The following is a 57,671-nucleotide window of genomic DNA, read 5'->3' on the forward strand; positions in this document are numbered from 1 at the left end:
CCCGGCGACGGCATCGGCCCGGAAGCCATGGCGGAAGTCCGCAAAATCATCGCCTACATGAATGCCGAGCTTTCAGCCGGCTTCGTGACCGACGAGGGCCTGGTCGGCGGTTCGGCCTATGACGCCCATGGCCAGGCGATCTCGGAAGCGGACATGAAGAAGGCGCTGGCCGCCGATGCGGTGCTGTTTGGCGCCGTCGGTGGCCCGAAGTGGGATGCGGTGCCCTACGAGGTGCGTCCGGAAGCCGGCCTGCTGCGCCTGCGCAAGGATCTCGAACTGTTCGCCAACCTGCGCCCGGCGATCTGCTACCCGGCGCTGGCTGCCGCCTCGTCGCTGAAACCGGAACTCGTCGAAGGCCTCGACATCCTGATCGTGCGCGAACTGACCGGTGGCGTCTATTTCGGTGAACCGAAGGAAATCATCGATCTCGGCAACGGCCAGAAGCGTGGCATCGACACCCAGGTCTACGACACCTACGAGATCGAACGCATCGCCGGCGTCGCCTTCGAACTGGCGCGCACGCGGCAGAACCGCGTCTGCTCGATGGAAAAGCGCAACGTCATGAAGTCGGGCGTCTTGTGGAACCAGGTGGTGACCGAGACCCACAAGGCGAAATATTCTGACGTGCAGCTCGAGCACATGCTGGCCGATGCCGGCGGCATGCAGCTGGTGCGCCAGCCCAAGCAGTTCGACGTCATCGTCACCGACAACCTGTTCGGCGACATGCTGTCGGACGTCGCCGCCATGCTGACCGGCTCGCTCGGCATGCTGCCGTCGGCCTCGCTCGGTGCCCCGGATGCGGTGACCGGCAAGCGCAAGGCGCTCTACGAGCCGGTGCATGGCTCGGCCCCCGACATTGCCGGCAAGGGCATTGCCAACCCGATCGCGATGATCGCCTCCTTTGCCATGTGCCTGCGTTATTCCTTCAACCTGGTGACGGAAGCCGACAATCTGGAAAAGGCGATCGCCGCCGTGCTCGACCAGGGCATCCGCACCGGCGACATCATGGCCGAGGGCGCGAAGAAGGTCGGCACCACGGAAATGGGCGACGCCATCCTCGCCGCGTTCAAGGCGCTGTCGGCCTGAGCGACGAACGATTGCCGTGGGCGTGATCTGACGCCTTCAGGCATAGCGAAAACAGACACCTCCGGGTCGCATCCGGAGGTGTTTTGCGTTGCACGGCCTTGAATTTGCCGAAAGAACCGACACATCGGGGAACTAGACGCCATAAGAAGAACGAACGCGGCGCAGACATGCGACGCGGCGGCAGGACGGAGATTCATGAACGGACCACTTGCGACCACCGGATGGATTGCACTGACTACTTTCGTCCTCGTGCTCGCACTCATTCCATTGGATCCATATCTGTCGCAAAGCGCGCAGGCGCTGCCGGAAAGCATCGTCGATTTCAATCGGATGATCACGGACTTCGGGACGTTCGCCTGGATGATCTACCTTTCAGCTGGGCTCCTGGCAGCGACGTTCATCCTGCGTCGCGCGGCAAACCAGGGGCCGCTTCAGCGCAGGGCAAGTGCCGCCCGCGATCTTGCGGCCTATTTCCTCCTGACGATCGGCACAGCCAGCGCGCTGGTCCACACACTGAAAATTATCGTCGGCCGGGCCCGGCCGGAACTCTTCACCGAGCTCGGCGCCTACAGCCTGACGCCGTTTGCCAACAGCGGTCTGTACGAAAGTTTCCCCTCCGGCCATTCGACCGCGGCCGGCGCCTTCTTCGGTGTCTTCGCCATGCTGATGCCGAAGCTGAGGCCACTCTTTCTGATCCTGGCGCTGACGATCGGCGTTTCCCGCGTCATCGTCGGCGCACACTACCCAAGCGACGTCGCTGCCGGGCTGCTGCTCGGTCTCTGGACATCCGTGATGGTGGCGTTTCTCTTCGCGCGGCAGAACCGGCTGTTTCATCTGAGCGAGGGTGGATGGCCGCTCGTGGGGCGCAGCGATCCACGCCCATAAAAAAGCCGGCGCGGAAGGCCGCGCCGGAGTCAGGAGAGCCATAGTAGCTCGGGGAAGATTTGGTGCGCTCCCGGGAAATGGTTCTCCCGGGAGCGCGTGACTGCAGACTTAGTCCATCGCGTGAATGTCGCGGTCCTTCGTTTCCGGCAGGAACAGGAGGCCGATGACCAGCGTGATGCCTGCGAAGACGATCGGGTACCAAAGGCCGTAGTAGATATCGCCCTGGGCCGCGCTCATCGCGAAGGCCGTTGCCGGAAGCAGGCCACCGAACCAGCCGTTGCCGATGTGGTAGGGCAGCGACATGCCGGTGTAGCGGATGCGGGTCGGGAAGAGTTCGACCAGCAGCGCAGCGATCGGGCCGTAGACCATGGTCACGTAGATGACGAGCACGGTCAGAACGGCGATGATCGTCGTCCAGTTGACATTGGCGGGATCCGCCACCATCGCGTAGGTGCCGCCGCCGGCGATCGTGTAGACGGCCATTTCGGTGGCAGTGCCGACTTCATCCTTCGTCAACAGCTTGTCGGCGACGAGCTTGTCGGCCGGAACCATGGTCTTCTCGCCGCCGCGAACGGCAGCCGGATCAAGCGCCAGTTCCGGGTTGGCGGCGACAAAGCCGTCAAGCTTGGATTCCGGAACCTTTGCCGCACCACGAACCAGCGGGTAGCCGGCATTGTGAAGCGCCGTGTTGGTTTGCTTTTCGAAGGCGGCATTGGCAGCCTTGGCGCCATCGCCTGCGGCGACCGCGTCGTAGCTGTTGATCGTGGTTTCGCCGACCTTGACCGTTGCGGCCGTACCCGCGGCGGCCGTCGTTACCACGTCGTAGGGCACCGAGTTCTTGGTGAGGAATGCGGTTGCGATGTCGCACGAGGTGGTGAACTTCGCCGTGCCCGTCGGGTTGAACTGGAATTTGCAATCGCCGGGGGCCGCGGTCACCGTCGCGCGGACGGTTGCCTGGGCTTGAGCGAGTGCCGGGTTACCGGCCCAGGTCAGCGCCTTGAACAGCGGGAAGTAGGTGAGCATGGCAAGCAGTAGGCCGGCCATGATGATCGGCTTGCGGCCGATCTTGTCGGAGAGCCAGCCGAAGAGCACGAAGAAGCCGGTACCGATCAAGAGCGAAGCGGCAACCATGATATTGGCCGACTGGCCGTCCACCTTGAGCACGCCCGTCAGGAAGAACAGCGCATAGAACTGACCGGAGTACCAGACGACGGCCTGGCCGACGACGGCGCCAAACAGCGCCAGAAGCGCGATCTTGGCATTCTTCCACTGGCCGAAAGCTTCCGACAGCGGTGCCTTGGAGCCCTTGCCCTCTTCCTTCATCTTCTTGAAGGCCGGCGATTCGTTCATCTTCAGGCGGATCCAGACGGAAACGCCAAGAAGCACGACGGAGACGAGGAACGGAATGCGCCAACCCCAGGCAGCAAAGGCTTCCTTGCCGACCAGGAACTGGACGAGCAGGATCACCACCAGCGACAGGAACAGACCGAGCGTCGCCGTCGTCTGGATCCAGGAGGTGAAGTAACCTCGGCGCCCGTGCGGCGCATGCTCGGCCACATAAGTGGCGGCACCGCCATATTCGCCGCCGAGCGCCAGGCCCTGCAGCATGCGCAGCGCGATCAGCAGGATCGGTGCGGCAATGCCGATCGAAGCAGCGCCGGGCAGGATGCCGACCAGGAAGGTCGACAGACCCATGATCAGGATCGTCACGAGGAAGGTGTACTTGCGGCCGACGAGGTCACCAAGGCGACCGAAGACCAGGGCGCCGAACGGGCGAACGAGGAAGCCCGCGGCAAAGGCCAGAAGCGCGAAGATGTTACGCGTCGTTTCCGGATAGGAACTGAAGAAGGTCGCGCCGATATAGACGGCAAGCGAGCCGTAAAGATAGAAATCGTACCATTCGAATACGGTACCAAGCGACGAGGCGAAGATGACTTTCTTCTCCTCGCCGGTCATTGGACGCGTTTTTGCGTCGTCCACTGTCGCGACATTTGCCATTTCGTTTATCCTCCACTCCAAAACAGCTTGTTGGAGCGCCCATTGGCTGGTCCGGCATTCCTCCCAAGAATGTCCGGACGTGGTGCGCCTGATAATGAGGATGTCAGAAAAGCGACCGCGCAGGCAGAGATGCTTTCGGCTTATGACTTTCGTCTAATGCGGCGATCGACCGCGGACCACGCCGGGGAAGCCACCACGATGCAGCGGCGTCTTGACTCTTCCCCAAAACCGCGTAAGAGCAGCGACGAACGAGGAAATCACCACCATGCGACCGATCGGTCCAGCCATCGCTGCTTTGATCCTGCCGGCTCTTGCCGCGGGGCAGGATGTCGATTTTTCGTTCGCTAGCAAAACAACGGCCAAAACGACGACGAAAACCGTCTGACGTCTCTGGCCCTCCGCTCTCTCCCCGGTAAGGCCGGGGACCGGAACCTTCGTGGCAACGCGCGCGGTTCCCCCTCCACCCGACGAGGAGAGACAGAAAGAGAGCTTAGATCATGGGTTTCAAGATTGCAGTCGCAGGCGCCACCGGCAATGTCGGCCGGGAGATGCTGAACATCCTTTCCGAACGCGGCTTTCCCGCGGATGAAGTGGTCGCGCTTGCTTCCGCCCGCTCCCAGGGCACGGAAGTTTCCTTTGGCGACAAGACCCTCAAGGTCAGGAACCTCGAAAACTACGATTTTTCCGATACCGATATCTGCCTGATGTCGGCCGGCGGCGCTGTTTCTCTCAAGTATTCGCCGAAGATCGGCCAGCAGGGCTGCGTCGTCATCGACAACTCTTCGGCCTGGCGCTACGACGCCGAAGTGCCGCTGATCGTGCCGGAAGTGAACCCGGACGCGATCTCGCTCTTCACCAAGAAGAACATCATCGCCAACCCGAATTGCTCGACGGCCCAGCTCGTCGTGGCGCTGAAGCCGCTGCACGACCATGCCAAGATCAAGCGCGTCGTCGTCTCGACCTACCAGTCGGTTTCCGGCGCCGGCAAGGACGGCATGGACGAACTCTTCAACCAGACCCGCGCCGTCTTCGTCGCTGATCCGATCGAATCGAAGAAGTTCACCAAGCGCATCGCCTTCAACGTCATCCCGCACATCGACGTGTTCATGGAAGACGGCTACACGAAGGAAGAGTGGAAGGTCCTGGCCGAAACGAAGAAGATGCTCGATCCGAAGATCAAGGTGACCTGCACGGCTGTGCGCGTTCCGGTCTTCATCGGCCATTCGGAATCGGTCAACATCGAGTTCGAGAACGAGATCACCGCCGATGAAGCGCGCGACATCCTGCGCGAAGCGCCGGGTTGCCTGGTCGTCGACAAGCACGAAAACGGTGGCTACGTCACGCCTTACGAATGCGCCGGCGAAGATGCGACCTACATCTCGCGCATCCGCGAGGACGCAACCGTCGAAAACGGTCTCAACATCTGGGTCGTTTCCGACAACCTGCGCAAGGGTGCGGCACTCAACGCGATCCAGATTGCCGAGCTCCTGGTCAACCGCGGCCTCATCAAGCCGCGCAAGCAGGCCGCCTGAAACGGCAATTGAGCAATTCGTTCCCGCCGAGCCCACCCGGGCTTGGCGGGTTTCCTGTTTCACAATCGCGGGTCGTTTCGCCCCGGCTTCACGTGAAACCACGAAAAAGTTACCGCCGCTTCCGGCAGGTGACATGGCCGGCCAAGGCTGCCATTTTTGAAAGCAATGAGATTCGGGCTATGACGGGGTATTTCATGCACAGGGCAAAGTGCGTAGCGGTGGGGCTTGCTGCCCTGGTTTCGACTGTAGTTTTTCCGGAGGTGGCCTCCGCCGCCCAATGCGGCAACGACGGAAGCGGATTTGCTGCCTGGGTGCAGAATTTCAAGCAGGAAGCCTCCGGCAGCGGCATCAGCCCTGCGGTGCTCGACCGCGCCCTTTCCAGCGTCTCCTACAACAAGGCGACGATCCGCGCCGACCGCGGCCAGAAGAGCTTCAAGCTGTCGCTCGACCAGTTCATGCAGAAGCGCGGCGGTCAGACGATCATTTCCCGCGGCAAGAAGATGAAGCAGCAGAATGCGGCGCTCTTCACCAGCATTGAACGCCGCTTCGGCGTGCCCGCCGGCCCGCTGATCGCTATCTGGGGCATGGAAACAGGCTTTGGCGGCTTCATGGGCAAAGAGCATACGCTCTCGGCGGTTTCGACGCTCGCCTATGACTGCCGCCGCTCGGACTATTTCACCGACCAGCTATATGCCGCCCTGCAGCTTGTACAGCGCGGTGACCTGAGCCCCGATGCGCGCGGTGCGGCCCACGGCGAGATCGGGCAGACCCAGTTCCTGCCGGCCAACGTCCTGAAATACGGCGTCGATGGCGACGGCAACGGCCACATCGACATGGTTCGCTCCAAGGCCGACGCGCTGGCCTCGACCGCCAACTTCCTGCGCGGTCACGGCTGGCAGCCGGGTGCCGGCTATCAACAAGGCCAGGCGAATTTCGGCGCGATCCAGGGCTGGAACGCGGCAACCGTCTACCAGCAGGCAATCGCCATCATCGGCGCCGAGATCGACGGCCTCTGATCGAACCCAATTCGCGCATCTCTCCGGATGCACGATGCCTTTCGGAAGATTGCAAAGCCCGGATCGTCGATCCGGGCTTTTTTGCTGGTTACATGCCCGGGCGGGAGAAGTCGCCGGTCGCGGGATCCATGATCCAAAGCTCGCCGGTCGAGATGTCGAACCAGGCGCCGTGCAGATGCAGCTTGCCCTTGGCTTCGAGGATCTGAACACAAGGGAAGGTGCGCAGGTTGGCAAGCGAGTTGCGGATCGAGACCCGCTCGAGCGCACGCTGCCGCTCCGCCTGGGTCATGACGTCGTTGCTTTGGATCTGCTCGGCGGCCGGCTTCAGGAGGTTCATCCAGCGACCGATGAAATCGCCCGGCGACAAGGGCTCGGCATCAGGATCGAGCACCGCCTTGATACCGCCGCAGCGGCCATGCCCCATCACGACGATGTCGCTGACGCGGAGCGACTGCACGGCGAACTCAAGCGCGGCCGACGTCGAATGGTAATGGCCGTCCGGCTCATAGGGCGGCATGAGATTGGCGACGTTGCGCACGACGAAGAGTTCACCCGGCCCGCTGTCGAAGATCGTTTCCGGCGCCGCCCGCGAATCGCAACAGGCAACAACCATCGTCCTCGGCTTCTGGCCGGTTTCCGCCAGCACCTTGTAGCGCTTCTGCTGTTCGCTGAAGCGGCCATTCATGAAGTTGTGGTAGCCGTTCAGAAGGTGGTCCGGAAAACGCTGTTGCTGCTTGTCCATCGATTACTCCGCTGCTGCTTCGAGCGGGATGAGCGGACTTCCGCCCGCATCACGCCCCGCCATGAATATCATCATGACCTAAAGTTCAATCCACGATGCGACAAGGGCTGCTGCCCATGAACAGTTTCTTCTATTTGCGCCGCATCTGATTCGGATGCACCAGGCGGCGCATCTGCACCATCGCCATCGGCGTCGAAAGGCTCGAAGCGTCCTGCTCGATCGTCAACTCGTCGGCACCGCGTTTGACGCTCCGCGCGATGATCTCGAACACGCTTGCGGTCGCCATCTGCAATGCGCGCTCTTCCGATAGTCCTTCGAGAAGCCGCGCGAGAAACAGGGCAGTCAGCAAGTCTCCGGTGCCATTCGGCGGGTTCTCGACGAGCCGATGTTCGGCGAGCAGCGCGTGATTGCCCGAAAGGAAGAGATTGCCGGTACCGCCGCTCATCATCGGCACCGCTGAGGTCACCAGCACGCGGGCCGGACCGAGGCCGAGGGCGGCATCGAGGATCGCCGTATTGGTTTCCAGCGTCGCGCCGGCGAGCCAGGCGAGCTCGAAGCGGTTCGGCGTCGCCAGGTTGGCGAGCGGCAGCAGCTGGTCACGGATGGCCGTCGCGGTCGCCTCCGGAACATAGAGCCCGCCGGCGTCGCCAATGACGGGATCGCAAGCGTAGATCAGCTTGGGATTACGTTCCCTAAAAGCCGTCACCAACCGCGCGACACCTTCGGCCTGACCGGGCGATCCGAGATAGCCCGAAAGCACGGCGCGCACCTCCCCGACCCAGGGCGCGGCAATGAGATCGTCGATCATCGACTGGAAATCCGCGTCTGAAATGGTGACGCGGGTCGAGCGCCCGTGTCCGGGATGCCAGGGAAGAATGACCGTCGGCAGTGCCCAGACCGGATGCCCCAGCGTCTCCAACGCGAACACCGCGGCCCGGTTGCCGACCTTGCCACGCACGACATGGCTCGAGATGACGATGACGGCGCCGGGCAGGGAGGGCATTTCGGGCATCGACGAGTCCAATCCTTCGGTCTACAAACTCTGATCACCCGACTGTCACCGCCCTGTCAACAGGCGATGGCAGATAGGTCCGGTGGAAGCCGCTGGCGTTTTCGTGCTTTTTCATCGATTTTCGAGCAATTTTCGCGAAATTGCCTTCGATTTAAATGGATTTAAGCTGTTTTCACGTGAAATTCTCCAATTTTCGGCTCGATTTTGCCGAAATCGGCGTAAAAAGCGGTCGCCATTAGCCATGGTTCTGATAGGGTTTGGCCTATCATGAGTGGGAGAGACTTCATGGGCGTGAAATACAATCCGAAGCGGGACAGACACATCGACGCAGCAAAGGCGGCCGCCATCAAACTGGGCGTCGACGCGCTGGCGCCGGAGAGCCTCTTCGGTGGGGCCAGCAACGATGACCTCGATCTTTATTCGGCGGACATGCTGGCGCTGACCGCAGCCCATGCTTACCGGGAGCTTGCCCGCTGGGATGGCGGCAAGCCGCAGGTTTCGGTCGAAACCGTCGCCGGCGTCGCGCCGGGTGGCACCGAGGTTTCGATCATCGCGATCACCGAACACAACATGCCGTTCCTCTATGATTCGGTCATGGGGGAAATCACCAGCACGCACCGCGATATCCACCTCGCGATCCATCCCATCCTGGTCAAGGAACCGGGCAAGCCGGTAAAACTCTTCGATCCGGAAGAGGCAAGCGATCCGGCGCACCGCGTCAGCCACATCCAGATCCACTTGACGAAGCTGGCGCCCGTCGAAGCCGAGCAGCTCAGCAACCGCATCCGCGACGTGCTGGAGCAGGTACACCAGACGGTACACGACTGGCCGGCGATGACGGCGCTGCTCGACCAGGCCGTGCAGGAACTCGAGGCCTACAACGCCTCGCGCAAGAAGAGCGACCGTGATGAGGCGCTCGCCTTCCTTCGCTGGCTGCGCGACAACAACTTCACCTTTATCGGCATGCGCGAGTATACCTACTCGGGCAAGGGCGGAAAGGCGACGGTCGAGCGCGGCAAGGGCAGGGGCCTCGGCATCCTCTCCAACCCCGACGTGCGCGTTCTGCGCCAGGGCAAGGACGCAGTACTGACCACGCCGGAAATCCTCGCCTTCCTCGACGGCCCCGATTTCCTGATCGTCACCAAGGCCAACGTGAAATCGGTCGTCCATCGCCGCGCCTATATGGACTATATCGGCATCAAGCGCTTCGATGCCGACGGCAATGTCGCCGGCGAGTTGCGCATCGTCGGCCTGTTCACTTCCTCGGCCTATACCCGCCAGGCGGCTGAAATCCCGTTGCTGCGCCACAAGATCGAGAAGATCGTCGACCATTTCGGCTACGACCCGCAGAGCCACTCCGGCAAGATGCTGGACAACACGCTCGAATCCTATCCGCGCGACGACCTCTTCCAGATCGATGTCGGTCTGCTCGCCGCCTTCTGCGAACAGATCAACGAACTCGGCGACCGGCCGCGCATCCGCGTCCTGCCGCGCATCGACCATTTCGACCGCTTTGTCTCGGTCATCGTCTTCGTGCCGCGCGAACAATATGATTCCGACGTACGCGAAAAGATCGGCGACTACCTGAAGACCGCCTATGACGGCCGCGTTTCGGCCTATTACCCGGCCTTCCCCGAAGGCGGACTGGCGCGCGTGCACTTCATCATAGGCCGCACCAGCGGCAAGACCCCGCGCATTCCGCAGGCCAAGCTTGAAGAGGCCGTTCGCGGCATCGTCACGCGCTGGATCGATCGGTTCGACCTTCTCGCCCGTAAGGACGGCATCGAGCTTGATGTCGACGGCGCCTACCAGTCGTTCTTCACGCCGGCGGAAGCCTATGCCGACCTTGCAGACATTGCCGCCTGCAAGGCGGAAGATCCGATCCGGATCTCGTTCTACAACTATAACCGCCCGGTCAACCGTCCTGACACGGCCGAGCTGAAGATCTTCCATGCCGGCGAGCCCGTGTCGCTGTCGCGCCGCGTGCCGCTGCTGGAAAACCTCGGCTTCCGGGTCATCAGCGAACAGACCTACGACCTCAATGTCGGCAGGCACGGCGAGGACAAGCACCGCGTGGTGCTGCACGACATGGAGCTGATCCATCGCGACGGCCTTGCGCTCAATCTCGAAAAGTCGGGTGCGGCGCTGGAGGAAGCCTTCCTCGCCGCCTGGAACGGCACGATCGAGGACGACAACTTCAACCGGCTGATCCTGCTTGCGGGCCTCAATGCCCGTGAAGTCACAGTGCTGCGCGCCTATTCCCGCTATCTGCGCCAGGCCGGCATCACCTATTCGCAGGGCTATATCGCCGACACGCTGAACAAGTATCCGGCGATCGCAGCCGATATCTTCAAGCTGTTCGTGACCCGGATGGATCCGAAGCTCGAGGAAAAGCCGCGTGCAAAGAAGTGCAGCGCCCTGCTTTCCGCGATCGAGGACGCGCTGTCTGCCGTTCCGAGCCTTGACGAGGACCGCATCCTTCGTCGCTACGTCAACGCGATCGAAGCGACGCTCCGGACCAACTACTTCCAACATGGCGCCGACGGCAAGCCGCGCGCGGTTCTCGCCTTTAAGCTTGACCCGAAGCAGCTCGACGGCCTGCCGGAACCGCGTCCGTTCCGCGAAATCTTCGTCTACGGCACCGAGGTCGAGGGCGTTCACCTGCGCTTCGGCAAGGTCGCCCGTGGCGGCCTGCGCTGGTCTGACCGCGCCCAGGACTACCGCACGGAAGTGCTTGGCCTCGTCAAGGCGCAGCAGGTCAAGAACGCCGTCATCGTGCCGGTTGGCGCCAAGGGCGGCTTCTATCCGAAGCAACTCCCCGTCGGCGGCACCCGTGACGAGGTCTTCAGGGCCGGTACCGAAGCCTACAAGACCTACATCCGCACTCTGCTTTCGGTGACTGACAACATCGTCGGCCAGGATATCGTGCCGCCCGCCGATACGCTGCGCCGCGATGGTGACGACCCCTATTTCGTCGTTGCCGCCGACAAGGGCACTGCGACCTTCTCCGACACGGCCAACGGCCTGGCGCAGGAAGCGGGCTTCTGGCTTGACGACGCCTTCGCCTCGGGCGGCTCCGCCGGCTACGACCACAAGAAGATGGGCATCACCGCCCGCGGCGCCTGGGAGACCGTCAAGCGGCACTTCCGCGAGATGGACATCGACATCCAGACGACGCCCTTCACCGTTGCCGGCGTCGGCGACATGTCCGGTGACGTCTTCGGCAACGGCATGCTGCTCTCGGAGAAGATCCGCCTGATCGCGGCCTTCGACCACCGCGACATCTTCATCGATCCGAATCCGGATATCGATGCCTCGTTCGCCGAGCGCACGCGCATGTTCGCTCTGCCGCGTTCGAGCTGGCAGGACTATGACCGCAAGACGCTCTCCGAGGGCGCGATGATCATCTCGCGTGCCGAAAAGTCGGTGACGCTCACGCCTCAGGCGATGGCCGCCATCGGCCTCGACAAGCAGAAGGCAACGCCCTTCGAGATCATGAATGCGATCCTGAAGAACCAGGTCGATCTGCTATGGTTCGGCGGCATCGGCACCTACATCCGCGGCAGCAACGAAACGGATGCGGAAGTCGGCGACCGCGCCAACGATGCCATCCGTGTGACGGCCGAAGAGGTCCGCGCCCGCGTCATCGGCGAGGGCGCTAACCTGGGCGTTACCCAGAAGGGCCGCATCGGCTTCGGCCTCAATGGCGGCCGCTGCAACTCGGACGCCATCGACAACTCGGCCGGCGTCAACTCCTCCGACGTCGAGGTCAACATCAAGATCGCGCTTGCTTCGGCCATGCGCGATGGTCGCCTGACCCGCCCGAAGCGCAATACGCTGCTCGCCTCGATGACCGAGGAAGTGGGCCATCTGGTGCTGCGCAACAACTACGAGCAATCGCTGGCGATCTCGCTGACCGCGATGCAAGGACTCGGCAACCGGACGACGCTTGGCCGGCTCATGACGCGCCTCGAGGCCGACGGCCATCTCAACCGCAAGGTCGAGACGCTGCCGACCGACCAGGCGATGACCGAGCGCTACCAGGCAGGCAAGCCGTTGACCCGCGCGGAAATCGGCGTGTTGCTTTCCTACTCCAAGCTCGTTCTCTTCGATGAACTGATCGCGAGCGAACTGCCCGACGATCCGTACTTCACGGCAACGCTGGAGCGCTACTTCCCGGCGAAGATGCGCAAGACCTATGCCGGCGACATTCACGGCCATCGCCTGCGCCGCGAAATCATCGCGACGATCCTCGCCAACGAGGTCATCAACCGCGGTGGCCCGGCTTTCGTCTCGACGCTGACGGATGCGACCGGCTTCTTCTCGGCCGACGTCGTCAAGGCCGCTGTGCTGGCGCTCGACGGCTTCGACCTGCCGCGCATCTATGACGAGATCGACGCACTCGACAACAAGATCGGCGGCGGCCTGCAGAACATCCTCTACCAGGAAGTCGGCCGCATCTTCACGCTCGTCACCGAGCGGGCGCTGCGGACCCATGCAGCGACCGGCTCGGTCTCCGAAGCCGTATCGCGCCTCGGCGACGGCCTGCAGAAGCTGCGCGCTACCATGCGGACCGCCGTCTCCGGCGAGAGTGCTGAAGAGGCCCGGTTGAAGACGGCTGCCTTCGTCGAGGGCGGGGTACCCGTCAAGCTCGCCGAGGAGATTTCGGAACTGGCGTTGATGACGCTCGTGCCCGAGATCATGCAGATTGCCGCTGAAACCGGTGAAACGCTGAGCCGCACGGCCCAGGGCTACTTCGCCGTCACCGATACGCTTCGGATCAACCGCCTGCTTGCGGCGTCCGATCGTGTTCCGGCAACGGAGCAGTTCGAGGCAATGGCTCTATCGCGAGCCGTATCCGATATCGCCGCCGCGCGGCGGGATATCACCGCGGCAGCGCTGCGCGAGCAGAAGAAGGACCGCAATCCGGTAGCCGCCTGGGAAGAGGCCGAACGCGTCCGTGTCGCCCAGGCGACGGGCCAGCTGCGGCTCCTGACCGAGAAGGGCGAAACGACGCTCGCCAAGATCACCGTTGCTGCTGGTCTGCTCAATGACCTCGCACGCGGTAGGGCGAAGTAAGACAGTTTATCCCGTACCGATCGGCGCGGGTTGGATGGATCCGACCCGCCTGAACGGGACAAATGCAGATGCGGGCAGTTTTTTCGTCCGCATCCTGCTCTGGACCTTTTGGAATCGGTGGGATTGAAGATAGGCTGCGCCGCGCGTTCGAGAGGACGCGCGGCGCAGTCGTTTCGGGAGGGGACCTTGCAGATTTCGGCCGAGAGGACTGAGGAACAACCGCGGGCGTCGCGCGCGGGCATCGCTGGCTGGATGCTGTTCGACTGGGCGGCGCAACCCTTCTTCACGGTCATCACCACCTTCATCTTCGGCCCCTATTTCGTCTCGCGACTGACGGAGGATCACGCCGTCGGCCAGGCGATGTGGGGCTACACACTCACCGTTTCCGGCATCATCATCGCGATCCTTTCACCGGTTCTCGGCTCGATTGCCGACGCGACCGGGCCGCGCAAACCTTGGATCGCCTTCTTCGCGGTCATCAAGATCATATCGCTGGCTATGCTTTGGTTCGCAGCCCCAGGCTCGCCGATCCTCTACCCGGCGATCTTCATGATCCTCGCAAGCATCGCGGCCGAGTTCTCGATCGTCTTCAACGATTCGATGATGCCCCGCCTCGTCCCGGAGAAAGACGTCGGCCGCATCTCCAACATCGCCTGGGGGCTCGGCTACCTCGGCGGCATGATCGTGCTGATCGCCGTCGTGGCACTCCTTGCCGGCAGCCCCGAGACCGGCAAGACGGCAGCCGGCATCGATCCGTTGTTTGGTCTCGATCCTGCCAAGGGAGAGGATGCGCGCATCACCGGCCCGATCTCGGCGCTTTGGTACCTCGTCTTCATCCTGCCGATGTTCCTGTTCACCCCGGATGCGACTAAGGCGACCATGTCGCTTGGCAAGGCAACCGTCACCGGCCTTCGGGAATTGAAGGGCACGCTCGGCGAACTCAAGGAAAGAACGGGCATTCTGCGCTTCCTCATCGCGCGCATGATCTTCCAGGATGGCGTCAACGGCCTTCTGGCGCTTGGCGGCACCTTCGCCGCCGCAATGTTTGGCTGGCGGACGCTGGAACTCGGCATCTACGGCATCATCTTGAACGTCGTCGCCATCGGCGGCTGCCTCTATGCAAGCAGGCTTGATACGCGGCTCGGCTCCAAGGTCATCGTCACTGCCAGCCTGATCTGCCTGACATTGGCAACGATCGGCATCGTCTCGACCGGCCCGGGCTTCACCCTGTTCGGTCTCATGCCGCTGTCGACGGAGGATACCGGGGGCCTGTTCGGCACGGCGGCTGAGAAGGCCTACATCCTCTATGGCCTCTTGGTTGGCATAGCCTTCGGCCCGGTTCAGGCCTCGTCGCGTTCATATCTTGCCCGCAGCGTCAGCCTGGACGAGGCCGGGCGCTACTTCGGTCTCTATGCGCTTTCCGGCCGCGCCACGTCGTTCCTTGCCCCTGCCTCGGTCGCGACGATCACGCTTGCCACCGGTTCGGCCCGCATCGGCATGATGGCCCTCATCGCGTTTCTGGTCGTTGGCCTGTTGATCCTCCTGCGCACGCCCTATCCGGCTGACGACGGGCGCAAAAAAACCGCCGCATCCTTCGGACGCGACGGCCTCTGACTTGTCGTTCACGCGCCTTAGTGGCGGAAGTGGCGCATACCGGTGAAGACCATGGCAACGCCGTGCTCGTTGGCAGCGGCAATCACCTCTTCGTCACGCATCGAGCCGCCCGGCTGGATGACGGCGGTGGCACCCGCCGCGATCGCTGACAGCAGACCGTCAGCAAAGGGCAGGAAGGCTTCGGAGGCGACAGCGGAGCCCTTGGTGAGCGGCGTTGCGAGACCGAGCGCCTTCGCCGCCTCCTCGGCCTTGATCGCAGCGATGCGGGCGGAATCGACGCGGCTCATCTGGCCGGCGCCGATGCCGGCGGTCTGGCCATCCTTGGCATAGACGATCGCGTTCGACTTCACGTGCTTGGCCACCTTGAAGGCGAACTTCATGTCCTCGAGTTCCTGGGCCGTCGGCGCGCGCTTGGTCACGACCTTGAGCTCGAGATCTTCGACCATGCCGTTGTCGCGCGTCTGGACCAGCAGGCCGCCGGAAACGGTTTTGGCGGCAAGACCGGGGATGCGCGGGTCCGGCAGGCCGCCGGTCGAAAGCAGCCGCAGGTTCGGCTTGCGGGCGATGACCGCCTTGGCCGCATCGCTGACAGACGGTGCGATGATCACTTCGGTGAAGAGCTTGACGATTTCTTCCGCCGTTTCGGCATCGAGCTCCTGGTTGAGCGCAATGATGCCGCCAAAAGCCGAGGTGGAATCGCAGGCAAGCGCCCGGCGATAGGCTTCCGCCAGCGTCGGCGCCGTCGCAACGCCGCAGGGGTTGGCGTGCTTGATGATGGCGCAGGCCGGCGCCTTCTCGGGTAGGAATTCGGCGACCAGTTCGAAGGCCGCGTCCGTGTCGTTGATGTTGTTGTAGGAGAGCTGCTTGCCCTGCAGCAGCGTTGCCGTGGCGACGCCCGGGCGGTTCTCGCCGGTGAGATAGAACCCGGCCTTCTGATGCGGGTTCTCGCCGTAGCGCATCTCTTCCTTGAGCACGCCGCCGATTACCCGGTGGCGCGGCATCGGCGTATCGAGCGCCTCGGCGAACCAGTTGGAGATGGCTGCATCGTAAGCCGCGGTGCGGGCATAGGCCTTGGCCGCCATCTTCTGGCGGAAGGCATAGGTCGTCTTGCCGGCAGCAAGCTCTTCCAGAAGAACCGGATAGTCGGCCGGATCGGTGACGATCGTCACATAGGCATGGTTCTTGGCCGAGGCGCGGATCATTGCCGGGCCGCCGATGTCGATGTTTTCGACTGTGGTCGGATAGTCGCCGCCCTGGGCGCGGACTTCTTCGAAGGGATAGAGGTTGATGATCGCAAGGTCGATCGCGGTGATGCCGTGCGTCGACATCGCGGCGACGTGATCGGCATCGTCGCGGATCGCGAGCAAGCCGCCGTGCACGCCCGGGTGCAGCGTCTTCACGCGGCCATCCATGACTTCAGGAAAGCCGGTCAGTTCGGAAACGTCGCTCACCGGCAAGCCGGCCTCCGACAGCGCCTTGTGCGTGCCGCCGGTCGATACGAGCCGGATGCCCTTTTCGTGAAGAGCGCGCGCCAGATCGACGACGCCTGTTTTATCGGACACGGAGAGGAGGGCGGTGCGGACCGTAACCTCGTTCGGGGCGGGGATTTTCTTGGAGGCGACAGCCATCAACCATGCTCCTTTAGCGGCGCCGGACGCCCGGGAGGAGGCTCCGGCGGTTGGGATGGCTGCCCGTTAGCATAGCTTGTCTGCCGAAGGAACCTCAACGAGACGGCAACGCTAAAATAAGCACCTCAGTTCGCGCGCGAGAAGGTCCACTGGATCTCCGGCCGGCGGGCGACGGCGAAGGTTACGGTCAGTTGCGACGACGCGCGGATGCCCGAGGGATCGGCAAAGAAGATATCCTCTTCCACCGCAAGCTCCCCGTCCTGGCAGGCAAAGAGCCAGATCTCGCCATCCGGCGCGGTCAGAAAGATCTCGCGCGCATTATTCTGGCGGATGCCGACGGCCGGATGGATGTGGAAGCGGGCGACAGCCGTCGCTGTATTGGCCTCGTCCGGATCACTGCCATCTGCCCGCGACAGCCGGTCTCGTCCACGGATCATACGGCCGCCGTTCAGGACGCCGATGTCGCGTTCGTGGACCAGGTCGAAGGCAGCAAGATAACCATCATGACTTGCCGTCACCGACTCCAGCCCGCCGGGCTCGTCTTTCCGCGCCACCGTTACCTTGGAAACGCCTGTCGTCATGATCGGCCCCAGGAAACGGGACTGCGAGAAACGCGAAGAGGACGTATCGTTGACGGTGACCGTTGAATGCGCTGCGGTCGTACGCGACATCTGCCGGAAACGGTCGCCGGCAAATTTCGGGGCACCGGAATTGACGACAAAGCGGGTCTTGCCCGAGGACATTTCGAAGGACAGGCAGCCGGCATGGGCGCTGCGCGAGAGATCGACGGAAAGCGGCCGGCCGGTATCCATGATGACGACCGTGTTCTCGATCGCCAGACGCTCGTAATGCGCATGGGGCAGCGAACGGAACGGTTCGCCCGCCGTCTCGTCATAACGCAGCACCGAGGCCAGTTCGTGCGCCAGGACCGACGTCGCGCCGTTGAATAGCGCGAGCTCGCCGCCCTGATGGCGGAAAAAGCGCAGGGCCGGATACATGCGGTCGATGCAGGGGATCAGCCGCGACGGCACGTCATGGCCGAGATTGACGTAGGTCTGCCGAAGCGGCAGCAGATCGAGCAGCAATTCGAGCCCGGCCCGGGGGCTACGCGAGCAATGGCTGCCATCCGGCAGGATCTGGCGGTCGAGTTCGAGGTCGAGATGGCGCGAGGCTTTGCGAATGGCGCTCGGCGAAGCCGGCATGGCGACCGACGCCATGGCAAGCGCAAGCCGCACCCGAAGCCTCGCCTCGCCATCCCGCACCGTCTCGGCGATGTGGCGCAGGTAGCGCACCTGAAGCGCCAGGCTCTTCAGGAAACGGCGATAGAAACCATGCTCCGCGTTGCGCAAAACAACGGGCGAGTGGGAAAGCCAGGCAATGATGCGCTGGGCGATGATATCCGGATCCCAGGCAATGCCGCCGAGATCGCGGCCGTGGGTGGCGATCCAGTCGTCGACGATCTGGCGCAAACGCACGTAGCCGGCATCCTCGCGGATCGCACGCAGGTGCCTCAGCCAGCCGAAGGAGTGCAGACGCGCCGCGAACTCGCGCGAAGGAAGATCGATCTCGAACGGCGACTCGCCTTCCGTATCGACAACGCGGCCGGCAAGCGGGAAACGACCAGCAAGAATTTCTTCGGCAACAAAGGGATCGACGGCTCTAAGATCGGTGGGCGCGACGATCAGGCGGTTGGGCGTCGAGCCGGTAAAGCGCAAAGTGGAGACGCGACCGATCGATAGCCGGCGCGACACGCGGCGCCAGCCTTCACGCACATACAGGTAAGAAAGCCTCCGCCTGCCGGAAAACAACATCAAGGTCGCCGGTTTCCTTATTTCTGGCACGACCGCTCAACATCTGAACGGGCGATGGTCTCGCGCCAGCCGCCGCATGGTGTCAGAGAGACCGTTAAACTTTTATCAATATTGTCGTCTTTGATAGGCCTCTGGCGCGATAGCGTCAAATGACGCGGCAAAACAGGGCCTTGAGCCCCATTTTGACCGACTCAACTTCGGTTGGCGCTGCTATTTGCGGCGAATCACCGCCGCGTAGAAGCCGTCGAGACCACTGGCAAAGGGCGCGTCGAGCGGGAACATCGCCGGCGTGGTGCGCATTTCGCCGAGCGGCGTGATTGCGTCCTCCAGCCCCGGCCAGTCCGCAGCCGAAATCGCAACCCGTTCATAGGCAGCACCGGAACCGATCACTCGCTCAACAACCTCTTCGCCTTCGAGCGGATCGAGAGAGCAATTGGAAAAGACGACGATGCCACCGGGCTTGACGACGGTGAGCGCATGGCGGAGCAGCCGCTCCTGCAAGGCGGCGAGCTTTGCGATATCCTCCGGCCCCTTGGTCCACAGCACGTCGGGGTGACGACGTGTCGTGCCGGTGGAAGAGCAGGGTGCATCGAGCAGGGCCGCATCGAACAGCATTTCCGGCTGGAAGTCGGCCATGTTAACTTCCTTCGTCTCCGCCTCCAGGCCAAGCCGCTTCAGATTGCCCTTCAGCCGACGCAAACGGCTGCCGGACTGATCAAGCGCCGTCACCTCGGCGCCGGCGAGGATGAGCTGTGCGGTCTTGCCGCCCGGTGCGGCACAGAGATCGACGACCCGCTTGCCGCTGAGGTCGCCGAACAGCCGCGCCGGTATCGACGCTGCAGCATCCTGAACCCACCATGCGCCATCGTCGAATCCGGCTAAGGAAGGGATGGAGCCGGAAAATGCGCCGAGACGGACCGAACCGGTCGGCAAGACGATGCCACCAAGACGCTCGGCCCAAGCTGCGGGCTCAGACTTGACCGACAAATCGATTGCCGCCGGCGTCAGCTGCGCTTCCGCGATCTGTTGGGCTGGTCCAGCGCCATAGCGGGCGACCAGGCGCTCGAAGAACCAATCCGGCATCGCCGGGACATCACGCATGCCTTCGAGAATGGCATCCTTTTCACGTGACAGGCGCCGAAGAACCGCATTCACGAGATTGGCGAAACGCCGATTGCGCGGATCCGCCTGCGCCTGCTCGACGGCGAGGTCGACTGCGGAATGATCAGGCACATCGAGATAGAGGATCTGCGCTGCCGCCACGGCCAGCACGTGATCGAGCGCGCGCGCGCCCTCCGGCAAAGGCGTCTGCAACAGCGAATTGATGGCGGCCTGGATGCGCGGGAGATGGCGAAGCCCTGAGTTCAGGATCGCCCGAACCAGAGCACGGTCGGCCTCATTGAGTTCGCGATAGGCCGGATTGCCGTGCTCGCTGTCGAGCATGCCGTCGAGCGACGTCTTGCGGTCGATCACCGCGCCGAGAATCTTGGCGGCGGCCTGACGTGCTCTTAGCCCCGGTTTTTCCGGGCCGCGAGGCGCATCGGCGGGTTTTTTCGATTTCGCTGCGGCGCCGTTTCGGTGCGATCGTTTCGGGGGTGAATCGTTCTTGTTATCTGCGGACATCAGGACCAGGGACCTTTGGGTGGTTCGGAACCACCGCGACCCCAACCGGTAGAGGGTACAGAGCGCGATTTGCGCACCGGATTATCAGTCCGAACCGGCGGCGTCGAGACCGAAGACATTTCCTGGGCCATCTGCTGCAGGGCCGCAATCCGGTTTTCGGTGTTCGGATGGGTCGAGAACAGATTGTCCATCCGCTCGCCGGAGAGCGGGTTGATGATGAACATATGCGCCGTTGCCGGATTGCGTTCGGCGTCGTCATTGTGAATCTGCTGCGCGGCACCGGCAATCTTCTGCAGCGCCGAGGCCAGCGCCATGGGCTTGCCGCAGATCTCGGCGCCGCGCCGGTCGGCCGAGTATTCACGGGTACGGCTGATCGCCATCTGCACCAGCATCGCCGCCATCGGCGCCACGATCATGGCGACCAGCGTGCCGATGAAACCGAGCGGATTGTTGTTTTCACGGTTGCCGCCGAAGAAGAAGGCAAAGTTGCCGAGCATCGAGATCGCGCCGGCAAGCGTCGCCGTCAGCGTCATCGTGAGGGTATCACGGTTCTGTACGTGCGCCAGTTCGTGCGCCATGACGCCCGCCACTTCATCATAGTTCAGCGCATGCAGCAGGCCGGTGGATGCGGCAACCGCGGCATTTTCCGGGTTGCGACCGGTGGCAAACGCATTCGGCTGCTGGCTATCGATCACATAGACGCGCGGCATCGGCAGGCCGGCATTCCGGGCAAGGTCACGCACGATGCCGTAGTACTCCGGCGCACTGCGCTCATCGACTTCCTGGGCGCGATACATGCGCAGCACCATCTTGTCGGAGTTCCAGTACGAGAAGAAGTTCATGCCCGCGGCCATGACGAAGGCGATCATCATGCCGCCGCGTCCGCCGATAACGAAGCCCACCGCCATGAACAGGGCGGTCATGACTGCAAGCAGCATGGCGGTGCGGACAAGGTTCATCTAAGTCTCCGGATCGTCGATGTTTCACGTGAATCAGGGTTCCCGTTGTGGGAACGGCATTCTATATGATGGGTGCAAATGCCCCGTTCTTCAATATTGATGCTCGAATCCGGATACCGTTCAGATGCAGAACGACAATGACAACGCTCCCGATCGCCCGAAACGGCCACTGCCGCCCGCAGCCATGCGCGCGCTGAAGGAAGCCGAAGAGCGGCGTCAGGCGGAAGAGAAGAAGGAATTGCCGCCGGAGATCGGCGGGCGCGGCGGTGAAGATCCTGCCCGCTACGGCGACTGGGAGATCAAGGGTCGGGCGATCGACTTCTGAGTCAGGGGCTGCCGTCTGCCAGCCCTTTCGCCGCGATCTGAATCCGGCTCACTAAGTTGCGGCGTGTCCAAACGGATGCGCATAGGGACATCTTAGTTCACAGCGATCACAGCGAAGCTTATTTGTTTCAGTGGAAACGGCCACTGCGCACCCAAGAGATGCGCAGTGGCCGAAAAGGTCAGGCCTTGTTCTGACGGTTGGCAATCAGGTCGTCGACGACGGCCGGATCGGCGAGCGTCGAGGTATCGCCGAGCGCACCAAAATCGTCTTCGGCGATCTTGCGCAGGATGCGGCGCATGATCTTGCCCGAGCGGGTCTTCGGCAGGCCGGGCGCGAACTGGATCTTGTCCGGCGTGGCGATCGGTCCGATTTCCGAACGGACGTGCTTCACCAAGGCCGCGCGAAGATCGTCATTGCCGATCTCGCCCGCCATCAGCGAGACATAGCAATAGATGCCCTGGCCCTTGATCGGATGCGGATAGCCGACGACGGCGGCTTCCGAGACGAGGTGATGCGATACCAGCGCCGATTCGACTTCTGCCGTTCCGAGACGGTGGCCGGAAACATTGAGAACGTCGTCCACGCGACCGGTAATCCAGTAATAGCCGTCCTCATCGCGACGGCAGCCGTCACCGGTGAAATACTTGCCCTTGTAGGTGGCGAAGTAGGTCTGGCCGAAGCGCGCGTGGTCGCCGTAGATCGTGCGCATCTGGCCGGGCCAGCTGTCGGTGATGCAGAGGTTGCCGTCAGCAGCACCCTCAAGCACGTTTCCTTCATTGTCGACCAGCTGCGGCTGCACGCCGAAGAACGGCCGGGTGGCGGAACCGGGCTTCAGATCGGTTGCGCCCGGCAGCGGCGTGATCAGGATGCCACCGGTCTCCGTCTGCCACCAGGTATCGACGATCGGCGACTTCTGCTCGCCGACGACGTTGTAGTACCACTCCCAGGCTTCCGGGTTGATCGGCTCACCGACCGAGCCGAGCAGGCGGAGCGACGAGCGCGACGAGCGCTTGACGAAGTCGTCACCGGCACCCATCAGCGAGCGGATCGCCGTCGGCGCCGTGTAGAAGACGTTGACCTTGTGCTTTTCGACCACTTCCCAGAAGCGCCCAGCATCCGGGAAATTCGGGACACCTTCGAACATGACGGTCGTCGCCGCATTCGCCAGCGGGCCGTAGACGATATAGGAGTGGCCGGTGACCCAACCGACGTCGGCCGTGCACCAATAGACTTCGCCGTCACGGTAGTCGAAGACATATTCATGCGTCATCGACGCGTAGACGAGGTAACCGCCGGTCGTGTGCAGCACGCCCTTCGGCTTGCCGGTCGAACCCGAGGTATAGAGGATGAACAACGGATCTTCCGCCTTCATCTTCGCCGGCTCGCAATGCGGCTTCACAGTCGCGATTTCCTGGTGATACCAGAGGTCGCGACCCGGCGCCCAGGCGGTCTTGCCGCCGGTGCGGCGGACCACGAGCACCTTGTTGACGATGACATGCTGCTTGGCCGCGATGTCGATCGCCGTGTCGGTGTTTTCCTTGAGCGGTACCGGCTTGCCGCCGCGCACGCCCTCATCGCAGGTGATGACGAAGGTGGATTCGCAGTCGACGATACGGCCGGCAAGCGCGTCCGGCGAGAAGCCGCCAAAGACGACCGAATGGATCGCACCGATGCGGGCGCAGGCGAGCATCGCATAGGCCGCTTCCGGGATCATCGGCATGTAGATGGTGACGCGGTCGCCCTTCTTGACGCCATGCTTCTTCAGCACGTTGGCGAGGCGACAAACCTGCTCGTAGAGCTGGTTGTAGGTGATCTTCTTGTCGATATAGGGGTTGTCACCTTCCCAGATAATCGCCGTCTTCTCGCCATGCGTCTTCAGGTGGCGGTCGATACAGTTGTAGGAGACGTTGGTGAGGCCGTCTTCATACCACTTGATCGAAACCTTGCCCTTGAAGGAGGTGTTCTTGACCTTGGTGTAGGGCTTGAACCAATCGATCCGTTTGCCGTGTTTGCCCCAGAACTTTGCCGGGTCCGAAACACTCTCCTCATACCACTTCAGGTAAGTGGCATTGTCGAGCAGCGTCCGGCTCTTGGCAGACTTCAACACCGGATAGATTTTGGCGGACATATTTTCCTCCCTACGCATTCCTAGTGCGGCTCGCCACTCCCAGGGCCAGCCCGTTTCGCGGACATACATAGCAGGTCAAATGCCCGCCGCAATTAGACAAAAGGACATTTGGAACTGAAGAATTGCAATTTTGAGACAAGGACGGTATAGAGGCCCACATTTCCCGGAAATCAGTGGTAGACTCCACGGCCCGCGACACCGGCGCGGCGGACAAAAGGACTATATCCATGGCTCAGCAACTGCTTATGCCCAAGGCAACAGCCGTCTGGCTCGTTGACAATACCGCGCTGTCCTTCGACCAGATCGCGCAGTTTTGCAAGCTGCACCCGCTTGAAGTAAAGGCGATCGCCGACGGTGAATCCGCGCAGGGCATCAAGGGCCTCGACCCGATTGCCACGGGCCAGCTTTCGCGTGACGAGATCGCTCGCGCAGAAGGAAACCCCAACCACAAGCTGAAGCTTTCCGAGCCGAAGGTCCGCGTTCCTGACTCGAAGCGTAAAGGTCCGCGCTACACCCCGGTCTCCAAGCGCCAGGATCGCCCCAACGCCATTCTCTGGCTGGTTCGCAACCATCCCGAGTTGAAGGATGCACAGATTTCGCGCCTCGTCGGCACGACCAAGTCGACGATCGAACAGATCCGCGAGCGCACCCACTGGAACTCCGCCAACTTGACGCCGATGGATCCGGTGACCCTCGGCCTCTGCTCGCAGATCGACCTCGACCTCGAAGTCGAACGCGCCTCCAAGGGCCGCCCGCTGCCGACAGCTGCCGAACTCGGCCAGACGCTGGAATCGGCTCAGGAGACCGAAAAGCTGGGCTTCAGCTACGAGCGTGAGGAAGAGAAGGAAATCGACGCCGATGCCGTCTTCGCCAAGCTCAAGTCGCTGAAGTCGGACCGCAAGGACGAGGACGAAGACGATCACTATTGATCGCCGTCCAGCTCGATGAAAAAAGCCCGGATCGTCGATCCGGGCTTTTTTGTTGGCCAGCGTTCAATATGTGTTCAGTAAGCCGAACCGGATGGATCGTTGAGGTTGTGGCGCTCGGTCCCTTTAAGCGGCGGATTGAAGATGCTGACGAGGATCAGATCCTCGCCCTTGCCGCCGCGCAGATAGTGTTTGTCGTGCTGGTCCAGCACGTAGATGTCGCCCTTGTTGATCGGGAAGATCTTGCCCTGCATGTCCTCGACCTCGCCGTGGCCGGCGATGCAGTAGCAGGCCTCCAGATGATTGCGGTACTCGAGCAGAGACACCGTGCCGGCGCGCACCACGGTGTGGCAGACGGTGAAGCCCATGCCATCCTTCTCGGTAAGCAGCCGATGACTGGTGCCGCTGCCCCATTCGACGAAATGATCGGTTGCTTCGATCTGCTGCAGGCTGCGCACGAACATGGCTCTCTCCATCTGTAAGGATTTCTAATGTTTTCGGGTGAGGATTCCGACCCGCTACCGGGATAGTCCCAGTATCCGTTGACAGCGGCACCCAATCAAACGACGATTCCTCAAGGGATTGATGAGGAAAATTTACAGATGATGATGCCACCACTTGGCATGCTGCGCGCCTTCGAAGCCGCGGCGCGTTTGGCAAGTTTCTCCCGTGCCGGCGACGAACTGCACGTGACGCATGCGGCCGTCAGCCACCAGATCCGGCTGCTGGAGGAGTGGTTCGGCCGGCCGCTGTTCGTGCGGGAGAAACGTGGTGTGCGGCTGGCGGCGGAAGCCGAGAGCCTGGCAGCAGCGCTGACCTCGGCATTCGAGCGCATCGCCGCGGAAACGGAGTTGCTGCGATTGAATGCCAAGGCGCAAGTGAGCGTCGCCTGTATTCCCTCGATCGCCACCCGCTGGCTGATACCGGCACTCGGTGAATTTCTCGGCCGTCATCCCGAGGTCGACGTCAAGGTCGTCTACGCCATGGCCGAACAGCAATTGCGCGAAACCGGCTGTGATATCCTCATCACTCTCGGCGCCGATACGAGCGAAGGGACGCGGTCAGACCGGCTGTTTTCGCGAATCAATCGGCCAGTTGCGAGCCCCCGTTACATCGAACGGAAAGGTGAGTTGAGGGCAGTGCAGGCGATCGCTTCCGCCGATCTGCTGCACGACGAGACAACCTCGCGGTGGCGCGATTGGTTCGCCAGGGCAGGGGTGACGACGGGACAAAGCCTGCGAGGTCCCATCTTCCAGGACTTCAACCTGCTCGCCACGGCCGTCATTGCCGGCCATGGCGTGGCCCTTTGTCCGGTCGAGGTCTTCCGGCGCGAAATCGAAAGCGGCGACCTCGTGATCCTCTCCGATATCGCCACTCTCGAAGACGAGAGCTACTTTCTCATTACCAAGACCGCGCGCTCAAAGGCAGTGTCAGTGTTCAGCGACTGGTTCGCGACCGTCGTCAGGTCTTGATGCAAGCGCCGTGGCGCTCACATCATAAGCCGGCTCAGGAAGTCGCTAGATGCCGATTCCCCGGCCATGCAGCGCCAACGTGATCTCGTCCAGGATAACCGGGTCGTCGATCGTCGCCGGCATTTTCCAGGGTTGGCGATCGGCAATTTTCTGGATCGTAGCCCGCAGGATCTTGCCCGACCGCGTCTTCGGCAGTCGCTTGACGCAAATCGCCATGCGGAAGGCCGCCACCGGCCCGATGCGCTCGCGCACGAGGCTGATCACTTCGCGTTCGATCTCCGACGTTTCACGGGAAACATTGGAATTGATGACGAGGAAGCCCGCTGGCACCTGACCCTTCAAATCATCGGCTATCCCGATGACGGCGCATTCGGCGACATCAGGATGGCTGGCGCAGACCTCCTCCATCGCCCCGGTCGAGAGCCGGTGACCGGCGACGTTGATGATGTCGTCGGTGCGCGCCATGATGAAGATATAGCCATCCTCGTCGAGATAGCCGGCATCGGCGGTCTTGTAGTAACCGGGGAATTCTTCGAGATAGGCCGCGCGGAAACGATGGTCGGCATTCCAAAGCGTCGGCAGGCAGCCGGGCGGCAGCGGCAGTTTTACGACGACATTGCCGAGCGTGCCCGGGCCGACCGGATGTCCGGCATCGTCGAGAATTTGGACATCATATCCCGGCAGTGGGACCGCCGGAGAACCGTACTTGACCGGCAGCAGGCCGAGACCCATGGGATTGCCGGCCACCGGCCACCCGGTCTCCGTCTGCCACCAGTGATCGATCACCGGAACCCCAAGCGCCTTCTCCGCCCAGCGGATCGTATCCGGATCCGCCCGCTCGCCGGCAAGGAACAGCGCGCGGAAGCGCGACAGGTCATAGCGGCCGACATAGGACGCGTCGGGATCGTCCTTGCGGATCGCGCGCAGAGCGGTCGGCGCCGTGAACATCACCACGACACCATGCTCGGCAATGATCCGCCAATAGGTTCCGGGGTCAGGCGTGCCGACCGGCTTGCCCTCGAAGAGGATCGAGGTGCTGCCGTTGAGGAGCGGGCCATAGACGATATAGGAGTGGCCGACGACCCAGCCAATGTCGGAGGCCGCCCAGAACACTTCGCCCGGCTGAACGCCGAAGAAATTTTCCATCGACCATTTGAGCGCAACCATGTGGCCGCCATTATCGCGCACCACGCCCTTGGGCTGGCCGGTCGTGCCCGACGTGTAGAGCACATAGAGCGGATCGGTGGAGGCCACGGGTGTGCATCCGACCTCTTCGCCCGCCTGTTTTGCCGCTACCAGCGCCGATGCGAAATCGATGTCGCGCCCCTCCATCATCTCCGCTTCCGCCATTTCCCGTTGGAAGACGAGGCAATGCGCCGGCTTGTGGGTCGCGATCTCCAGCGCTGCATCGAGCAGCGGCTTATAGGCGACCGTTCGGCCGGGTTCGATGCCGCAGCTTGCGGAAACCACGAGCTTCGCCTGGCAATCGTCGATGCGCACGGCCAGTTCGTTGGCGGCAAAACCGCCGAAGACCACCGAATGCACGGCGCCGATCCGGGCGGCAGCCAGCATGGCAACCGCCGCCTGCGGGATCATCGGCATGTAGATGATGATGCGATCACCCTTGCCGACACCGAGCTTCCGATAGACGGCAGCCAATGCTGCCACATCGGCAAGCAATGCCGCATAGGAGATGCGCTCGACACACCCGGTGACCGGACTGTCATAGATGAAGGCGATCTGCTCGCCGCGCCCGGCTTCGACGTGGCGGTCGAGACAGTTGTAGCAGGTGTTCGTCGAGCCACCGGCATACCAGTGCCCGTAAGTACCGCCCGCGGCATCGAAAGCGCGTTGCGGACGCTCGAACCAATCGATGGCGTCGGCAGCACCGGACCAGAAGCCTTGCGGATCCGCCTTCCAGGCGGCGTACACTTCGGAATAGCGACTCGCCATTTCCGTTCCTCCCTATGCATTTGCCGGACATGTCCGGCCTCCTCGTGCACAAGGATAGGCTAATGGGTGGGCAGGGGAACCCCGACGAAAGCGTAATGCGGCGAAATGGCGTTATCGCGCGCCGAAAATGGCCGAACCGACGCGGACGCTGGTGGCGCCGAACTGCACGGCCGTCTCGAAATCGCCGGACATGCCCATCGACAGCTTCTCGAGCTTGCAGGCTGCGGCCAGCTTGGCGAGCAGGGCGAAATGCGGGCCGGGATTTTCCTCGACCGGCGGAATGCACATCAGCCCCTCGATCTGCAGACCCAGCTCCTGGCGGCAGAAATCGACAAAAGCGACCGTTTCCTCCGGTGGGATGCCGGCCTTCTGCGGCTCCAGCCCGGTGTTGACCTGAACGTAGAGCCTGAGGTTCCGGCCCTGCTTCTGCATCTCTGCGGCGAGCGCGCGGGCAATCTTCTCACGATCGACGGTCTCGATGACGTCGAACAGAGCAACCGCCTCGGGCGCCTTATTCGATTGCAACGGGCCGATCAGGTGGAGTTCGAGACCGGATGTCTCTGCCTTCAGTTCCGGCCACTTGCCTTGCGCTTCCTGCACGCGGTTTTCGCCGAAGACCCGCTGGCCTGCGGAAATCACCGGCCGGATTGCATCGGCGTCGAAGGTTTTGGACACGGCGACCAGCGTGGCGGCACCCTTGGCACGATGAGCAGACTTCTCTGCCGCCTGAATCCGGCTCACGACATCCTGCAATCGCTCTTGGACTTCCATGGACCTTTGCTCCGAAACGGATTTCTCAAACCACTCACCGAGCGGATTAGGCAAAGTTGATCGGCTTGCCAAGACCGCCACCCTCATGACGGGCGCAAATCCGCCAAAGTGTCGCGGCAAACCCTTCAAAAACTTGACCGTCAGGCGGTTTCGTGGTGAAGGTCACCCCAACTATCATGAGGCGCCTCTATGCGCCGCAGAACTTCCGGAACATCGAAAAGACATGTCTAGCGAACGATACAATCCGCGTGATGCCGAGCCCCGTTGGCAGCAGGAATGGGAAAAGAACGAGGTCTTCCAGACCGAGAACGACGATCCGCGCGAAAAGTACTACGTGCTAGAGATGTTCCCCTATCCGTCGGGCCGCATCCATATGGGCCACGTGCGCAACTACACCATGGGTGACGTGGTGGCGCGGTACAAGCGTGCCCGCGGCTTCAACGTGCTGCACCCGATGGGCTGGGACGCCTTCGGCATGCCGGCCGAGAACGCCGCCATGGAGCGTGGTGTGCATCCAGCGAGCTGGACCTACCAGAACATCGCTTCGATGAAGGCGCAGCTTAAGGTCATGGGCCTGTCGCTCGACTGGAACCGCGAATTCGCGACCTGTGACCCCGCCTACTACCAGCGCCAGCAGCATCTGTTCCTGGACTTCCTGGAAAAGGGCCTCGTTTACCGCAAGCAGTCCAAGGTCAACTGGGACCCGGTCGACAACACCGTGCTCGCCAACGAGCAGGTGATCGACGGCCGCGGCTGGCGCTCGGGCGCGCTGGTCGAACAGCGCGAACTGACGCAGTGGTTCTTCCGCATCACCGACTTCAGCCAGGAACTGCTCGACGCGCTGGACACGCTGGATCAGTGGCCCGAGAAGGTGCGCCTGATGCAGAAGAACTGGATCGGTCGCTCCGAAGGCCTGTCGCTGCGTTGGGAGCTGGTCGAAGGCACCGCCGGTGACGCGACCGAGCTGACCGTCTACACGACCCGTCCGGACACGCTCTTCGGCGCTTCCTTCCTGGCGATCGCTGCCGACCATCCGCTGGCTAGGCAGGCGGCGGCGACCAATCCGGAAGTCGATGCCTTCTGCGAGGAGTGCCGCCGCGCCGGCACCTCGCTCGCCGCGCTGGAAACGGCGGAAAAGAAGGGCATCGATACCGGCATTCGCGCCAAGCACCCGCTCGATCCGAGCTGGGAACTGCCTGTTTATGTCGCAAATTTCGTACTGATGGACTACGGCACGGGCGCCATCTTCGGCTGCCCCTCCGGTGACCAGCGCGACCTCGACTTCGCCCGCAAATACGACCTGCCGGTTGTTCCGGTCGTTATGCCGAAGGACGGCGATGCCGCAACCTTCGCCATCGGCGACGAGGCCTATATCGGCGACGGCGTGATGATCAACTCGCGCTTCCTCGACGGCCTGTCGACGGAAGAGGCATTTGAGACAGTCGCCTCGAAGCTCGAGCAGGAAACGCTCGACGGCACGCCGAGCGCCGAGCGCAAGGTGAACTTCCGCCTGCGCGACTGGGGCATTTCGCGTCAGCGCTATTGGGGCTGCCCGATCCCCGTCATCCATTGTGATGACTGCGGTGTCGTGCCGGTTCCGAAGGCCGACCTGCCGGTCATTCTGCCGCCGGACGTCACCTTCGACAAGCCGGGCAATCCGCTCGACCGTCACCCGACCTGGCGCCACGTTGCCTGCCCGCATTGCGGCAAGGATGCCCGGCGCGAGACGGACACGATGGACACCTTCGTCGATTCGTCCTGGTACTTCACCCGCTTCACCGCGCCGTGGGAAGACAATCCGACCGACCCCAAGGTCGCCAACCATTGGCTGCCGGTGGATCAATATATCGGCGGCATCGAGCACGCGATCCTGCACCTGCTCTACTCGCGCTTCTTCACCCGCGCGATGAAGGCGACCGGTCATGTCGCGCTCGACGAGCCGTTCAAGGGTCTCTTCACCCAGGGCATGGTCGTGCACGAAACCTATAGCCGCGGCGAGGGTGCCCAGCGCGAATGGGTGACCCCGGCCGAGATCCGCATCGAGGAAATCGACGGACGCCGCCGCGCCGTGCTGCTCGAGACCGGCGAGGAAATCGCCATCGGCTCGATCGAGAAGATGTCGAAGTCGAAGAAGAACGTCGTCGATCCCGACGACATCATCGCTTCCTATGGCGCCGATACCGCGCGCTTCTTCGTTCTCTCCGATTCGCCGCCGGATCGTGACGTCATCTGGTCCGAAGCCGGTGTCGAAGGATCACATCGCTTCGTCCAGCGCGTATGGCGCTTGATCAGCGAGGCGGCCGAAAAGCTGCGCGGGATCGAAGCCGTACCGGCGCTTGAAGGCGAGGCCCTTGCCGTTTCTCAGGCCGCGCACAAGACGCTGCGCGCGGTCGAGGCGGATTATGACAAGCTGGCCTTCAACAAGGCCGTGGCACGGATCTATGAGCTCGTGAACACGCTTGCCGCACCGCTGACACAGGTTGCCGCCGGCAAGGCGGACGCAGCGCTCGCGAGCGCTGTAAAGGACGCCACGACGATCCTGGTCAGCCTGATTGCACCGATGACGCCGCACCTCGCCGAGGAATGCTGGCGCGAAATCGGCGGCGAGGGGCTGATCGCGGAGCGCGGCTGGCCGACGTTCAATCCTGCGCTGGTCGTCGAGAACGAAATTACCCTTCCCGTGCAGATCAACGGCAAGAAGCGCGCCGATTTGACAATCGCCCGCGATGCGGATCAGAGTGCGATCGAAAGCGCCGTCCTGGCGCTCGATGCCGTCAAGTCCGCGCTCAACGGCAGCAGCCCCAAGAAAATCATCGTCGTGCCCCAGAGGATCGTCAATGTCGTTGTCTGATAGAGCTGGCTCCCGTATCCGGTCGTTTCCGGTGCTGGCAGGTGTTCTTTTGCTGACCGCGCTCGCCGGCTGCCAGGTCAGGCCGCTCTACTCCGATCCTGTCGGTACGTCGACGGCGCTGGCGGCGATCGAGATCTCCGATGCCGACGAGCGCGTCGAACAGGAAGTCCGCAACGCGCTGATCTTCCTTGTGGCGGGCGGGCAGGGCGAACCGGTAAACCCGCAATATCACCTGTCGCTGGACGTCACGAGCCGCGCCATGGGCGTGCTCTATGATCAGAACAAGGACCGCGTGGATCGGGCAAGCGCCGGACGCATCGTCGTCAAGGCGGACTACAACCTGACGAAGATCGGAACGGGCGAGACGATCAAGTCTGGCAACCGCACGGCGGTCGCGCTTGTCGACTTCTCCGTCCAGGAATTTGCCAAGGTGCGCGCCGTGCGCGATGGCGAAAACCGCGCCGCAAAGGAATTGGCCGAGCTGATCCGGGCTGATGTTGCCGCGGCCCTCAGTCGCTAGTCCGGTGTCGGGATGAGCGAAGTCAAGTCGCACGAATTCGACTCCTTCCTCCAGAAGTCCGTCGGGGTCTACCGGCTGTTCATTCTCTACGGGCCCGATCGCGGGCTCGTATCCGAGCGTGCGTCCGCACTCGCCGCGCGCTGCGGCGTGCCGCTGGATGATCCCTTTTCCGTCCTGAAGCTCGATGTCAGCGAGCTGGCGCAATCGCCCGGCCGGCTGCTGGACGAGGTCAATTCCATCGGCCTGTTTGGCGGTGAGAAGCTCATCTGGGTGCGGGGAGCAGCCAACGAGAAGTCACTCGTCGACGCGATGCAGCTTTTGGCGGCCGAGCCGCCCTCAGGCAGCTATGTGATCGTCGAGGCCGGTGACCTGAAGAAGGGTGCCGCCCTTCGCAAGATCGGCGAGACGTCCCGCTCTGTTGCCTGTATCGCCTGCTACAGTGATGACGTTCGCGGCCTGCAGGCCTTGATTGATAAGGAACTTGGCGACGAGAAGCTGGGAATCACGCCGGCCGCCCGTGCGCGCCTGGTGGACGCTCTCGGCGGCGACCGTCTGGCGTCACGCAACGAGCTGCGCAAGCTCGCCCTTTACTGCCGTGGGAAGACGGCCGTGGACGAGGAGGACGTGCTCGACATCGTCGGCGATGCCAGCGCCATTTCCGTCGATGACGCGGTCGATGCGGTGCTCAAGGGCGATCTCGATGGCCTGCTGCACGCGATGCAAAAGATCACGACCTCGAAGACCCCGGCGTTTCTGGTACTGCAGGCCTGTCTGCGACAGTTCCAGCAGCTCGACGTGATGCGCGCCGAGATGGACGCCAGTCGTCAACAGGCAGGGCAAGTGATTGCGACGCTCGGGCGTGGTCTGCATTTCCGACGCAAACCGATCGTCGAGGCCGCGCTGAAGCAATGGACGGCGCCGGCGATACGCCGTGAACTCAATCGCCTGCAGACGACAATCTTTCAAAGCCGCAGCCGCGCAAGCCTCGAGGAAAGCCTTGTCTTGCAGAACCTCATGGCGATTACGGTGCAATCCGCACGGCGTTGATGCGTTTGGCCCAGGGGAATTCAGCCGGCTGAGGTCGCTTGCTTCCTTCATTTCCTAGCTGGAATTGCCTCTTTACACGCATGGATCCGCGTCCTTGCAGGCGATCCCTTTGAATCTGGTCCGTTCGCGCAGAAAGATTAGAGAAATCAATATATTAAGGCGCGCCCTTGTTTGCAGGGGGCGCCTCTCGATTGTTCTCACAATGGCGTTTGTATGCGCTCAGCGGCGCTCGAGCAGACGGCAGATCTCCTCGAGCTGATCGAGCGTCTTGTAAGCGATGCGAAGATGGCCGCCGGAAGCCTTGTGATTGACGGTGACCTCGAGGCCAAGGCTATCCGACAGGGTGCGTTCAAGCGCCAGCGTGTCCGCATCCTTCTCGTCGCGGCGTGCCGTCTTGCCGAAATTCGGGTCGTTCTGCGCGCGGATATCGTTCTGGGCGATGCGCTCGGCATCACGCACCGAAAGCCCCTTGGAGACGATCGTGCGGGCCAGCGCCGCCGGATCCGACGTCGGAATCAGCGCGCGCGCATGCCCGGCAGACAGCGCGCCTTCCGACAGCATGTCGCGCACCGGTTCCGGCAATTTCAGCAGTCTCAGGCTGTTGGCGACGTGGCTGCGGCTCTTGCCGATAATTTCGCCGAGATCGTTCTGCGTATAACCGTGCTCGGCAATCAACTGCTCATAGCCGAGCGCCTCGTCGAGCGGGTTGAGATCCGAGCGCTGAACGTTTTCGACGATCGCGATCTCGAGCGCCGTGCGATCGTCAACGTCACGGATAATGACCGGAATCTCGGTGAATCCGGCTAACTGTGCGGCCCGCCAACGACGTTCGCCGGCGATGATCTCGTAGCGGTCGGCGCCGATCGTGCGAGCGACAACAGGCTGAACGATGCCGTGCTGACGAATCGAATTGGCGAGATCCTGAAGCTCGGCTTCGTCGAACTGCCGGCGCGGGTTGCGCGGGTTGCGCGACACGAACTCAATCGGCACACGCCGGTCCGGATTGACCGGGGCAGGGGCGGAAGCACCTGCCTGCAACGGTTGATCCATCTCGCCGATCAACGCGGCCAGTCCGCGACCAAGCCGTCTCTTCGAGCTATCGTCGTTCATATCGTCACCCGATTTAAATTACGCTACCGAAATGATTATGCAGCCTTGCGCTGGCGTTCACGCTGAATCACTTCCGATGCCAACTGCAGATAGGCCTGGCTTCCAGCGCATTTCAGATCATAGAGAATCGCAGGCTTGCCGTAGGACGGCGCCTCCGAAACGCGAACATTGCGCGGAATGAGCGTGTGATAGACCTTGTCGCCAAGATGGGTCCGGACATCACTGACGACCTGCTGGGCGAGATTGTTGCGCGAGTCGAACATCGTCAGCACGATACCCTGTATATCCAGCGACGGATTCACCGATCGGCGAACCTGATCCACAGTTTCCAGCAGCTGGCTGAGACCTTCCAGCGCGAAGAACTCGCACTGCAACGGCACCAGCACCGAATGCGCTGCGGCCATGGCATTCATCGTCAGGAGATTGAACGACGGCGGGCAATCGACGAGCACATAGGAGTACTCCATCGCCGCCGGGCTGACCAAAGCTTTGCGCAGGCGGAAGACCCGGTCCGGTTCCTGAGAAATCTCCATCTCGACGCCGAGAAGATCCATAGTCGAAGGCACAATCGAAAGATTCGGCACAGCGGTTTGCTGTGCTATCTCGTTGATCCCGTGCGAGCCCATCATCAGCTCATAGGATGAGAGGTTCCGATCGCGCCGCTGAATACCCAGACCGGTGCTGGCATTGCCTTGCGGATCGAGATCGACGATGAGGACTCGTTCGCCGATTGCCGCGAGAGCAGTCGCCAGATTGATGGCGGTCGTCGTTTTACCGACTCCACCTTTCTGATTTGCGATTGTGATGATGCGATTTCTTGCGCCAAACATGTTTCCGCTCGCCGATCACTGAACCTTGCGTGATAGATTTGCGATCTCGAGCACAACAGAGTCCGGCTCGACGACGCTTGGATGTTTTACCAGATCGAACTGATAGCGGCCAATGGCTTTGTCGATTTCGCGCTGGTAATCCCGCCCTTTGTGGAAATAGGCGACCGTTTTGCGCTCATCTGCCAGCAACCACGGCGCAGAGTAGTCGAGCAAGAGCGTCAAATCGGCCAAGGCCCGCGCCGAAACCGCGTCGGCGTGCGGAATCACCTTGCCGGCTTCTTCGATTCGAATCGGGTGAACGGAGCCACGCGCGCCCGTTTCGGCCAAGGCGACTCGCAAGAATGCGGCTTTCTTGTTGTTGCTTTCGACGAGATGCACCCAGCCGTCAGCGAACTCCGAGAGATAGATCGCCGTAATGATGCCCGGGAAGCCGCCGCCGCTTCCCAGATCAACCCAGGTCTTTGGCTCGGGCGACAACTGTACAAGCTGCAAGCTATCAACGATATGGCGGCGCCATAGATCCTCAATCGTCGAAGGCGCTACGAGATTGATCGACTTCGCCCACTTCTGAAAAAGGCGGGCAAAGTGCTCCAGGCGTTCATTCGTTTCACGTGAAACACGCAGTCCGTTCAACACATCGATTGGACTCGTTTTCATTGTGCACTTGCCTTTTCTTCGCGTTCTGCGCTTCCGTTTTGACGCTTCAGCCAGGCAAGGATCAGCGATGCGGCGGCGGGCGTCATGCCATCCACCTTCATCACCTGCGACAGATTGCGCGGGGCATGCTGTTTCAGCTTCTGCTTCAACTCATTGGACAATCCCGACAGCCTGTCAAAGTCAAAGCCTTCAGGGATCACCAGATTTTCCTCGCGGCGAATGCCTGCAATATCCGCCGCCTGCCTGTCCATATAGACCGCATAGGCCGCGTCAATTTCCAGCGCCTCGACGACCCGTGAACCAATCGACGACAGCTCCGGCCAGATCGGCACCAAGGCGGAAATCGATTGATCCAGATAGGAGAGGATTTCAAAGGCGGTGCGCCGCTGGCCATCCTGGTTCAGCTTCAGGCCATGACGATTGCCTTCGGCTGGCGTCACCGAGAGGCTCTTCAACAGTTGCCGTCCATCATCGAACTGTACTTGCCAGTCGGTAAAGCGGTCGCGGCGCGCATCTGAAATACAGCCGAGTTCCATCGCCAATGGCGTCAGTCGCGCATCGGCATTATCAGCGCGCAGCGACAAACGATACTCCGCTCGAGATGTAAACATGCGGTAAGGCTCGGTAATGCCGCGCGACGTCAGGTCGTCGATCATGACGCCGATATAGGAGTTGGTGCGGCTGAAGATCACCTCGGGCCGACCGGTCGCCAGCAGCGCCGCATTCAGGCCCGCGACCAGCCCCTGGGCGCCGGCTTCTTCGTAACCTGTCGTCCCGTTGATCTGCCCTGCCAGGAACAGGCCGGGCATCTTGCGCACCGCCAGCGTCGCGTTCAACTCGCGCGGATCCACATGGTCATACTCGATGGCATAGCCGGGCTGCAGGATCGCCACATTCTCCAATCCCGGAATTGTTCGAATGAACGCCTCCTGGATATCAGCCGGCAATGAGGTCGAGATCCCATTCGGATAGATGGTGTCATCGTCGAGGCCCTCCGGCTCCAAGAAGATCTGATGACCGTCGCGCTCGCCAAAACGCACGATCTTATCTTCGATCGACGGGCAATAGCGCGGACCGACGCCTTCGATCTGACCCGAATACATCGCGGACTTTCCGATATTGTCGGCGATGATCTTGTGGGTGGCCTCGGTCGTGCGCGTCACGCCGCAATCAATCTGACGGTTCAGAATGCGGTCGGTCATGAAGGAGAACGGTACAGGATCCTCGTCGGGACCTTGTCGGCCGACACTGTCCCAATCGATTGTGCGCCCATCCAGGCGTGCCGGCGTACCGGTCTTCAGACGTCCCAGCTTCAGACCATAGCGCAGCAGTGTCGCCGAAAGCCCAACAGAGGGTTCTTCACCAACGCGGCCAGCCGGGATCTTCTGGTCGCCGATATGGATCAGCCCCTTCAGAAAGGTGCCGGTCGTCAAAACCACGGACGTCGATGCAAACGTCCGGCCGTCCTTCATGACGACACCGCTGACCTTGCCATCGCTCTCGATCAAGTCGAAGGCGTCACCCTCAACCACCGTGAGGTTGGCAATGCCGCTTATTTCGCGCTGCATGGCTTCGCGATAAAGGCGCCGGTCGGCCTGCGTGCGCGGACCGCGGACAGCCGGGCCCTTGCGACGGTTGAGCAGGCGAAACTGAATCCCGCCGGCATCGGCGACCCGACCCATCAGACCATCCATGGCATCGATCTCGCGCACGAGATGGCCCTTGCCCAATCCACCAATCGCTGGATTGCAGGACATCACGCCGATGGTCGACGCCTTGTGCGTGATCAGTGCCGTGTTGGCGCCGAGACGTGCAGCCGCGGCCGCCGCCTCGCAACCGGCATGTCCACCGCCAATGACGATAACATCATACTGGGTCATTGCTCATATCTCCAAGCCAGCACACCTTTGCACCGGCACGAATCGTTTCACGTGAAACACAACGAAGGACTCGCAAACGTTGTATCGTTGTTTCCACAGACTATTTTCCGATACAGAATTCGGAAAATATCACATCCAAAAGGTTCTCGACATCCACCCGCCCGGTAATCCGTCCAATCGCGTCTCCGGCAAGACGAAGCTGCTCTGCTCGGATGTCCAGGCCGTAATGTTGCCCCGCCAAGCTCTCTTCGATTGCCCGAAGAGCCTGCCGGAGACTATCGACGTGACGGCGACGTGAAGGCAAGGCAAGGGACGTTCGACCGCTGAGGTCGGGGAGATGGGCGGCGATCGCATCCAACAGGCGATCCATGCCTTCACCCGTCCGAGTCGAGATCAAAACATCGGCTTCATCAGGAGACCACCGCCAATCGTCTCGATCTATCTTCGTTGCTACACGCAAGACGGCGGTGTCGTCCGATGTGATATCGGACAGAGAATCAAAGCCGCTCGCCGTCTCCGAGAGGAGGAGGATCAAATCTGCTCGCTCGATAACTTCTCGCGCGCGACGTATGCCCTCTTGCTCGACACGTTCCTCGGTTTCACGCAGGCCGGCTGTATCGTAGAGTTTGACGGAGAATCCGGCTAACGAAAGGTCCACTGAGAGCACGTCACGCGTCGTTCCTGCGATTTCCGTAACGATGGCGATATCTCTCTGCGCCAGCGCATTCAGCAAGCTCGACTTGCCAGCATTCGGCTCACCGGCGATGACAATCTTCAGCCCATCCCGGATGATCTCGGCAATCGGCGCATCGGCGATGTGTGTGGCGATCTCCTGTGCAAGCACGGACATGTCCTGCCAGATGCGTTCGCTCACCGAGCCCGGCACATCGTCCTCGTCAGCAAAGTCGAGTTCAGCTTCGATCATCGCCCGCGCATGCGTCAGGCGCTTCGCCCAGGCCGCGTAGACTTTTGATTGCCCGCCGCCGGAGTGTTCGATCGCCAGGCGGCGCTGCATTTCGGTCTCGGCAACGATCAGGTCAGCGAGACCCTCGACTTCCACCAGATCCAACTTGCCGTTCTGGAAGGCGCGCCGTGAAAACTCACCCGCTTCGGCGTGGCGCAGCCCTTCGAACTTCGAAAGCTCCTCGAGCAGGGCGTTCACCGCAGCGCGGCCGCCGTGGATTTGAAACTCGGCGCAGTCCTCGCCCGTGAAAGAGGCAGGACCAGGGAAATAGAGAACGAGGCCGCTATCGATCACGAAACCGTTGCGAGAGCGAATCGATTTGAGCGTCGCTATCCGCGGTGATGGGGCCTCGCCACACAATGCCTCAAGCACCGCTGCGGTGTGCTGGCCGCTGACACGCACAACCGCGACACCAGCGGGAAGGGCTCCGCTGGAAAGCGCATATATCGTGTGCATCGCTGTCATTGGCTCACCTGGAAAGACCGCCGAGACGGCAGGGCGCCTCGCTGGTCGAAACAATGGGGATCGTCGAAGTTCCAGACCGGATCGTTTTTTCTTCGCGGAGCGTGCTCACGCAGAATGGAAACGGCATCTCAAAAGGGTCGGGGAGCTTATGCCGAAACGGCGCCGAAATATCAAGGTCCTGCCACGCTCATGTTTCATGGCGTCGGTGTGTTTCACGTGAATCAGCCGCAACGATCAAGGCTCCAGACCTTGGGGAATTGAGATTGTTGCGAGGCCGAATCGATGTCGAAAAATGAATCCGGCTAAGGTTTTCGCAAAGTAAAAGACCGGCCGACAAAAGCCGACCGGTCTTTGAAATCAGATATCGAACGGTACTTACGTGTTCATCGAATCGAAGAAATCGCCGTTGTTCTTCGTCTGCTTGAGCTTGTCGATGAGGAACTCGATCGCGTCGGTCGTGCCCATGGGCGCCAGGATGCGGCGGAGCACGAAGATCTTCTGCAGATCCTGGCGCGGCACCAGCAGGTCTTCCTTACGCGTACCGGACTTGAGGATGTCCATCGCCGGGAAGATGCGCTTGTCGGCGACCTTGCGGTCGAGCACGATTTCCGAGTTGCCGGTGCCCTTGAATTCTTCGAAGATGACTTCGTCCATGCGGCTGCCGGTATCGATCAGCGCGGTCGCGATAATCGTCAGCGAACCGCCTTCTTCGATGTTGCGGGCAGCGCCGAAGAAGCGCTTCGGGCGCTGCAGCGCGTTGGCATCGACACCGCCGGTCAGGACCTTACCCGATGACGGAACGACCGTGTTGTAGGCGCGGCCGAGGCGGGTGATCGAGTCGAGCAGGATGACGACGTCGCGGCCGTGTTCGACAAGACGCTTCGCCTTTTCGATCACCATTTCGGCGACCTGGACGTGGCGCGTCGCCGGCTCGTCGAAGGTCGATGAAACGACTTCGCCCTTCACCGAGCGCTGCATATCCGTCACTTCTTCCGGACGCTCGTCGATCAGAAGAACGATCAGGTAACATTCTGGATGATTGGCAGTGATCGAATGCGCGATGTTCTGCAACAGAACCGTCTTACCGGTGCGCGGCGGTGCGACGATCAGACCGCGCTGGCCTTTGCCGAGCGGCGCCACCAGGTCGATGACGCGGGCGGAGAGATCTTTCGACGTCGGAACCTCGAGCTCCATCTTGAAGCGCTCGTTCGGATAGAGCGGCGTCAAGTTGTCGAAGTGAACCTTGTGACGGATCTTTTCCGGATCGTCGAAATTGATGGTGTTGACTTTGAGGAGAGCGAAGTAGCGCTCGCCTTCTTTCGGTCCGCGGATCGGGCCCTCGACCGTGTCGCCGGTCTTCAGCGAGAAGCGGCGGATCTGGGAAGGCGAGATGTAGATATCATCAGGACCGGGAAGGTAGTTTGCATTCGCGGACCGGAGAAAGCCGAACCCATCCTGCAGCACTTCAACAACGCCTTCGCCGATGATTTCGATATCCTGAGCCGCGAGCATCTTGAGGATCGCGAACATCAGCTCCTGCTTGCGCATCGTGCTGGCGTTCTCCACCTCGAGCTCCTCGGCAAAGGCGAGCAGATCGGTCGGCGTCTTGTTCTTGAGTTCTTGTAGCTTCATTTCAGCCATGAAGGATCCATGTTTGGTATGGGTAGTGGAGAGATGGCGAGTATTCGTTGGGGAGCTGCGGCTGGAAGAGGCAGGCTCTTGTCTTTGTCACAAGCCATGAAGAGGAGATGGCAGAAAATAGCGATTCACGTGAAACCCTGCAAGGGGCTGTCGCAAATTAGAAACGACTATTGCAAATCACGAATCGATTAAATTCAGAACGGCTTCACCACGACCATGATCACGATGAGAATCATCAGCAGCGTCGGGGCCTCGTTCATCAGCCGCCAATAGCGCGCATCGTGCTTGTTTTCGTCACGCTGAAATTCGCGAACGCCACGGCTGAAGCGCATGTGGACTGCCGTCAAAAGCACCACGAACAGCAGCTTGGCGTGCAGCCACCCGCCGTGGAAGCCATAGACGCTCCAGGCGAGGTAGAGGCCGAGCACCCAGGAGATCATCATCGCCGGGTTCATGATCACCTTCAGCAGCCGCATCTCCATCATCTTGAAGGTTTCCGATTGCGCGGAGCCCGGCGCGGCGTCGGTGTGGTAGATGAAAAGGCGCGGCATGTAGAGCAGGGCTGCCATCCATGACATCACCGCGATGACATGCAACGCCTTGATCCAGAGATAGAAATCATCCGGCCGCCAGACGAAGAGACCGACGAGAAGCGCCACGAAAGCACCAAGCGCGATCGTTGCCCTGAGCCGCGCCCTGTTGCCGGGCGCTAAGTCGGTCTGCTTCTCGGCCATCATTGCGCTCCACGAACCCGCGCAACCAGCGCCGACACGTGATCCGGATCGGCCTGCGGCGTGATGCCATGGCCGAGATTGAAGATCAGCGGCCCATGGCCAAGCGCATCGAGAATACGATCGATGCCTTCCTCGAGCGCCATGCCGCCCGCCACGACCCGCATCGGATCGAGATTGCCCTGGACCGGCCCTTCCTTCTGCAAATCCTTCGCAAAGGAAAGCGGCACGGTCCAGTCAAGGCCGATGGCGTCGGCGCCCGTCGCCTGGCGATAAGTCTTCAACAACTGACCGGCGCCTTTTGCAAAGGCGATAATCTTTGCATTCGGCCGCTGCGCCCTGACCGAAGCGATCATGCGCTGCACCGGCTTGACCGCGTAACGGGCGAATTCCTCCTCGCCGAGAACGCCGGCCCAGGAATCGAAGATCTGCACGGCATCGGCGCCGGCATCGATCTGCCGCACGAGATAATCGGCCGAGACATCCGCCAGGAAGGACAGCAGATGATCGAAGGCTTCCGGGTTGCGGTAGGCGAAAAGGCGGGCAGGGGCCTGGTCCGGCGTCCCGTGTCCGGCGATCATATAGGTCGCAACCGTCCAGGGAGCGCCACAGAAACCGAGCAGGGTCGTTTCGACGGGAAGTTCAGCGCGCAACCGCGATACCGTCTCAAAGACAGGCTGGAGGTGCTCAGCGATGCCCTCCGGCTTCAGGCGCAAAATACCGTCGACATCGATCGGATCCATTCGTGGCCCGTGGCCTTCCTCGAAGCGCACATTGCGTTTCAGAGCATCGGGAATGACCAGGATATCGGAGAAGAGGATGGCAGCGTCGAAAGCGTATCGACGGATCGGCTGCAGCGTCACCTCGACTGCGAGATCGGGTGTGTAACAGAGATCGAGGAAGCTCCCGGCCGTAGCCCGTGTAGCCCTGTACTCCGGCAGGTAACGGCCTGCCTGGCGCATCAGCCAGATCGGAGGAGGAGACACCGTCTTCCCTGCCAAAACCTCCAGAACCTTTCTGCGCGTTTCGGTCACGGATCATCTCTCCCAATATAAAATCAAAGATATTTAGAAGGTTTCTATTTCTTAGAGTCGGTGGGTATCAAGGATTAAAACAAGCCACTGACTTGTCCACGGCTGTCGCTCGGGACAACGCGCGATGGGACAGTGTCTGGGTAATCTGGAAAAACAGTGCAGAGAGACGAATAAAGGCATTTGGATTCAGTCGATTAGCGGAACCACGGTTTTACTCGCGCTTGTGGACAAGCGGTTGATACGCGTGACACTTTGTCATCGTCGCGAGTCTTTTCCACATTTGCCCCGAAACGGTTTCCGCGACAGCGCCAATTGTGAATAAGTCGGCAGTTTTCCACTTGCCTGGGTCGGCGCCCCGTCGTTAGCTGTCTTTCATCCCGGCTTATCAACAGCACCAGGAGAATTGCGTGGAGAACAAGAAAAACTACTTCCACCTTCACCTGATTTCGGACTCGACGGGCGAGACTCTGATCGCTGCCGGACGCGCTGCGGCCGCTCAATTTCAGAGCTCGCATGCGCTGGAACATGTCTATCCGCTGATCCGCAACCGCAAGCAGTTGCTGCAGGTCCTCGACGCCATCGATGGTGCGCCCGGCATTGTGCTCTATACGATCGTCGACCGCGAACTCGCCGATATCATCGATCGCCGTTGCCGCGAGATGGGTGTCCCTTGCGTCTCGGTGCTCGATCCGATCATCGACCTCTTCCAGTCCTATCTGGGATCGCCGTCGCGCCGCCGCTCGGGCGCCCAGCACGTGATGGATGCGGAGTACTTCGCCCGCATCGACGCCCTCAATTTCACGATGGACCATGACGACGGTCAGTTGCCCGCCGATTTCGACGAGGCGGATGTCGTTCTGGTCGGCATCAGCCGGACGTCGAAGACGCCGACCAGCATCTATCTCGCCAACCGCGGCATCAAGACGGTCAACATCCCGATCGTTCCGGGCGTGCCGCTACCCGAAAGATTGATGGAGGCGACGAAGCCGCTCGTCGTCGGCCTGATCGCCACGGCCGACCGTATCTCGCAGGTGCGCCAGCACCGGGTGCTCGGAACGACGCAGGGCTTTCACGGCGATCAATATACGGACAAGGCCTCGATTACCGAGGAACTGAAATATGCCCGGTCGCTTTGCGCCCGCAACAATTGGCCGGTCATCGACGTCACCCGCCGTTCGATCGAGGAAACCGCGGCGGCAATCGTTGCCCTGCGTCCGCGTCTGCGCTAGACCCGAATCGAACAATACGGGAACCTGCATGATGAATCTTTCGCTCGTCCTGGCCTCGGCAAGCCCGTTTCGACGTGCGCTCCTGGAAAATGCCGGCCTCGTTTTCGAGGCGAAGGCAGCCAAGATCGATGAACGTGCGCTGGAAAAGCCACTCGAAGAAGCCGGTGTGGCACCCGAAACTGTAGCGCTCGCGCTGGCGGAGGCAAAGGCGCGCGACGTCGCCGGCCATTTCGGCGACGCGTTGGTGATCGGCTCCGACCAGACCATGTCTCTGGAAGCACGGGTCTATCATAAGCCGAAGGACATGGCGGAAGCGGCTCAGCACTTGCTGTCGTTGTCCGGCAAGACCCATCGCCTGAACAGCGCCATCGTGCTTTTGCACGGTGAAGAGGTTGTCTGGCGGCACGTTTCTTCCGCCCACATGACCGTGCGGCCGCTGACGGCAGCTTTCGTCGATCGCCACTTGCAGCGTGTTGGCGAAAAGGCGCTTTCGAGCGTCGGCGCCTATCAATTGGAGGGCGAGGGGATCCAGCTCTTCGAGAAGATCGAAGGCGACTACTTCACCATCCTCGGTCTTCCGATGCTGCCGCTGCTCGCCAAACTTCGTGAACTGGGAACGATCGATGCGTGATTCACGTGAAACATTTGTTAACCACGCCTTCGTCACCGGCTATCCGATCAAGCACTCCCGGTCGCCTCTGATCCATGGTTATTGGCTGAATGAGCTCGGTCTGCGCGGCAGCTATCGCGCGCATGAGGTCAGGCCGGAAGATTTTGCCGCCTTCATCGAAAGCCTCAAGGACGGAACGTCCGGTTTCTGCGGCGGCAATGTCACCATCCCGCACAAGGAGCTCACCTGTCGTCTGGCGGATCGGCCGGATGAGCTGAGCCAGGAACTCGGCGCGGCCAATACGTTATGGCTCAGAGATGGAGCGGTGCACGCCACCAACACTGATGGCCGCGGCTTCGTTGCCAATCTCGATGAGCGGGCGGCTGGCTGGGACAAGACGTCAACCGCAGTCATTCTCGGCGCAGGCGGCGCCAGCCGTGCGATCATTCAGGCCGTCCGTGATCGCGGCATCAAGACGATCCATGTCGTCAATCGGACGGTCGACCGGGCGAAGGAACTCGCCGATCGTTTCGGCCCGGCGGTCGAAGCGCATCCGATGGGCGCGCTCAAAGAGGTGATGGCGGGTGCCGGTCTGTTCATCAACACCACGTCACTAGGCATGGATGGCAGCGAAGCGCTCGTGCTCGATTTCGGCGTCATGGCTTCCAGCGCCGTCGTCACGGACATCGTCTATGTTCCCCTGAAGACGCCGATCCTCGCGCAGGCAGAGGCGCAAGGTTTTGCGATTGTCGACGGTTTGGGCATGCTCCTGCACCAGGCCGTCCCCGGCTTCGAGCTCTGGTTCGGCTGTCGGCCGACGGTCGATGCCACGCTTCGACAACGCATCATCGATGACATGGACCGGCGCTGATGATGATCCTTGGGCTCACAGGATCGATCGCCATGGGCAAGTCGACGACGGCCCAGATGTTCCGTGACTTCGGCGTTCCGGTGAACGATGCCGATGAGGTGGTGCACCAACTTTATCGCGGCGAGGCAGTTGCGCCGGTCGAGGCGGCTTTTCCCGGAACGACGAAAGACGGCGAGGTTGACCGGTCCGAACTGTCGCGCCAGCTCATGGAGGCGCCGGGACGGCTGTCCGAACTCGAGGCGATCGTACATCCGCTCGTGCGCAAGAAGGAACAGGAGTTCCTTGCAAAGTACGCGGCTACAGCTGCGCCCTTTGTCGTCCTGGACATCCCGCTGTTGTTTGAAACAGGAGCGGAAAAAAGGGTCGACCGCGTCATCGTGGTGACCTGCTCGGCCGAGCTCCAGCGCGATAGGGCGTTGAAGCGACCGGGAATGACAGAGGGAAAACTCGCGATGATCCTTGCGCGGCAGGTGCCGGACAGCGAAAAGCGTAAACGCGCCGACTACATCATCGATACCAGCGACAGTTTCGACGTCACCCGCGGCCAGGTGAAGGCGGTCGTCGACGAACTCGCAGCCAGAAACGGAGACGCGGATGCGTGAGATCATCTTCGATACGGAAACGACGGGGCTCGACAATCGCGAGGACCGGGTGATCGAAATCGGCGGTGTCGAACTCGAAAACCAGTTTCCGACCGGCCGCACGCTCCACATCTTCATCAATCCCGGCAGCCGCAAGGTTCATCCGGATGCGCTCGCCATCCACGGGATCACCGACGACTTCCTGAAGGACAAGCCGCCCTTCGCCGATGTCGTCGATGAGATCCTAGATTTCTTCGGTGATGCGCGTTGGGTCGCCCACAACGCCACCTTCGACATGGGCTTCGTCAACGCCGAGTTCGCGCGTCTGGGACTGCCGCCGATCGCCATCGATCGGGTGACGGACACATTGGCGCTTGCTCGCCGCAAGCATCCGATGGGGCCGAACTCGCTCGATGCGCTTTGCCGTCGTTACGGCATCGACAATTCGCACCGCGCGAAACACGGCGCTCTTCTCGACTCCGAACTGCTCGCCGAAGTCTATATTGAGATGATCGGTGGTCGTCAGGCAGCGCTCGGCCTTGTCTCGACGAAATCGGCGGGGCAGTCGATCGAGCTCGATGATGTGCCGATCGTCATCGGCCAGCGTCCGCGTCCGCTGCCGAGCCGGCTGTCGGAGGACGATCTTGCGGCTCACGCTGCGCTGATTGCCAAGATCGGCGCCAAGGCGATCTGGGCAAAATACGATCCCCAGGAATAACCAGGCATCAAAAAAGCCCGGCGCGAGCCGGGCTTCATTGTTTCAGCGTTCTGATTTTCGATCAGTTCGCGGTTTCGTTCGAGTTCGAAACCTGAGCACGGACCTTTTCTTCTGCCATGCGCTGCGCGAACATCTGCGCGAAGTCGATCGGGTCGATCATCAGCGGCGGGAAGCCACCATTGCGGGTCGCGTCGGCAACGATCTGGCGCGCGAACGGGAACAGCAGGCGCGGGCACTCGATGAAGAGCAGCGGCAGCATGTGCTCCTGCGGGAAGCCTGCAACGCGGAAGACGCCGCCATAGGCGAGCTCGACATTGAAGAGAACACGGTCGCCGTCCTTGGCTTCGGCGTTCAGTGACAGAACGACGTCGAAATCGTTCTCTGCGAGCGGATTGGCGTTGACATTGACGTTGATGTTGATCGACGGCGCCTTGTCACGAGCCTGCAGCGAACGCGGAGCGCCCGGGTTTTCGAAGGAAAGGTCCTTGATATACTGGGCGAGGATATTCAGCGACGGGCTCTGCTGCGCGCTGCCGTTGCCGTTGGATGCGGTATCAGTCGTCATAAGGGTTCCTCGACATCAATTCGGTGAGGCCATCTAGCATTTCGGCCTAGGGCTTACAACCCTGCGGACCCGGCGCTTTCAGGCGGATGCGCGTACCTTTGCTCCAAACCGCCAAGCCAGGATTATGCTCCGGAATGTGGGCGACAGAGTGCCGGATGCGCATTCCGCCAAACGCTCCTCGTCTAGGGGCGATCGCGGTCCCCACCTTGCGGCGGATCCTCGTCGTCCTTCCGCGAAAATTCGCCTTCGTCGAGGTCGATGACGCGCGTCGAGGGTCGTGGCTGCCGCGGGTCGTCTTGTGGGTACCAGTTCGTCCCGGATGCCGCCGTCACGATCGTCATCCTCTTGCGCAGATAGGCGGCCACGACGTCGCGGACAAAGGGCAGAAACAGGAGGAGACCGATCACGTCGCTGACGAAGCCCGGTACGACGAGCAGGATCGCCGCGACGAACAGCAAGGCGCCGCCGATCACCTCCCGGCCCGGGTCACTGCCTGTGCGGGTGGCATCCTGCATCCTGCGGATGACGGTAAATCCCTGGACTCGGAGCAGGATCACACCCACAAATGCGCTTGCAAGCACCAGAAGCAGCGTCATCAAAAGTCCGATCTCTCGGCCGACGACGACGAAACCGGCGATCTCGGCGAGCGGGAGCCCGAAGATGACAAGGGGAATAAGAAATGAGCGCATCAATCTGCCCGAAAATGAAACCTGGTGTTCCCTTAAATCGTCTCCGACTTAAGAGCAAAAACATGCAGCAACTCTAAAGCGCCACAGCGACCTTTGTGCGTCTTAAAAGACGTTCGGTGCTGTAAGGGTGCGACATCGCCATTTGAATGATCTATTCTTGCGGACTATATGGAATAGCCACGAGAAATTCTAACAGCGGTTCCGGGTGGAAATGGGCTCTTTTGACTTCATCACGTTTTTTTTCCTGATCGCCGCGGTGGTCATTTTCCTGCAACTGCGCAGCGTTTTGGGCCGCCGGACAGGAAGCGAACGGCCGCCATTCGATCCCTATTCGCCGCGAGACATGAGCCAGGGGCCGGAAAACGGCGACAAGGGCAAGGTCGTGCAATTGCCGCGACGCGAGAGCGCGGAAGAAGAAGCGGGTCGTTACGAATCGATCGATGCCTTCGCCAAGGCTGGCACAACACTGAACACCCAGCTTCGAGCGCTGAGCGACGCTGATCCGAGCTTCGATCCCAAGGAATTCGTCAACGGCGCCAAGATGGCCTACGAGATGATCGTCATGGCCTTTGCTGACGGTGACCGCAAGACGCTGAAGAACCTGTTGTCCCGCGAGGTCTATGAAGGCTTCGACGCGGCGATCACCGACCGGGAGCGCAAGGGCGAAGTCGTCAAGTCCACCTTCGTCGGCATCGACAAGGCCGACATCATTCACGCCGAAGTGAAGGACAGCGAAGAGAACATCACGGTCCGTATCGTCAGCCAGCTGATTTCGGCGACTTATGACAAACAGGGTGGCCTGATCGACGGCGATGCCGAATCGGTTGCCGAGGTCAATGATCTCTGGACCTTTGCGCGCGACATCCGTTCGCGGGATCCGAACTGGAAGCTGATCGCCACCGAATCCGAAAATTGAGCGGCCGTGGCGACGATGTCCTTTCGACTTGAACCCGTCAGTTTCGACGATCTTCCGGGCTGGCGGGACGACGACCCGACCAAGGTGATAGAGGCGATGCGCCGCTGTCAGAAGCACGTCTCGACCAAGCCCTATCGCACCGGATCGATGGGGATCTCGGCCGATGATCTTATGCCGGCCTTCTCGGCTTCGTCAGCCGACGTCGACACAGCTGACGGCGCACGGGCCTTCTTCGAGAAGCACTTCGCACCGTTCCGGATCAAACCGGAAGCGGGTTCCGGCTTTGTCACCGCCTTCTACGAACCGGAAATCGAGGTTCGCGCCGAAGCGGACGAGACCTATCGCTATCCGCTCTACCGACGCCCTGCGGATCTGGTCGATATCGACGACACCAACCGGCCCGATGGGATGGATCCCTATTTCGCCTTTGGTCTTTCCGAGGATGGCCGGATCAGCGAGTATCCGGACAGGCGGGCAATCGAGCAGGGCTACCTTGCCGGCCGCGGCCTGGAGATCGCCTATGCGAAGTCCAAGGTCGAAGTTTTCTTCGTTCATGTCCAGGGTGCGGCGCGGCTCCTATTCCCGAATGGTTCGCGTCGCCGCGTCACCTATGCCGCCAAGACCGGCCACTATTTCTCAGCCGTCGGCAAACTGCTGATCGAACGCGGCAAGATCGATGCCGCGACCGTCTCGATGATGAGCATTCGCGACTGGCTGGAGGCGCATCCGGACGACGTCGATGAGGTCCTCTGGCACAACCGGTCGTTTATCTTCTTCCGCGAGGCCGCTGTCGAGGACGAGCACCTGGGTCCGATCGCCGCTGCCAAGGTCTCGCTCGAGCCGGGACGTTCCTTGGCGGTGGACCGGCTGATCCATACCTTCGGCGTACCCTTCTATATCGCGAGCGAGAGCCTGACACGCCTCGATGACGGAAAGCCCTTCCAGCGCCTGATGCTGGCGCTCGACACGGGGTCGGCAATCGTCGGTCCAGCGCGCGGTGACATCTTCACCGGTTCCGGCTTCGAGGCGGGCGAACGGGCCGGGGCAGTTCGTAATCAGGCCGACTTCTATGTTTTCGTTCCCAAGGCGGCCGCGGCACGATACGGCCATGCCTAAGAAAAAAGAGCTTTCGTCCGAAGATCGCATTCTCTGGGGCAAGGTTGCCCGCTCGACGAGACCGATGCCGGGTCGGCTCGACGACCTGATGGACATGTTGGCCGTAGACGAAGAGCCGAAGGCGCAGGAAGAACCGAAAGCCAAGCAGCAGCAGAAATCGACCGGCGCCGTCGAACAGCCGGGTATCGCGCTGACGAAAAAGACGGGCGAGAAACTGCATCATCCGCTTGAGAAGCCGGTCAAGCGCAAGCTCGCCAAGGGGCGCCTGACACTCGAAGCCCGGATCGACCTGCATGGCATGATCCAGAGCGAAGCGCATGGTTTGCTGTTGCAGTTTCTCTTAAGGGCGCATGAGCGCGGGCTGCGCCATGTGCTCGTCATAACCGGCAAGGGCACCTCGTTCGGCAGCGACGGTGCTTTGAAGCGGGCGGTACCGCTCTGGTTCTCCTTGCCCGAGTTCCGGCCGCTGATCTCATCCTACGAGCAGGCCGCCCGCAACCATGGCGGCGAGGGTGCTCTATATGTCCGCCTGGCGCGTGTGAGGGGAAGCGCGATATGACACCCTTCGGCGAGGCGCTGCGCGAACTCAGGCGCAGGAAGGGCGTGTCGCAGAAACAGATGGCAGCGGCGATCAACGTTTCGGCCGCCTATCTCTCAGCCCTCGAACACGGAAAGCGCGGCGCGCCGAGCTTCGATTTTCTCCAGCGGGTGGCCGGCTATTTCAATGTGATCTGGGATGAGGCGGAGGAGTTGTTCCGTATCGCCAACGTCTCCGCACCGAAAGTCGTGCTGGACACGTCGGGCCTGACGCCGGAGCACACGGCATTTGCCAACCGCCTCAGCGAACAAATCCGCGCTTTGTCGCCTGAGACGATCCGCGCCCTGGAAGATGTTTTGGAAAAAGCCACATTTCCTGATAATGACAGGGGATGAATGCCTGTTTCCGGCCGCTGCCCGGCGGTCCGGGATTTGGAACCGTGGACAAATTTTCTATAGTCCACGAGGCGTCCGAGACGTGATTCGCAACGAATCACCCTGTCCGAACAACCTGGAAAGACCCGTAGCTGAATGACCGACAATCCTGAGACCGAAACCGGCGCCAGCGCCGAATATGGTGCCGATTCCATCAAGGTGCTGAAGGGCCTGGATGCCGTGCGCAAGCGGCCGGGCATGTATATCGGCGACACGGATGACGGCTCCGGTCTGCACCACATGGTGTATGAGGTCGTCGACAACGCGATCGACGAAGCGCTTGCCGGTCATGCGGATATCGTAACGGTGACGCTTAATTCTGATGGATCGGTAACGGTCACGGATAACGGTCGCGGCATCCCGACCGACATCCACAAGGAAGAAGGCGTGTCGGCGGCCGAGGTCATCATGACCCAGTTGCACGCCGGCGGAAAATTCGACCAGAACTCCTACAAGGTTTCGGGCGGTCTGCACGGCGTCGGCGTGTCCGTGGTCAACGCGCTTTCCGTTTCCCTGAAGCTGAAGATTCGCCGCGCAGGCAAAATTCACGAGATGAGCTTCACGCACGGCGTCGCCGATGGCTCTCTGGCCGTTACCGGCGACGCAGGCGACGCGACCGGAACCGAGGTGACGTTCCTGCCGAGCAGCAAAACCTTCACCAAGACCGAGTTCGATTACAACACGCTGGAACACCGCCTTCGCGAACTCGCCTTCCTCAATTCAGGCGTTCATATCATTCTGACCGACAAGCGCCATTCGGACATTCGCCAGGACGAGATGATGTATGAGGGCGGTCTCGAGGCCTATGTCGCCTATCTCGACCGGGCGAAGAAGCCGCTGGTGCACAAGCCCGTATCGATCCGCGGCGAAAAGGACGGCATCACCGTCGAAGTGGCGATGTGGTGGAACGACAGCTACCACGAAAACGTGCTCTGCTTTACCAACAACATCCCGCAGCGCGACGGCGGCACCCATATGGCGGGCTTCCGCGGCGCGCTGACGCGCCAGGTCACCTCCTACGCGGATTCCTCGGGCATCACCAAGAGGGAAAAGGTCACGCTCCAGGGCGAGGACTGCCGCGAAGGCCTGACGGCTGTTCTTTCGGTCAAGGTTCCAGATCCGAAGTTCTCATCGCAGACGAAGGACAAGCTGGTGTCTTCGGAAGTGCGCCCGGTTGTCGAAAGCCTCGTCAACGAAGCGCTCAGCACCTGGTTCGAAGAACATCCGAGCGAAGCCAAGATCCTCGTCGGCAAGGTGGTCGAAGCGGCTGCTGCCCGCGAAGCCGCCCGCAAGGCCCGCGAACTGACGCGCCGCAAGGGTGCGCTCGATATCTCGTCGCTGCCCGGAAAGCTTGCCGATTGCTCCGAGCGTGACCCGGCCAAGTCCGAAGTCTTCCTGGTGGAGGGTGACTCGGCAGGTGGCTCCGCCAAGCAGGGCCGCTCGCGCGAAAACCAGGCGATCCTGCCGCTGCGCGGCAAGATCCTCAATGTCGAGCGTGCGCGCTTCGACAAGATGCTGTCGAGCCAGGAAATCGGTACGCTGATCACCGCACTCGGCACCTCGATCGGCAAGGACGAGTTCAACGCCGACAAGCTGCGCTATCACAAGATCATCATCATGACGGACGCCGACGTCGACGGCGCCCATATCCGCACCCTGCTGCTCACCTTCTTCTTCCGCCAGATGCCGGAATTGATCGAGCGCGGCCATCTCTATATCGCCCAGCCGCCGCTCTACAAGGTCACGCGCGGCAAGTCGGCTCAATACCTCAAGAACGAGCAGGCACTGGAAGACTACCTGATCACGATGGGTCTGGAAGAAGCCACGCTGGAGCTGGAATCAGGCGAAGTGCGCGCCGGCCAGGATCTGCGCGAAGTCATCAATGATGCACTCCGCCTGCGCAATCTGATGAACGGGCTGCACTCGCGCTACAACCGCTCGATCGTCGAGCAGGCGGCGATCGCCGGCGCCCTGAACGTTGAGCTCAACGGCCAGCGCGACGCCTATGAAGCGGTCGCTGCGGAGGTTGCCCGTCGCCTCGACGTCATCGCCGAGGAAACCGAACGCGGCTGGAGCGGTGCGGTCACGGCAGAAGGCGGTCTTCGCCTCGAGCGCATTGTCCGCGGCGTCAAGGAAGTCGCGGTGCTCGATATGGCGCTGATCGGCTCGTCCGATGCCCGCTACATCGACCAGCTCACCGCGAAGCTCAAGGAAGTCTATGCTGCCCCGCCGGTTCTGCGGCGTCGCGACGGTACCCTGGAGATCAGCGGACCGCGTGCGCTTCTCGATGCGATCTTCGCGGCCGGTCGCAAGGGTCTCTCGATGCAGCGCTACAAGGGCCTCGGTGAAATGAATGCCGAGCAGCTCTGGGAAACGACGCTCGATCCGAACGTCCGCTCGCTGCTGCAGGTCCGCGTCACCGACGCCACCGATGCCGACGGCCTGTTTTCGCGCCTGATGGGCGACGAGGTCGAGCCGCGCCGCGACTTCATCCAGGAAAACGCACTGAGCGTCGCCAACCTCGACATCTGATCTTCTCGGATATCGTGACCACTTGGAATCCCGGTGCCTTGCGGCGCCGGGATTTTTCGTTATTCGCCCTTGAACTGGCCTTCGAAGGCGAACTCGCTGACCGGCTTGCGCTGGCTCGGGATTTCGCGTGCGCGCAGGTCGTCCGGTAGCGTCGAGGGGTCAGCCAGCCGTCCGATCGCCACGGCGGCCTCGACCCGGTGATGCTCGGGAACGTTCAGAACGCGCATCGCCTTGTCGCGGTCGATGCCGGCCATGCCATGGGTATGCCAGCCGCCAAGGGAAGCCTGCAGAGCGAGGCTGTACCAGGCCGAGCCCGTGTCGAAGGCGTGGGTATAGGCCGGCCGCATCTCGCCGTTCTGTGCCTGGTTGTGGGTTCTTGAAATAACGATCAGAAGCGCGGCAGCGTTCTTCGCCCAGCGCTGGTTGCCTTCATCGAGCGTGTCGAGCAGCACCGGAAAGTGCTCCGTTCCGCGACGGGCATAGACGAAGCGCCAGGGCTGTCGGTTGCTCGCAGACGGCGCCCATCGGGCCGCTTCGAAGAAGGAAAGCAGTTCGCGTTCCTCGATCTCCTCGTTGGTGAAGGCGCGGGGCGACCAGCGCTCCAGGAACATGGCATCGATGGGATAATCGGCTTTTCTGTTGTTGGTCGCCGTCATGGACATGCCTCTTCTATGTGTTCTCTATATCCTCGGCCGATCTTCGGTGCCTGATCTGTCACCTGCGCCTATGGCTCGATTCGTTTCGGACGCTACATGAGGACGGGTGTGGATGAAACCGGGTTGGACGCACGGGAACGCGAGCGCGGTCGGTACGCGAGGCGCGCCAGGAAAGTGCAGAAACGGTCGCGTGGGTCATTGCCGTTTCCAAGAAAAAAGTTGTATAAGTTCTGTAGACTTTGAGAGAGGACGGATCATGTCGTTTAAAGACCCATCATTGTTTCGCCAGGCAGCGCTCGTCGGCGGCGAGTGGATCGAGGCGGACGCGGCGAACGCGATCGAGGTGAACAACCCGGCGACCGGTGAGATCATCGGCCGGGTGCCGAAGCTCGGCGCCAAGGAAACCAGGGCGGCGATCGAGGCGGCGCGCGTGGCCCAGAAGGGCTGGGCGGCGCGCACGGCCAAGGACCGCGCCGGCGTTTTGCGCAAGTGGTTCGAGCTGATGATCGAGAATAAGGAAGATCTCGGCCGCATCCTGACGCTGGAGCAGGGCAAGCCGCTTGCCGAAGCAACGGGCGAAATCGTCTATGGCGCAAGTTTCGTCGAGTGGTTCGCCGAAGAGGCGCGCCGCCTCTATGGCGACCTGATCCCCGGTCATCAGCCCGACAAGCGCATCCTGGTGATGAAGCAGCCGATCGGCGTCGTCGCGGCAATCACGCCCTGGAACTTCCCCAATGCGATGATCACCCGCAAGGCCGGCCCGGCTTTCGCTGCAGGTTGCGCGATGGTGTTGAAGCCGGCGGCACAGACGCCGTTCTCGGCAATCGCGATCGCCATTCTCGCCGAACGCGCCGGCTTGCCGAAGGGCCTGTTCAGCGTCATCACCGGCTCGGCCCGCGAGATCGGTGCCGAGATGACCTCCAACCCCGTCGTGCGCAAGCTGACCTTCACCGGCTCGACCGAAGTCGGTGCCGAGCTCTATCGCCAGAGCGCCGCCACCATCAAAAAGCTCGGCCTCGAGCTTGGCGGCAATGCTCCCTTCATCGTCTTCGACGATGCCGATCTCGATGCGGCGGTTGAGGGCGCGCTGATCGCCAAGTTCCGCAACAACGGCCAGACCTGCGTCTGTGCTAACCGCATCTATGTGCAGGACAAGGTCTACGACGCCTTTTCCGACAAGCTCGCCAAGGCGGTCGCCAAGCTGAAGATCGGCAACGGCCTCGACGAGGGCGTGATCCTCGGGCCGCTGATCGACAAGGCGGCGCTGGAGAAGGTCGAGGAGCATATTGCCGACGCCACCTCCAAGGGCGCGCGCGTGATCCAGGGCGGTAAGCGTCACACGCTCGGCGGCACCTTCTATGAGGCGACGGTTCTGGCCGATGTCACCCAGGCGATGGCGGTGGCGCGCGAAGAGACCTTTGGCCCGGTGGCGCCGCTCTTCCGCTTCGCCGATGAGGCGGATGTGGTCGAACAGGCAAACGACACTGAGTTCGGCCTTGCCTCCTACTTCTATGCCAAGGACCTGGCGCGGGTTTTCCGGGTGGCCGAAGCGCTGGAATACGGCATGGTCGGCGTCAACACCGGCCTGATCTCGACAGCGGAAGCGCCGTTCGGGGGCGTGAAACTCTCCGGTCTCGGCCGCGAGGGCTCGCGCTACGGCATCGAAGAGTTCACCGAGATCAAATACGTCTGCCTCGGCGGCGTGGCCTGAAACAGGCGAAAATCCGACTTGCAACAAACCGGCCAACGTTTTGGCCGGTTTTCTTTTGCCAGCAAGGCGTTAGTCTTCGCAGTCGAATCCATCGATGGCGTGAGATTGCCCCTCACCCTAGCCTCTCCCCGCAAGCGGGGCGAGGGGACTTGAGTCGGTGCGGCATCGTCCGTCCTCCTTTTTCCAGGACGAAGGTGCCGGCAGGCGGATGAGGGGCGAAGCTCGATCCCACGCTAAGTTTAAGGAGAGTCAGCATGCCGGCACCGAAGAACCCCTTTAAAGCGGCTCTGCGCGAAAACCGCTTCCAGCTCGGGCTGTGGGTGGCGCTCGCCAGCCCATACGCGGCGGAAGTGGTTTCCGGCAGCGGCTATGACTGGCTGCTGATCGACGGCGAGCATGCGCCGAATGACATTCCCTTGCTGTCGGCGCAGTTTCGCGCGGTCTCGGCATCGGCGAGCCACCCGATGGTTCGCCTGCCGGTCGGCGACACGGTGCTGATCAAGCAGATTCTCGACACCGGTGTGCAGACCCTGCTGATCCCGATGGTCGAGAGCCTGGCGCAGGCACAGCAGCTGGTGCGCGCCACCCGTTATCCGCCGCATGGCGTTCGCGGCGTCGGCGCCGCCCTCGGTCGGGCCTCGCAATTCGGCCGCATCGGCGACTATCTCCAGACCGCCGGTGATGAAATCTGCCTGATCCTGCAGATCGAGAGCCGCGCGGGTCTTGCTGCGATCGATGAGATTGCCGCGCTTGATTGCGTTGACGGCCTCTTCATCGGCCCTTCCGACCTGGCGGCCGACATGGGTTATCTCGGCAAGCCGGGCCATCCGGAGGTGCGCGCGGCAATCGCCGACGCGTTCGAGCGTATCAAGAAGGCCGGCAAGGCGAGGGGCATCATGACGCTCGATCTCGATCAGGCGCGCGACTACCGCGAGATGGGCGCCGATTTCATGGCGATCGGCACGGATGTCACGTCGCTCGTGCGCGCGACGACGGCGCTGCGCCAGGAGTTTCTCGGCGAGGTGGCGGTGGCACCAAAGAAGCAGGAATCCGGCTACTGATCCGAGATTGCCGTGAGCCCGGGCATTGCTACGCCCGGGCTCCAGAGCCGGAGGTCGCCGATCCGGCGCGCGATCTTTTCGCGGTGATGGTTGGCGATATCGCTTAGGCGATGATTGAGGAACGGGTTTCTGAAGCGCTCCAGCGTCGCGGCGACATAGTCCGTCGCTTCGCTTTGCAGGTCCTTCGCGGCGAAAGCGGGAATGACTTCGGATCGATAGATGCGGTCGAGATATGCTGCTACGCGGGCGTCGGCGAGCGTCTCCCGGACGGTCTCATGCGGGTTACGGCCCTCCCTCAGCCAGAGATCGGCCAGCACGGTGTGGCCGAGATTGAGGATGTGAAGCTTCAGCTTCTCGTAAGGCGTCAGGTCATCAACGAGCTTCACGGACGGATGAATGCACGGAAGGTGCAAGCCGGGCTGGTTTTCGATCGCCCAGAGCGCATAGGGTTCGGCAATCGCACCGGCGGGCTCCAGAGGCTCGGAGACGATGCGGTCGACCAATGTGTTTGCCCAGACGACACCTGTGTTCAGCCAGTTCGTGAAAGCGGTGTCTTTGGCCCGCTCCGCCGCGAGCCCCAGCATCAGCGCCTTCAGCACATCGCCGTTGCGTGACACGAGCTCGCAAGGAAGGATCGTCAGGGCGCGCCCACCCGCTTCAAAGCGGGCCTTCAGGAGCAGGAGCAGCTTGCCGGGAAAGGAACGGGGAATGTCCGTGACCAGGTCGTCGTCGGTGATCCGGTAACCCGTATCGCCGGTATTGGAGATCAGGATTTCCGCTTCCTGGGCAACAATCTCCCGGACCTCGCTCCAGTTTTCAGCGGTTGAAAGCGCCCGCGTCACGCTCGTCACCCGCTGCGTCGCGTCGATCCGCTCCCCGTCTTGGATGCCGCGGATGATGACGGGAAAGCCTTCGGGGCGCGCGAGCGCCGCAAGACGTCCGGAACGCTCGCTGGATCCGGTTGTCTGCACGATCGTGATCGGGCCTGGTGCCTTTCCCGCCTTCAGCGCGTCGCTGACGAAGAGATCGGCATGCGCTTGAAGAAAGCGGCTGGTTCCGAATTGCACGATCGGCGTCGGCATCTGTGGCTCCGGTAGCTGGCTATGGAATGGATTGAAGGAGAGTTTCGCGCGCGGACTGGAGATGCCGCCGGC

48 protein-coding genes (1 of these 48 running past the window's edge) are annotated in these 57,671 nt (G+C 61.7%); 24 read left to right on the forward strand and 24 right to left on the reverse strand.

The window, feature by feature from the left end; all coding sequences use genetic code 11:
- Both leuB and ACTJKM_RS27570 read left to right on the forward strand, forming a co-directional pair.
- Positions 1-1,086, forward strand: a 1,086-nt coding sequence (gene leuB, locus ACTJKM_RS27565; RefSeq protein WP_058326273.1) for a 3-isopropylmalate dehydrogenase, incomplete at its 5' end; no start/stop codon positions are given.
- Between the two features lie 195 nt (positions 1,087-1,281).
- Positions 1,282-1,971 carry a phosphatase PAP2 family protein gene (locus tag ACTJKM_RS27570; protein ID WP_057251994.1) on the forward strand — a complete coding sequence of 230 codons (690 nt, stop codon included), beginning with the start codon at positions 1,282-1,284 and terminating at the stop codon, positions 1,969-1,971.
- 108 nt (positions 1,972-2,079) lie between these two features.
- Here the strand turns inward: ACTJKM_RS27570 and ACTJKM_RS27575 are convergent, their stop codons facing one another.
- Positions 2,080-3,969 (reverse strand): MFS transporter, encoded by a 1,890-nt coding sequence (locus ACTJKM_RS27575; RefSeq protein WP_057251995.1) that lies wholly within the window; start codon positions 3,967-3,969, stop codon positions 2,080-2,082.
- A 497-nt stretch (positions 3,970-4,466) separates the two neighbouring features.
- Between ACTJKM_RS27575 and ACTJKM_RS27580 the strand changes: the two genes are divergently transcribed.
- Positions 4,467-5,501 (forward strand): aspartate-semialdehyde dehydrogenase, encoded by a 1,035-nt coding sequence (locus ACTJKM_RS27580; RefSeq protein WP_057251996.1) that lies wholly within the window; start codon positions 4,467-4,469, stop codon positions 5,499-5,501.
- A gap of 194 nt (positions 5,502-5,695) precedes the next feature.
- Positions 5,696-6,517 carry a lytic murein transglycosylase gene (locus ACTJKM_RS27585; protein WP_058327509.1) on the forward strand — a complete coding sequence of 274 codons (822 nt, stop codon included), beginning with the start codon at positions 5,696-5,698 and terminating at the stop codon, positions 6,515-6,517.
- 88 nt (positions 6,518-6,605) lie between these two features.
- Here the strand turns inward: ACTJKM_RS27585 and ACTJKM_RS27590 are convergent, their stop codons facing one another.
- Together ACTJKM_RS27590 and pdxY are read right to left on the reverse strand one after the other, a co-directional pair.
- Positions 6,606-7,259, reverse strand: a complete 654-nt coding sequence (locus ACTJKM_RS27590) for a carbonic anhydrase (RefSeq protein ID WP_058327505.1) — start codon at positions 7,257-7,259, stop codon at positions 6,606-6,608.
- Between the two features lie 130 nt (positions 7,260-7,389).
- The gene (gene pdxY / locus ACTJKM_RS27595; RefSeq protein WP_057251998.1) at positions 7,390-8,271 is read right to left on the reverse strand and encodes a pyridoxal kinase PdxY; all 882 of its coding nucleotides are present in this window, start codon (positions 8,269-8,271) and stop codon (positions 7,390-7,392) included.
- A 285-nt stretch (positions 8,272-8,556) separates the two neighbouring features.
- Between pdxY and ACTJKM_RS27600 the strand changes: the two genes are divergently transcribed.
- Both ACTJKM_RS27600 and ACTJKM_RS27605 read left to right on the forward strand, forming a co-directional pair.
- A complete protein-coding gene (locus ACTJKM_RS27600) occupies positions 8,557-13,350 on the forward strand; it encodes an NAD-glutamate dehydrogenase (RefSeq protein WP_058327504.1) in 4,794 nt (1,597 codons plus the stop codon).
- 186 nt (positions 13,351-13,536) lie between these two features.
- Positions 13,537-14,964 (forward strand): MFS transporter, encoded by a 1,428-nt coding sequence (locus ACTJKM_RS27605; RefSeq protein WP_057252000.1) that lies wholly within the window; start codon positions 13,537-13,539, stop codon positions 14,962-14,964.
- A 17-nt stretch (positions 14,965-14,981) separates the two neighbouring features.
- On the opposite strand, the gene purH is transcribed toward ACTJKM_RS27605, so the two are convergent.
- The 4 genes from purH to htpX form a co-directional block, all read right to left on the reverse strand.
- On the reverse strand, positions 14,982-16,592 hold the full coding sequence (gene purH / locus ACTJKM_RS27610) for a bifunctional phosphoribosylaminoimidazolecarboxamide formyltransferase/IMP cyclohydrolase (protein WP_093233466.1): 1,611 nt from the start codon (positions 16,590-16,592) through the stop codon (positions 14,982-14,984).
- A gap of 125 nt (positions 16,593-16,717) precedes the next feature.
- Positions 16,718-18,403 carry a heparinase II/III family protein gene (locus tag ACTJKM_RS27615; protein ID WP_058327502.1) on the reverse strand — a complete coding sequence of 562 codons (1,686 nt, stop codon included), beginning with the start codon at positions 18,401-18,403 and terminating at the stop codon, positions 16,718-16,720.
- Positions 18,404-18,613: 210 nt separating this feature from the next.
- Positions 18,614-20,026, reverse strand: coding sequence for an RsmB/NOP family class I SAM-dependent RNA methyltransferase (locus ACTJKM_RS27620; RefSeq protein ID WP_058327501.1), 1,413 nt, complete (start codon positions 20,024-20,026; stop codon positions 18,614-18,616).
- Complete coding sequence (htpX, locus tag ACTJKM_RS27625) at positions 20,026-20,985, reverse strand: zinc metalloprotease HtpX (protein WP_058327500.1); 960 nt, start codon at positions 20,983-20,985, stop codon at positions 20,026-20,028. The genes ACTJKM_RS27620 and htpX overlap by 1 nt, the downstream gene beginning before the upstream one ends.
- A gap of 124 nt (positions 20,986-21,109) precedes the next feature.
- On the opposite strand from htpX, the gene ACTJKM_RS27630 reads away from it, so the two are divergent.
- Positions 21,110-21,310: a DUF1674 domain-containing protein gene (locus tag ACTJKM_RS27630; RefSeq protein WP_057252005.1), complete on the forward strand. Its 201-nt coding sequence runs from the start codon at positions 21,110-21,112 to the stop codon at positions 21,308-21,310.
- A gap of 178 nt (positions 21,311-21,488) precedes the next feature.
- Here the strand turns inward: ACTJKM_RS27630 and acs are convergent, their stop codons facing one another.
- A complete protein-coding gene (gene acs, locus ACTJKM_RS27635) occupies positions 21,489-23,438 on the reverse strand; it encodes an acetate--CoA ligase (protein ID WP_057252006.1) in 1,950 nt (649 codons plus the stop codon).
- Positions 23,439-23,665: 227 nt separating this feature from the next.
- On the opposite strand from acs, the gene ACTJKM_RS27640 reads away from it, so the two are divergent.
- A complete protein-coding gene (locus tag ACTJKM_RS27640) occupies positions 23,666-24,367 on the forward strand; it encodes a DUF1013 domain-containing protein (protein ID WP_043624204.1) in 702 nt (233 codons plus the stop codon).
- Between the two features lie 74 nt (positions 24,368-24,441).
- On the opposite strand, the gene ACTJKM_RS27645 is transcribed toward ACTJKM_RS27640, so the two are convergent.
- The gene (locus ACTJKM_RS27645; protein ID WP_057252007.1) at positions 24,442-24,828 is read right to left on the reverse strand and encodes an ectoine synthase; all 387 of its coding nucleotides are present in this window, start codon (positions 24,826-24,828) and stop codon (positions 24,442-24,444) included.
- A gap of 138 nt (positions 24,829-24,966) precedes the next feature.
- Here ACTJKM_RS27645 and ACTJKM_RS27650 point away from each other — a divergent pair, with 138 nt between their 5' ends.
- Complete coding sequence (locus ACTJKM_RS27650; RefSeq protein WP_058327499.1) at positions 24,967-25,836, forward strand: LysR substrate-binding domain-containing protein; 870 nt, start codon at positions 24,967-24,969, stop codon at positions 25,834-25,836.
- Between the two features lie 45 nt (positions 25,837-25,881).
- Here the strand turns inward: ACTJKM_RS27650 and ACTJKM_RS27655 are convergent, their stop codons facing one another.
- Positions 25,882-27,789 (reverse strand): AMP-binding protein, encoded by a 1,908-nt coding sequence (locus ACTJKM_RS27655; RefSeq protein WP_058327498.1) that lies wholly within the window; start codon positions 27,787-27,789, stop codon positions 25,882-25,884.
- Positions 27,790-27,900: 111 nt separating this feature from the next.
- The gene (locus tag ACTJKM_RS27660; RefSeq protein WP_058327497.1) at positions 27,901-28,560 is read right to left on the reverse strand and encodes a YggS family pyridoxal phosphate-dependent enzyme; all 660 of its coding nucleotides are present in this window, start codon (positions 28,558-28,560) and stop codon (positions 27,901-27,903) included.
- 223 nt (positions 28,561-28,783) lie between these two features.
- On the opposite strand from ACTJKM_RS27660, the gene leuS reads away from it, so the two are divergent.
- The 3 genes from leuS to holA are packed head-to-tail and all read left to right on the forward strand — an operon-like array spanning position 28,784 to position 32,978.
- Positions 28,784-31,411: a leucine--tRNA ligase gene (gene leuS / locus ACTJKM_RS27665; protein ID WP_058327496.1), complete on the forward strand. Its 2,628-nt coding sequence runs from the start codon at positions 28,784-28,786 to the stop codon at positions 31,409-31,411.
- On the forward strand, positions 31,398-31,931 hold the full coding sequence (gene lptE, locus ACTJKM_RS27670) for an LPS assembly lipoprotein LptE (RefSeq protein ID WP_057252012.1): 534 nt from the start codon (positions 31,398-31,400) through the stop codon (positions 31,929-31,931). Before leuS ends, lptE begins: the two co-directional genes overlap by 14 nt.
- A gap of 12 nt (positions 31,932-31,943) precedes the next feature.
- Positions 31,944-32,978 (forward strand): DNA polymerase III subunit delta, encoded by a 1,035-nt coding sequence (gene holA, locus ACTJKM_RS27675; RefSeq protein ID WP_058327494.1) that lies wholly within the window; start codon positions 31,944-31,946, stop codon positions 32,976-32,978.
- A 219-nt stretch (positions 32,979-33,197) separates the two neighbouring features.
- On the opposite strand, the gene ACTJKM_RS27680 is transcribed toward holA, so the two are convergent.
- The 8 genes from ACTJKM_RS27680 to hemE all read right to left on the reverse strand — a co-directional run bounded on the left by ACTJKM_RS27680 (position 33,198) and on the right by hemE (position 42,290).
- Positions 33,198-34,088: a ParB/RepB/Spo0J family partition protein gene (locus ACTJKM_RS27680; RefSeq protein WP_057252014.1), complete on the reverse strand. Its 891-nt coding sequence runs from the start codon at positions 34,086-34,088 to the stop codon at positions 33,198-33,200.
- 35 nt (positions 34,089-34,123) lie between these two features.
- Positions 34,124-34,918, reverse strand: a complete 795-nt coding sequence (locus tag ACTJKM_RS27685; RefSeq protein WP_057252015.1) for a ParA family protein — start codon at positions 34,916-34,918, stop codon at positions 34,124-34,126.
- 15 nt (positions 34,919-34,933) lie between these two features.
- Positions 34,934-35,575 (reverse strand): 16S rRNA (guanine(527)-N(7))-methyltransferase RsmG, encoded by a 642-nt coding sequence (gene rsmG, locus ACTJKM_RS27690; protein WP_058321626.1) that lies wholly within the window; start codon positions 35,573-35,575, stop codon positions 34,934-34,936.
- Positions 35,572-37,455, reverse strand: coding sequence for a tRNA uridine-5-carboxymethylaminomethyl(34) synthesis enzyme MnmG (gene mnmG, locus ACTJKM_RS27695; protein WP_440661408.1), 1,884 nt, complete (start codon positions 37,453-37,455; stop codon positions 35,572-35,574). Before mnmG ends, rsmG begins: the two co-directional genes overlap by 4 nt.
- A gap of 100 nt (positions 37,456-37,555) precedes the next feature.
- Positions 37,556-38,884 (reverse strand): tRNA uridine-5-carboxymethylaminomethyl(34) synthesis GTPase MnmE, encoded by a 1,329-nt coding sequence (gene mnmE / locus ACTJKM_RS27700; protein ID WP_058327492.1) that lies wholly within the window; start codon positions 38,882-38,884, stop codon positions 37,556-37,558.
- Positions 38,885-39,259: 375 nt separating this feature from the next.
- Complete coding sequence (rho, locus tag ACTJKM_RS27705; RefSeq protein ID WP_093233478.1) at positions 39,260-40,525, reverse strand: transcription termination factor Rho; 1,266 nt, start codon at positions 40,523-40,525, stop codon at positions 39,260-39,262.
- A gap of 194 nt (positions 40,526-40,719) precedes the next feature.
- On the reverse strand, positions 40,720-41,262 hold the full coding sequence (gene hemJ, locus ACTJKM_RS27710; protein ID WP_057252019.1) for a protoporphyrinogen oxidase HemJ: 543 nt from the start codon (positions 41,260-41,262) through the stop codon (positions 40,720-40,722).
- On the reverse strand, positions 41,259-42,290 hold the full coding sequence (hemE, locus tag ACTJKM_RS27715; RefSeq protein ID WP_110879966.1) for a uroporphyrinogen decarboxylase: 1,032 nt from the start codon (positions 42,288-42,290) through the stop codon (positions 41,259-41,261). Before hemE ends, hemJ begins: the two co-directional genes overlap by 4 nt.
- 407 nt (positions 42,291-42,697) lie before the next feature.
- Between hemE and ACTJKM_RS27720 the strand changes: the two genes are divergently transcribed.
- From ACTJKM_RS27720 to dnaQ, 5 genes are read left to right on the forward strand one after another with little or no spacing between them, the layout of a single operon-like run.
- On the forward strand, positions 42,698-43,519 hold the full coding sequence (locus ACTJKM_RS27720; protein ID WP_110879967.1) for a pyruvate, water dikinase regulatory protein: 822 nt from the start codon (positions 42,698-42,700) through the stop codon (positions 43,517-43,519).
- Positions 43,520-43,550: 31 nt separating this feature from the next.
- Entirely contained in the window at positions 43,551-44,150 is a 600-nt protein-coding gene (locus ACTJKM_RS27725; RefSeq protein WP_440661418.1) for a Maf-like protein, read from the forward strand.
- Positions 44,143-45,000, forward strand: coding sequence for a shikimate dehydrogenase (locus ACTJKM_RS27730; RefSeq protein WP_112995089.1), 858 nt, complete (start codon positions 44,143-44,145; stop codon positions 44,998-45,000). Before ACTJKM_RS27725 ends, ACTJKM_RS27730 begins: the two co-directional genes overlap by 8 nt.
- Entirely contained in the window at positions 45,000-45,602 is a 603-nt protein-coding gene (coaE, locus tag ACTJKM_RS27735) for a dephospho-CoA kinase (protein ID WP_112995088.1), read from the forward strand. Before ACTJKM_RS27730 ends, coaE begins: the two co-directional genes overlap by 1 nt.
- On the forward strand, positions 45,595-46,299 hold the full coding sequence (dnaQ, locus tag ACTJKM_RS27740; protein WP_112995087.1) for a DNA polymerase III subunit epsilon: 705 nt from the start codon (positions 45,595-45,597) through the stop codon (positions 46,297-46,299). Before coaE ends, dnaQ begins: the two co-directional genes overlap by 8 nt.
- A 61-nt stretch (positions 46,300-46,360) precedes the next feature.
- Here dnaQ and secB read toward each other — a convergent pair whose 3' ends face one another.
- Together secB and ACTJKM_RS27750 are read right to left on the reverse strand one after the other, a co-directional pair.
- The gene (gene secB / locus ACTJKM_RS27745) at positions 46,361-46,864 is read right to left on the reverse strand and encodes a protein-export chaperone SecB (RefSeq protein WP_057252025.1); all 504 of its coding nucleotides are present in this window, start codon (positions 46,862-46,864) and stop codon (positions 46,361-46,363) included.
- A 182-nt stretch (positions 46,865-47,046) separates the two neighbouring features.
- Positions 47,047-47,553 (reverse strand): FxsA family protein, encoded by a 507-nt coding sequence (locus ACTJKM_RS27750; protein WP_112995086.1) that lies wholly within the window; start codon positions 47,551-47,553, stop codon positions 47,047-47,049.
- Between the two features lie 211 nt (positions 47,554-47,764).
- Here ACTJKM_RS27750 and ACTJKM_RS27755 point away from each other — a divergent pair, with 211 nt between their 5' ends.
- From ACTJKM_RS27755 to gyrB, 5 genes are all read left to right on the forward strand, one after another.
- Positions 47,765-48,469, forward strand: a complete 705-nt coding sequence (locus tag ACTJKM_RS27755) for a Tim44/TimA family putative adaptor protein (RefSeq protein WP_057252027.1) — start codon at positions 47,765-47,767, stop codon at positions 48,467-48,469.
- 15 nt (positions 48,470-48,484) lie between these two features.
- Positions 48,485-49,585 (forward strand): murein transglycosylase A, encoded by a 1,101-nt coding sequence (gene mltA / locus ACTJKM_RS27760; RefSeq protein WP_112995085.1) that lies wholly within the window; start codon positions 48,485-48,487, stop codon positions 49,583-49,585.
- Positions 49,578-50,144 carry a Smr/MutS family protein gene (locus tag ACTJKM_RS27765; RefSeq protein ID WP_112995084.1) on the forward strand — a complete coding sequence of 189 codons (567 nt, stop codon included), beginning with the start codon at positions 49,578-49,580 and terminating at the stop codon, positions 50,142-50,144. The genes mltA and ACTJKM_RS27765 overlap by 8 nt, the downstream gene beginning before the upstream one ends.
- On the forward strand, positions 50,141-50,518 hold the full coding sequence (locus ACTJKM_RS27770) for a helix-turn-helix domain-containing protein (RefSeq protein ID WP_058321614.1): 378 nt from the start codon (positions 50,141-50,143) through the stop codon (positions 50,516-50,518). The genes ACTJKM_RS27765 and ACTJKM_RS27770 overlap by 4 nt, the downstream gene beginning before the upstream one ends.
- A 135-nt stretch (positions 50,519-50,653) precedes the next feature.
- Entirely contained in the window at positions 50,654-53,089 is a 2,436-nt protein-coding gene (gene gyrB / locus ACTJKM_RS27775) for a DNA topoisomerase (ATP-hydrolyzing) subunit B (RefSeq protein ID WP_440661409.1), read from the forward strand.
- A gap of 59 nt (positions 53,090-53,148) precedes the next feature.
- Here the strand turns inward: gyrB and ACTJKM_RS27780 are convergent, their stop codons facing one another.
- Positions 53,149-53,745 (reverse strand): nitroreductase family protein, encoded by a 597-nt coding sequence (locus ACTJKM_RS27780; protein WP_112995104.1) that lies wholly within the window; start codon positions 53,743-53,745, stop codon positions 53,149-53,151.
- A gap of 256 nt (positions 53,746-54,001) precedes the next feature.
- Here ACTJKM_RS27780 and gabD point away from each other — a divergent pair, with 256 nt between their 5' ends.
- Both gabD and ACTJKM_RS27790 read left to right on the forward strand, forming a co-directional pair.
- A complete protein-coding gene (gene gabD / locus ACTJKM_RS27785) occupies positions 54,002-55,456 on the forward strand; it encodes an NADP-dependent succinate-semialdehyde dehydrogenase (protein WP_110879972.1) in 1,455 nt (484 codons plus the stop codon).
- Positions 55,457-55,710: 254 nt separating this feature from the next.
- Positions 55,711-56,517, forward strand: a complete 807-nt coding sequence (locus ACTJKM_RS27790; protein WP_112995081.1) for an aldolase/citrate lyase family protein — start codon at positions 55,711-55,713, stop codon at positions 56,515-56,517.
- Here ACTJKM_RS27790 and ACTJKM_RS27795 read toward each other — a convergent pair.
- Both ACTJKM_RS27795 and ACTJKM_RS27800 read right to left on the reverse strand, forming a co-directional pair.
- Complete coding sequence (locus ACTJKM_RS27795) at positions 56,511-57,599, reverse strand: mannitol dehydrogenase family protein (protein ID WP_112995080.1); 1,089 nt, start codon at positions 57,597-57,599, stop codon at positions 56,511-56,513. The genes ACTJKM_RS27790 and ACTJKM_RS27795 overlap by 7 nt on opposite strands.
- 19 nt (positions 57,600-57,618) lie before the next feature.
- Positions 57,619-57,671, reverse strand: partial view of a GntR family transcriptional regulator gene (locus ACTJKM_RS27800; RefSeq protein WP_057252035.1) — the 3' end only. The gene runs 826 nt beyond the window's last position; only the last 53 of its 879 coding nucleotides appear in the window; its start codon lies beyond the right edge, outside the window — the gene reads right to left on this strand; its stop codon occupies positions 57,619-57,621.

It is taken from the genome of Ensifer sp. 22460 (assembly GCF_052044935.1).
Taxonomy (GTDB): Bacteria; Pseudomonadota; Alphaproteobacteria; order Rhizobiales; family Rhizobiaceae; genus Ensifer.

Bases quoted from the DNA above. Each gene is read 5' to 3' on its own strand.
- ACTJKM_RS27630 (WP_057252005.1), top strand. From the start codon at position 21,110: ATGCAGAACGACAATGACAACGCTCCCGATCGCCCGAAACGGCCACTG.
- ACTJKM_RS27620 (WP_058327501.1), bottom strand. From the start codon at position 20,026: ATGTCCGCAGATAACAAGAACGATTCACCCCCGAAACGATCGCACCGA.
- ACTJKM_RS27645 (WP_057252007.1), bottom strand. From the start codon at position 24,828: ATGTTCGTGCGCAGCCTGCAGCAGATCGAAGCAACCGATCATTTCGTC.
- ACTJKM_RS27730 (WP_112995089.1), top strand. From the start codon at position 44,143: ATGCGTGATTCACGTGAAACATTTGTTAACCACGCCTTCGTCACCGGC.
- ACTJKM_RS27615 (WP_058327502.1), bottom strand. From the start codon at position 18,403: ATGTTGTTTTCCGGCAGGCGGAGGCTTTCTTACCTGTATGTGCGTGAA.
- ACTJKM_RS27795 (WP_112995080.1), bottom strand. From the start codon at position 57,599: ATGCCGACGCCGATCGTGCAATTCGGAACCAGCCGCTTTCTTCAAGCG.
- ACTJKM_RS27680 (WP_057252014.1), bottom strand. From the start codon at position 34,088: ATGAACGACGATAGCTCGAAGAGACGGCTTGGTCGCGGACTGGCCGCG.
- ACTJKM_RS27750 (WP_112995086.1), bottom strand. From the start codon at position 47,553: ATGCGCTCATTTCTTATTCCCCTTGTCATCTTCGGGCTCCCGCTCGCC.
- leuS (WP_058327496.1), top strand. From the start codon at position 28,784: ATGTCTAGCGAACGATACAATCCGCGTGATGCCGAGCCCCGTTGGCAG.
- ACTJKM_RS27725 (WP_440661418.1), top strand. From the start codon at position 43,551: ATGAATCTTTCGCTCGTCCTGGCCTCGGCAAGCCCGTTTCGACGTGCG.
- ACTJKM_RS27600 (WP_058327504.1), top strand. From the start codon at position 8,557: ATGGGCGTGAAATACAATCCGAAGCGGGACAGACACATCGACGCAGCA.
- ACTJKM_RS27780 (WP_112995104.1), bottom strand. From the start codon at position 53,745: ATGACGGCGACCAACAACAGAAAAGCCGATTATCCCATCGATGCCATG.
- gabD (WP_110879972.1), top strand. From the start codon at position 54,002: ATGTCGTTTAAAGACCCATCATTGTTTCGCCAGGCAGCGCTCGTCGGC.
- ACTJKM_RS27570 (WP_057251994.1), top strand. From the start codon at position 1,282: ATGAACGGACCACTTGCGACCACCGGATGGATTGCACTGACTACTTTC.
- ACTJKM_RS27755 (WP_057252027.1), top strand. From the start codon at position 47,765: ATGGGCTCTTTTGACTTCATCACGTTTTTTTTCCTGATCGCCGCGGTG.
- ACTJKM_RS27765 (WP_112995084.1), top strand. From the start codon at position 49,578: ATGCCTAAGAAAAAAGAGCTTTCGTCCGAAGATCGCATTCTCTGGGGC.
- pdxY (WP_057251998.1), bottom strand. From the start codon at position 8,271: ATGCCCGAAATGCCCTCCCTGCCCGGCGCCGTCATCGTCATCTCGAGC.
- lptE (WP_057252012.1), top strand. From the start codon at position 31,398: ATGTCGTTGTCTGATAGAGCTGGCTCCCGTATCCGGTCGTTTCCGGTG.
- ACTJKM_RS27580 (WP_057251996.1), top strand. From the start codon at position 4,467: ATGGGTTTCAAGATTGCAGTCGCAGGCGCCACCGGCAATGTCGGCCGG.
- mnmE (WP_058327492.1), bottom strand. From the start codon at position 38,884: ATGACAGCGATGCACACGATATATGCGCTTTCCAGCGGAGCCCTTCCC.
- ACTJKM_RS27655 (WP_058327498.1), bottom strand. From the start codon at position 27,789: ATGGCGAGTCGCTATTCCGAAGTGTACGCCGCCTGGAAGGCGGATCCG.
- purH (WP_093233466.1), bottom strand. From the start codon at position 16,592: ATGGCTGTCGCCTCCAAGAAAATCCCCGCCCCGAACGAGGTTACGGTC.
- ACTJKM_RS27790 (WP_112995081.1), top strand. From the start codon at position 55,711: ATGCCGGCACCGAAGAACCCCTTTAAAGCGGCTCTGCGCGAAAACCGC.
- dnaQ (WP_112995087.1), top strand. From the start codon at position 45,595: ATGCGTGAGATCATCTTCGATACGGAAACGACGGGGCTCGACAATCGC.
- ACTJKM_RS27640 (WP_043624204.1), top strand. From the start codon at position 23,666: ATGGCTCAGCAACTGCTTATGCCCAAGGCAACAGCCGTCTGGCTCGTT.
- hemJ (WP_057252019.1), bottom strand. From the start codon at position 41,262: ATGATGGCCGAGAAGCAGACCGACTTAGCGCCCGGCAACAGGGCGCGG.
- ACTJKM_RS27770 (WP_058321614.1), top strand. From the start codon at position 50,141: ATGACACCCTTCGGCGAGGCGCTGCGCGAACTCAGGCGCAGGAAGGGC.
- holA (WP_058327494.1), top strand. From the start codon at position 31,944: ATGAGCGAAGTCAAGTCGCACGAATTCGACTCCTTCCTCCAGAAGTCC.
- htpX (WP_058327500.1), bottom strand. From the start codon at position 20,985: ATGAACCTTGTCCGCACCGCCATGCTGCTTGCAGTCATGACCGCCCTG.
- mltA (WP_112995085.1), top strand. From the start codon at position 48,485: ATGTCCTTTCGACTTGAACCCGTCAGTTTCGACGATCTTCCGGGCTGG.
- coaE (WP_112995088.1), top strand. From the start codon at position 45,000: ATGATGATCCTTGGGCTCACAGGATCGATCGCCATGGGCAAGTCGACG.
- ACTJKM_RS27650 (WP_058327499.1), top strand. From the start codon at position 24,967: ATGATGATGCCACCACTTGGCATGCTGCGCGCCTTCGAAGCCGCGGCG.
- secB (WP_057252025.1), bottom strand. From the start codon at position 46,864: ATGACGACTGATACCGCATCCAACGGCAACGGCAGCGCGCAGCAGAGC.
- acs (WP_057252006.1), bottom strand. From the start codon at position 23,438: ATGTCCGCCAAAATCTATCCGGTGTTGAAGTCTGCCAAGAGCCGGACG.
- ACTJKM_RS27685 (WP_057252015.1), bottom strand. From the start codon at position 34,918: ATGTTTGGCGCAAGAAATCGCATCATCACAATCGCAAATCAGAAAGGT.
- ACTJKM_RS27585 (WP_058327509.1), top strand. From the start codon at position 5,696: ATGCACAGGGCAAAGTGCGTAGCGGTGGGGCTTGCTGCCCTGGTTTCG.
- rsmG (WP_058321626.1), bottom strand. From the start codon at position 35,575: ATGAAAACGAGTCCAATCGATGTGTTGAACGGACTGCGTGTTTCACGT.
- ACTJKM_RS27590 (WP_058327505.1), bottom strand. From the start codon at position 7,259: ATGGACAAGCAGCAACAGCGTTTTCCGGACCACCTTCTGAACGGCTAC.
- ACTJKM_RS27660 (WP_058327497.1), bottom strand. From the start codon at position 28,560: ATGGAAGTCCAAGAGCGATTGCAGGATGTCGTGAGCCGGATTCAGGCG.
- rho (WP_093233478.1), bottom strand. From the start codon at position 40,525: ATGGCTGAAATGAAGCTACAAGAACTCAAGAACAAGACGCCGACCGAT.
- gyrB (WP_440661409.1), top strand. From the start codon at position 50,654: ATGACCGACAATCCTGAGACCGAAACCGGCGCCAGCGCCGAATATGGT.
- mnmG (WP_440661408.1), bottom strand. From the start codon at position 37,455: ATGACCCAGTATGATGTTATCGTCATTGGCGGTGGACATGCCGGTTGC.
- ACTJKM_RS27575 (WP_057251995.1), bottom strand. From the start codon at position 3,969: ATGGCAAATGTCGCGACAGTGGACGACGCAAAAACGCGTCCAATGACC.